A 55,734-nucleotide genomic window follows, 5' to 3' on the forward strand; every position below is an offset into this window, starting at 1 on the left:
CGGCCGGCGCGGCGGCCGCGCTGGACGGCGGCGCGGGCCTGCTCTCCCGCACCGACACCGCGCAGGGCCGCCGGGTCGCCTTCCTGCTGGCGGGCGTCGGCGAGCAGTACCCGGGCCTGGCCGCCGACCTGCACCGCCACGAGCCGGCCTTCCGCCAGGCGCTCGACGACTGCCTGGCGGCGCTGGCCGGCGTCATGGACGTGACCGGCGTCGCGGACCTGCTCACCGGCGACCGCGCCACCGCCCCCGGCCTGGCCGCCCTCCTCGGCCGGGAGACCGCCTCCGGCGGCGGGCCGGACGGGGCGCGGGCGGCGACGCTGGCGCGCACCGAGCTCGCCCAGCCCGCCCTGTTCGCCGTGGAGTACGCGCTGGCGCGCACCCTCATGGCGTGGGGCGTCCAGCCGGAGATCATGCTCGGCTACAGCCTCGGCGAGTACGTCGCCGCCTGCCTGTCGGGCGTGCTCTCCCTCCAGGACGCCGTCGCGCTCGTCGCCCACCGGGCGAAGCTCATCGCCGAGCTGCCCGGCGGGTCGATGCTCGCCGTCTCGATGCCCGCCGCCGCGCTGGCCCGCCGCTTCCGGCTGGAGGAGCGCGGCCTGGACGTCGCCGCCGTCAACGGCCCCCAGGTCACCGTCGTCGCCGGCCCCGCCGAGCCCGTCGCCGCCCTGGCCGCCGAGCTGCGCGCCGCCGAGATCCCGTGCCGCCCCCTGGAGACCAGCCACGCCTTCCACTCCCGCATGCTCGAACCGGCCGCCCACGACCTCACCCAGTGGGTCAAGGCCAACGTCACGCTCAACCCGCCCGCGCTGCCGTACGTGTCGAACGTGACCGGCGACGTCGCGGACGCCGCGCTGGTGTGCGACCCCGGCTACTGGGCGCGGCACATGTGCGCGACGGTGCGGTTCGCCGACGGCGCGGAACGGCTGCTCGCCGACCCGGAGCTGGCCGTCGTGGAGATCGGGCCGGGACAGTCGCTCGGCGCGCTGGTCCGCGCGACCGGCTGCCCGCCCGAGCGGTGGCCGCTGATCACCCACACCATGCCCGCCGCGAGCGACGGCACCCCCGGCGACGAGACGCTGGCCGGCTGCCTGGCCCGGCTGTGGTTGTGCGGCGTCACCCTCGACTGGGACGCCTACCACGGCCGCGACGGCGGCGACGGCGGCGCGGCCGGGGCACCGGGCCGGATCCCGCTGCCCACCTACCCGTTCCAGCGGCAGCGCCACTGGATCGACCCGCCCGCCCGCGCCAAGGCCGTCGCCGCCGAGCCGGAGGACCTGTTCGAGGCCGTCGCCGGGCTGCCCAAGCTGCCCGAGGACCGGTGGCTCTACCTGCCCGTGTGGCGGCAGACCGCGGCCCCCGCGCCCGCCGCCGCTCAGCCGGGCTCCTGGCTGGTGTTCACCCGCGACGGCCTGGCCGACGAGGCCGCCCGCAGGCTGGCCGCCACCGGCGCCACCGTCACCCTGGTCCGCCCCGGCGACGCCTACACCGCGACCCCGGACGGCCACACGGTCCGGCCCGGCAGCGTCGACGACCTCCTCGCCCTGCTGCGCGACCTGCGCGCCGCCGGCCGGCCGCTGGAGCGCGTCGTCCACCTGTGGTCGCTGGAGCCGGGCCCGCACGAGCTCACCGTCACGCGCGGCCTGCACACGCTCGTCGCGCTCGCCCGCGCCGCCGGCGAGTCCGGCATCGGCGGCTGGTCGCTCGACGTGGCCGTCTCCGGCACCCAGCAGGTGCTCGGCGAGGAGGTCGCCGACCCGTCCGGCGCCACCCTGGCCGGACCCTGCCTGGTGATCCCGCTGGAGTACCCCGGCGTGACCACCCGCCTCGTCGACCTGCCCGGCGACCCGGCCGCGACCGACCTGGACGCGCTCACCGCCGAGCTGGCCCGCCCGCACGGCGACCGCACCGTGGCGCTGCGCCGGGGCCGCCGCTGGCTGCCCGGCTACGACCCGATGCCCGTGCCCGACGCCCCCGACCCGCTGCGCGACGGCGGCGTCTACCTGATCACCGGCGGCCTGGGCGGCATCGCCCTCGGCCTGGCCGGTCACCTGGCCCGCGAACGCGCCGCCAAGCTCGTCCTGCTCGCCAGGACCGGCCTGCCGCCCCGCGCCGAATGGCCCGCCGTCCTCTCGGGCGAGCGGCACGCCGGGGAGACCACCAGGCGGCGCGTCGCCGAGGTCACCGCCCTCATCGAGGCGGGCGCCGAGGTCGAGCTCGTCACCGGCGACGCGGCTTCCGCCGCCGACGTGCGCCGCGCCGTCGACGCCGCCCTCGACAAGTTCGGCGCGCTGCACGGCGTCCTGCACGCCGCCGGGGTCCCCGCGATGGGGCTCATGCAGTTCAAGCGGCCCGAGGAGCTCGACGACGTGCTCGCCCCCAAGGTCGGCGGCGTCCACGCCGTCGCCGAGGCGCTGCGCATCGGCGAACCCGGCGAGATCCCGCTCGACTTCCTCGCCCTGTTCTCCTCCATCACCTCCGCCACCGGCGGCGGCCCCGGCCAGGTCGACTACTGCGCCGCCAACGCCTACCTGGACGCCTACGCCTGCCGGCTGGCCGCCACCGGCCGCCGCGTCGTCGCCATCGGCTGGGGCGAATGGACGTGGAACGCCTGGGAGGCCGGGCTCGACGGCTACGAGGAGGCGCTGCGCGACTTCTTCCGCGACAACCGGGCCAGGATCGGCATCGGCTTCGACGACGGCTGGCGCTCCCTGCGGCGCGCCCTGGCCACCGGCGAGCCGCGCGTCGTCGTCTCCACCCAGGACTTCCCCACCCTCGTCGCCGGCAGCGCCCGCTTCACCCTGGAGGCGGTGACCTCGCCCGGCCTGGGCGGGACCGGCGGCGAACGGCACCCCCGCCCCGAACTGCTCACCCCCTACCAGGAGCCGTCCGGCCACGCCGAGGAGACCATCGCCGCGATCTGGGCGGAGTCGCTGCGGCTGGAACGCGTCGGCGTGCACGACAACTTCTTCGAACTCGGCGGCAACTCCCTGCTCGGCGTCTCGATCGTGGCGGCGGTCCGCCGCGCGTTCGAGCTGGCCGAGCTGCCGCCGCACATCCTCTACGAGTCGCCCACCGTGGCCGCGCTCGCCGGCACCGCCGAGGCCCTGGCCTCCGGCACGGCGCCCGCGGCCGCCGACCCAGGCGGCAGCCAGGTCCGCGCGCAGCTGCGCAGATCCGGGCTCGAAGCCTCCGCCGCCCGCAGACGCGGCCGGTGACACCCCAACCTGAAGGAGCGGACATGACCGTGATCGGCGTGATCGGCGCCGGCGTGATGGGCGTCGGCGTGGCCCAGAACCTCGCCCAGACCGGCCACGAGGTCGTCCTGGTCGACAAGGACGAGCGCATCCTCGCGGACGCGCTGGCCACCATCGGCCGCAACGCCCGGATGAGCCGCCTCATGGGCGGCCCCGCCCTGGACCCCGACGAGATCCTGTCGAGGATCACCACTGCCGTCGGCGCCGCCGGCGCGGCCAAGGCGAGCCTCGTCATCGAGAACGTGACGGAGAACTGGGACGTCAAGCGGGAGGTGTACGAGACGCTCGACGCCGAGTGCGGGCCCGACACCGTCTTCGTCGTCAACACCTCGGCCATCCCCATCACCAAGATGGCGGCCGTCACCGGCCGCCCCGACAAGGTCATCGGCGTGCACTTCATGAACCCGGTGCCCGCCAAGCCCGTCGTGGAGCTGATCCCCGGCTTCCACACCTCGCCGGAGACGATCCAGCGCACCAGGGACCTGCTGACGGCGATGGGCAAGAAGGCCGTCGACGTCAAGGACTCGTGCGGCTTCATCTCCAACCGGGTCCTCATGCTGACCGTCAACGAGGCCGCCTACCTGGTGCACGAGGGCGTCGCCGACGCCGAGTCGGTGGACGAGGTGTTCCGCGGCTGCTTCGGCCACCCGATGGGCCCGCTGGAGACCGCCGACCTGATCGGCGTCGACACCATCCTCTACAGCGTCGAGGTGCTCTACGAGCACTACGCCGACAGCAAGTACCGTCCCTGCCCGCTGCTCAAGCAGATGACCGACGCCGGCCTGCACGGACGCAAGTCAGGCCGCGGCTTCTACACCTACACCACCCAGAGCTGAAGGAGTCACCCATGTCCAGCAAGACCCAGATCCTCGACTTCATCCGCGGCCGTTACCCGCAGGCGGAGATCGACGAGTCGCAGGACATCTTCGCGCTCGGCTTCGTCAACTCCCTGTTCGCCATGGAGCTCGTCATGTTCGTCGAGAAGACGTTCGGCGTCACCATCCCCAACGAGGAGCTGCGCATCGACAACTTCCGCACCGCCGACGCCATGTCCGCGCTGGTGGCGCGGCTCACCTCCGACCTGGCCGTCGCGTGACCCTCACCAGCACGGCGCCCGCTCCGGCGGGCGCCGCCCCCGTCACCGGCCGCAGCTCGGCCCGCGCGTTCGTGGACACCCACGTCGTGCCGTACGCCGACGCCTACGACAGCAGCGGGCGCGTCCCCGAGGACCTGCTGCGACGGGCCGCCGAAGCCGGGCTGTGGGACCCGCTGTCGATGGACATGGTCACGCTCGGCGAGGTGCACGAGGAGGTGGGCCGGGGCTGCTCGTCGCTGCGCAGCCTGCTGACCGTGCACACGATGGTGTCGTGGACGCTGCGCCGCTGGGGCACCGACGCGCAGCGCGAGCGCTGGTCGGCGCCGCTCGCCGCCGGGGACGCGCTCGGCGCGTTCTGCCTGTCGGAGCCCGGCGCCGGCAGCGACGCCGCCGGCATCACCACCACCGCCACCCAGACGGGCGACGGCTGGGTGATCGACGGGGTGAAGACGTGGACGACCGGCGGCCAGCGGGCCGACGTGTTCCTCGTCTTCGCCCGCACCGCCACCAGCATCGGCGCCTTCCTGGTGCCGAGGGACACGCCGGGCGTGACGGTCACGCCGATCGACGACATGCTCGGCACCCGCGCGTCCATGCTGGCGACGATCACGTTCGACGGCGTCGCCCTCGGCCCCGACGCGCTGCTCGGCCCGAGCGGGTTCACCGCCGGCATGGTCCTCACCGGCACCCTCGACCTGGGCCGCTACAGCGTCGCCGCCGGGTCGCTCGGCATCGTCCAGGCGTGCCTGGAGGCGTCGGCCGACTACGCCGCCCGCCGCGAGGTCGGCGGCCGGCCTCTGGCCGAGCTGCCGCTCATCCAGGCCAAGCTCTCCGACATGGTCACCGACGCGCGGGCGGCCCGGCTGCTCGTCGCCGAGGCCGGCCGGCTCAAGGACGCCGGCGAGTCCGCCACGATCATGGCCACCTGGGTGGCGAAGTACTTCGCCTCCACCGCCGCGGCCAGGCACGCCTCCGAGGCCGTCCAGATCCACGGCGCCAGCGGCTGCGCCCCCGGCTCCCCGGTGGCGCGCTTCTACCGTGACGCCAAGGTCATGGAGATCATCGAAGGCAGCAACGAGGTCCAGCGGATCACCATCGCCGGCCAGGCAGAACGGGAGACGACCAGATGACCGTGACCACCGAGCGGCCAGGCGCGCTGCCCGCCAAGCCCGCCCGCGGCCGCATCAAGTGCATCGTGTGGGACCTCGACAACACGCTGTGGAACGGCGTTCTGCTGGAGGACGGCGACGTCACCGTGCGCGCCGCCGTGGTCGAGCGCATCCACGAGCTCGACCGCAAGGGCGTGCTGCACTCCGTCGCCAGTAAGAACGACCACGACGCGGCCATGGCCAAGCTGCGCGAGCTCGGGCTGGAGGACATGTTCCTGCACCCGCAGATCAACTGGAACGCCAAGTCGGAGTCCATCAAGGTCATCGCCAAGGCGCTCAACCTCGGCCTGGACGCGTTCGCCTTCGTCGACGACCAGGAGTTCGAACGCGCCGAGGTCGCCCACGAGGTGCCCGACGTCACCTGCGTCGACATCCTGGACCTGGAGGAGGCGCTGGCCAGGCCCGAGTTCCGGCCCCGGTTCGTCACCGACGAGTCGGCCCAGCGGCGCGCCATGTACCAGGGCCAGATCGCCAGGGACGAGCTGGAGCAGGAGTTCGTCGGCACCAGCGAGGAGTTCCTCGCCGGGCTCGGCATGACGTTCACCATCGCGCCCGCCCGCCGGGAGGACCTGCAGCGGGCCGAGGAACTGACCGTCCGCACCAACCAGCTCAACTCCACCGGCCGCACCTACTCCTACGACGAGCTCGACGCGCTGCGCGAGTCACCCGACCACCTGCTCCTCGTCGCCTCGCTCACCGACAGGTTCGGCAGCTACGGAAAGATCGGGCTGGCCCTGGTGGAGAAGGAGGAGAAGAGCTGGCGGCTGTGCATGATGCTCATGTCGTGCCGGGTCATGTCCCGCGGCGTGGGGATGGTGCTGCTCAACCACATCCTGCGGCTGGCGGCCGAGGCGGGCGTCGCCGTCCGCGCCGACTTCGTGGAGACCGGCCGCAACCGCATGATGCAGATCACGTACGCCTTCGCCGGATTCAGGGAGGTGAGCCGGGACGGCGCGCAGGTGGTGCTGGAGGCCGATCTGGACGCCGTGCAGCCGCCTCCCGCCTACGTGAAGCTGGAGATCGCCGAATGAGGGACCGACCATGACCGTCCATGATCTGACCAGCGACGACGTGCTCGTCCGCTGGCTGCCGTTCCGGACGCTCACCGGGGCCGAGCCGGGGGCGCTGCCGCTCTACTGCCTGCCCCACGCCGGCGGCGCCGCCTCGGCGTTCCGGCTGTGGCAGCGCAAGCTCCCGGGCGTCGCCGTCCAGCCGGTGCAGCCGCCCGGCCGGGAGGGGCGGCACAAGGAGCCGCCGTACCTGAGCATGCCGGAGCTCGTCTCCGACCTGGCCGACGTGGTGCTCGCCGACGTCGAGCTGTCGGCCGCCGGCCGCCGCTACGCCCTGTACGGGCACAGCCTCGGCGGGCTGGTGGCCTTCGAGCTCGTCCGGGAGGTCCGGCGGCGCGGCGGGCCGGAGCCGGTGCACCTGTTCGTGTCCGGCGCCGACGCCCCGCACGTCACCTACGAGCCCGGCCCGCCGGTGCGCGGGATGAGCGGGCCCGAGGTCGTCACCCTGCTGCGCCGGCTCGGCGGGACGCCCGAGTGGCTGCTGTCCGACCCGGAGGCGCTGGCGATGATCCTGCCGGCCGTCCAGGCGGACTTCACCGTCAAGGAGACGTACGTGTACCAGGAGGAGCCGCCGCTGGACGTGCCGATCTCGGCGCTGCCCAGCGCGTCGGACCCCCGGGTCGCGCCGGAGAAGGTGGCGCGCTGGCGCGACCAGACGGCCGCCCCGTTCGCGCTGCACCCGTTCGACGGCGGCCACTTCGCCGTCTTCGAGCAGGCGGCGCGCACGCACCGCCTCGTCGCCCAGGCGCTGCGCCCGTGGGTGTGACCAGCCGGCGGGTCTGGGGGGACCCGCCGGCCCCACCCCCCACGGCGTCCGCCGAACCCTCCGGCCCCCGCACGCCGCGCACCCTCCCGAGGTCGCGCGCCGCCGTGCGGGGGCCCGCTCCTTCCGGGAACGCCGGGAACGCCGGCGTGGCGGCCCAGGTGTCGCCTGTGGGAGTCCCCGGCGGCGGGGTGCGGGTGTGGCGGGTCGATCTGGACCGGCCGGACGCGGCCCGGGGGTGGCGGCTGCTGTCCCAGGACGAGCGCGAGCGCGCGCTGGCGTTCGCGGACGGCGGGGAGCGCCGCCGCTATGTGGTGGCGCACGCGGCGCTGCGCGCGATCCTGGGGCGGGCGCGCGGCGCCGACCCGGCGGGGCTCGGGTTCGGCCGGGACGAGGCCGGGCGGCCGTGCCTGGCGGACGGCGGCGGGCCGGACTTCAACCTGTCGCACTCCGGCGGCTGGGCGCTCGTCGCCGTCGCCCCGCCGGGCGGCCGCGTGGGCGTCGACGTGGAGCGCGTCCGCGCCGACGCCGACCACCTGGCCCTCGCCCGGCGCTTCTACCAGCCCGAGGAGGCCGACCGCGTGCGCGCCGAGGGCCCGGACGCGTTCTTCCGCCTGTGGACCGTCAAGGAGGCGTACGTGAAGGCGTCCGGCGCCGGCCTGGCCGCCCTGAGCGACGTCGTCGTACGCGAAAGGAGCGCGACGCACGCCACCGTGCTGTCACGCTCCTCGCGCTTCCCCGAGTGCCACGCCCACCGGCTGGACGTGGCCCCCGGCTACAGTGCCGCCGTGGTGGTCACGACCGCTTGGACACCGGCACCACGTACCGGCTGAACACCAGCTCGCGCAGCACGTCGTCGCCGCCCTCGACGATCGACACGTACCGCATGTCCCGCAGCAGCTTGCCGATGACGGACTCGTGCGTGTAGCCGAGCCCGCCGAACATCTCCGACGCGGTCGAGGCGATCTGCCACCCCGTCTGCCCGCAGAACATCTTCGCCGTCAGCGCCTGCTTGAGCGTGCCGAGCCGCAGGAACTCCTCGCCCGCGTCCGGCCGGGCGGCGATGGCGTCGTAGGCGCGCGCCGCCGCCAGGCACTGGTTGGCCATGACCTCGATCTGCATCTCCATCTGCCCGAGCCGGCCGGCGAACACGGCGTTGCCGGTCAGCGGCGCCCCCTTGACGGTCTTGGCGGCGCCGTACTCCATGCACACGTCACGCACCCGACGGGCGATGCCGAGGGCGGTGGCCGCGATGAGGATGCGGCTGGCGTTCAGCCCCACCTCCAGCAGCCGCAGCCCGTTGCCGCGCAGCACGTTCGCGGCCGGGACGCGGACGCCCGACAGCGACACCTGGTAGGTCGCGGACGAGCGCAGCCCGATCACGTCCCAGCGCTTGTCCACGGTGATGCCGGGCGTGTCGCGCGGCACCAGCACGGCCAGGTAGCCGGCCGGGTCGTCCTGGGCGCGCGCCACGACGACGAGGAAGCGGGCGAAGTCGGTGTTGGTGGAGAACGCCTTGGTCCCGTCGAGGACGACGTCGCCGCCCTCGGTGCGCGCGGTCGTGGTGATCCTGGCCAGCTCGCTGCCCGCGGCGTGCTCGCTGCCGAGGGTGGCGGCGAAGCCGTTGGTCGCCACGAGGTCGCCGAGGTGGCGCTTGGCGAGCTCCTCGCTGCCGTACCACGTCACCATGCTCGTGGTCAGGATCGGGATGAACAGGGTGAAGGCCACCCCGGCGTCGGCGTAGGCGAGCTCGGCGGTGATGCGCACGCTCTCCTCCAGCCCGAGGCCGGGCCCGCCTGCCTCCTTGGGCAGCCACCAGTTGGCCAGGCCGGTGGCGCCGAACCGCTCGTACAGCGGCAACGGCGCCTCGGCCAGCGAGTCCAGGTACGCGTCCTTGCCCGCCAGCTCGCGGCGGGCGAACCCCTGCACGGTCCTCAGGTACGCGGGCTGCTTCATGGGTCGCTCACTCCTGTTCGTCGCGGGCGTCGAGCAGCTCGGCGAGCTGGCGCACCGTCGGGCACTCCAGCAGGCCGGTGACCGGCACCGACGCGTTCAGCGCCTTGCGGACGCGGGTGGTGAGCTCGATGGCCAGCAGCGAATGCCCGCCGAGCTCGAAGAAGTTGTCCAGGGCGCCGATCGGGTCGATGCCGAGCACGCGGGACCAGATCGCGGCCAGCGTGGCCTCGGTGCCCTCGCGCGGCTCCACGTAGGCGTTGTTCAGCTCGGGGCGCGGGTGCCGCTCCTGGTCGTCATCGTCGTCGCCGGCCTCGTGGATGTCGCCGGTGACCCACTGGGCGATGCGGGCGTCCAGGGAGCCGGTCGAGATGACGAAGTGGCCGGCGTGCCCGGCGGCCGACAGCGCCCGCTCGAACACGTCCACGCCCTCGGCGGGCGTCATCGCGTAGTCGACGACGGCGCCGCTGTGGCCGGCCACCCGGTCGGGGTCGATGTTCCAGGTGTCCCAGTCGACCGTGACCCACCGCCCGCCGCCGCTGGTGCGGGCCACCCGCACGTACGCGTCGAGCGCGGCGTTGGCGGCGGCGTACGGGCCGAGCGTCATGCCGCCGAGCACGGCCGCGATGGACGACAGCGTGATGCGCCGGTCCGGGCAGTGGTCGCCGAGCACCTTCTGCAGCACGTGGAATCCGGTCACCTTGGCCGCCAGGTGGGCGTCGCACTGCTGGCGGTCCATCAGGTGGGCGAAGTTGAAGTAGGCGCCGTCCTGCACGCCGGCGCCGTGCACGACGACGTCGATGCCGCCGAACCGCTCGACCGCCTCGGCCACGACGGCGCGCATGCGCTCCTCGTCGGCCACGTCGGCCGACAGGGCCAGCACCGTCGCGCCCCGGCTCTCCAGGTCGCGGATGTTGCGGATGTGGCGGGCGGTCCGCTCGCCGCCGGGCGGCACGTCCGCCAGGTAGGCGTCCCACTCCTGCCGGGGCGGCAGCGGGGAGCGGCCGGTGAGCACCAGCCGGCAGCCGTACGCGTCGGCCAGGTGGCGCGACAGGACGAGCCCGACGTCGCCGAGGCCGCCGGTGATCAGCACGGTGTCGCCGTCGCGGAACGGCCGCCGCGCCGGGTCCGGCTCGGCGATGGGGAACGGCTCGTAGTGGCGCAGCCACGTCTCGCCCGCGCGCACGGCCATCGGGCCCTCGTGCTCGCAGACGGCCGCGGCCAGCGCGGCCTCCACCCCGCCGGCCAGGTCGCCCAGGTCGGCCAGGTCGTCGAGGTCGTCGAGATCGACGTGGCGGCAGCGCAGGCGCGGGTTCTCCTGCTGGAGGCTGGGGGCGAGCGCCGCCAGCGTGGCGTGCTCGGGGTGGCGCAGCTCGGCCCCGGCGACGTTCACCGCGTGGGAGGTGAGCAGGACCAGCTCCGCCCGGGGCGCGGACCCGGTGTTGTCGACGAGCTCGCGGGCCAGCTCCAGCGCCGAGTAGAAGCCGCGGTCCTGTTCGGCGGCGAAGTGCGCCACCGGATCGGCGCCGGGTCCGGGCTCGGCGGCGGCCAGGCTGAAGCCGTGCACGATCGCGCGCGGGCTGACGACCAGCGAGTACAGCAGTTCGGCGAGGTCGCCGGCCTTGCCGGAGCGGATGGTGAAGCTGCCGTCGTCGTGCTGCTCGAACCGGTCGCCGTCACGCACGGCGGTCACCTCGGCCCCGGCCCGCGTCAGCCGCTCGACCAGGGCCTCGCCGCGCCCGTCGGCGGTGAGCACCAGCCACGGCCCGGCCTCGCGCAGCCGCTCGTCGAGCCCTTCGGCGGGCAGCGGGCGCTGCTTCCACGACGGCAGGTGGGTCCACCGCGACCGGTCGAACGTCTTGCCCTCGCCCGCCGGCTGGCGCTGCTGCCCGGTGGGCGGCTTGACCCAGAACCTGCGCCGCTGGAACGGGTAGGTCGGCAGCTCGACGCGCCGCCCCTCGCCGCCGTGCAGCTTGGCCCAGTCGACGACGCTGCCGGCCAGCCAGAACCGCGCCAGCGCCGACAGCAGCCACGAGGCGGCGTCCACGCCCTCCTCGGGGGTCACCGTCAGCTCCACGGCCTGCGCGTCGCCGTCGACGACCTGGACGCCGATCCCCGTGAGCCCGTCGGCCAGCGCGCTGAGCGCCTCGTCCCGTCCCGCCGTCCCGGCGGGGGCGGGCTGGCCGAGCACCGAGGACGCCGCCGCGCGCAGCTCCGCCCACCAGGAGTCCGGGGTCCCGTCCTCCGGCGCGGCCAGCCGTACCTTGGGGTTGCGCCGCTGGGTCTTGCCGTCGATCCAGCGGGACGGGTCGGCCAGCGCGGCGAGCGCGTCGTCGCGGTCGCGGCAGACGACGGCGCGGCGCAGCGCGAACGCGCCCCGCGACACCTGGAGCGTGAACGCCACGTCCGCCAGGTCGGAGCGGTCGCCGGTCAGGTGCCGGCGCAGCCGCTCGGTCAGGTCCGTCAGCGCCTGGTCGTCGGCGGCGGAGAACACCAGCAGGTGCGGGCCGGGCCTGGCGGGCCGCTCCGGCCGGGGCGGCGCCTGCTCCATCACCACGTGCGCGTTGGTGCCGCCGAGCCCGAACGAGCTCACCCCGGCCCGGCGCGGGTGCGGGCCCTCCGGCCAGGGCCGGTTCTCGGTCAGCACGGTGAAGCGGTCGCGCGCCGACGCCAGCGCCGGGTTCGGCGTCTCGTAGCCGGGCGTGCCCGGCAGCAGCTCGTGCTTGAGAACGAGCGCGGCCCGCATCAGCCCGGTCACGCCGGAGGCGCGGTCGAGGTGGCCGAGGCTCGGCTTGACCGACCCCAGCACCGTCGGCGTCTGCCCGGCCTGCGTGAACACCCGGCTCATCGCCGCCAGCTCGATCGAGTCGCCCAGCATGGTGCCGGTCGCGTGGCACTCGACGTAGCCGACGGTCTCCGGCTTGACCCCGGCCACGCCGAGCGCCGACTCGATCACCTCGGCCTGGCCGTCCACGCCCGGCGCCGTGTAACCGGCACGCAGCCGGCCGTCGTTGTTGGACGCCGACCCGAGGATCACCGCGTGGATCACGTCGCCGTCGGCCAGCGCGTCGGACATGCGCTTGAGCGCCACCGCGCCCGCGCCGCTGCCCATGACCGTGCCGCCCGCCTCGGCGTCGAAGCTGCGCACCCGCCCGTCGGGCGACATGATGCCGCCCTGCTCGTACAGGTAGCCGGCGGGCTGGGGGAGCGGCGTGAACGCGCCGCCCGCCACGGCCACGTCGCACTCGTAGGTGAGCAGGCTCTGGCACGCCAGGTGCACGGCCACCAGCGACGTCGAGCAGAACGTCTGCACCGACACCGACGGCCCGCGCAGCCCCAGCTTGTAGGAGACCAGCGAGGCCAGCGAGTCGCGCTCGTTGCCGACGGCCATGAGCAGCGCGCCGCCCGGCTGCGAGGTGAGGTGCTGGATGTTCTGCACGACGTAGTCGGGGAAGCCGCAGCCGCCGAACACGGCGACCTGGCCGGGCACGTCCGTCGGGCAGTAGCCGGCGCCCTCCAGCGCCTCCCACGAGCACTCCAGGAACAGCCGGTGCTGCGGGTCCATCGTCTCGGCCTCGCGCGGGTTGATGCCGAACACCCCGGCGTCGAACCGGTCGAGCCCGTCCAGCGGGCCGCCGACGCGCACGTAGCGCGGGTCGGCCAGCGTGCCCGGGTCCACCCCGGCCTCGCGCAGCTCCTCGTCGGTGATCGTCCGCAGGCCCTTGACGCCCGCCAGCAGGTTGTCCCACAGCTCGGCGACGCCCGAGGCGCCCGGGAAGCGCCCGGACATGCCGATCAGCGCGACCGCGGAGTCGTAGTCGGTTCCGGTCATGATGTCCTTCCGCTCCTGAGCATGTTGCGCCGCTGCGCGATCCTGGACCGCTGCTGCTCGCGGGCCTCGGCCGGCTGCTCGCCCGCCTCCTCGCCCGCCCTGGCCGCCTCGGCCAGCGAACTGATCGTCGGGGCCTGGTAGAGGATGTGCGGCGGCAGGTAGGACAGCTCCAGCGCCTTGCGCACCTCGGCGATGATCTCCATGCCGAGCAGCGAGTTGCCGCCGAGCTCGAAGAAGTTGTCGTGCACGCCGACCTGCTCCAGGCCCAGCGCCTCGATCCACACCTGGGCGATGGCCTCCTCGGCGGGCGACTGCGGCTCGACGTAGGCGGTCGACAGGTCGGGTCTCGGGTGGCGGCCGAAGGCGTCGCGGATCTTCTTCACCGTCGCCTGGTGGCTCTCGATCGACGAGCGGCGGCTCATCGCCACCATCGGCGCGAAGTCCTGCGTGGACGCGACCACGTGCCGCTCGCCGCTGGCCAGCGCCCGCAGCAGCGTCTGCCAGCCCTGGTCGAAGGTGAGGCCGAAGTTCTCCCGGTACCACTCGAAGTACTGCCGGGAGCCCTCGTCGTAGTTGTCGAGCCCGTCGGTCCAGCCGTTCCACGTCCACTCGCACCAGTCGATGGAGGTGACGGTCACGCCGGGCAGCGGGTCGCTGAGCGCGAAGGAGTCCAGGAACGCGTTCGCCGCGCAGTAGTCCACCTGGCCCGCGCCGCCGCCGGTCGCCGACGTCGTGGACGAGAACAGCGCCAGGAAGTCCACCGGCCGCTCGCGCAGCACCTCGGCCAGCGCCAGCGTGCCGGCCACCTTCGGCGCCAGCACCCTGTCCATGTCGGCGACGGTCTTGAACTGCATGAGGCCGACCGCAGGCACGCCCGCGCAGTGCAGGACGCCGTTGAGCTCGCCGAACCGCTCCACCGCCGCCTCGACGGCGCGGCGTACGTCCTCCACGCGGGAGACGTCGCCCGCCACGGTGAGCACGGCCGAGCCGGCCGCCTCCAGGCGGCGCAGGCCCTCGAGCCGCCTGCGGACCTCGCCCGCGGCGTTCCCGGCGGCCAGGATCGACTCCCACTCCTCGCGGGGCGGCACGGGGGTGCGGCCGAGCAGCACCAGCCGCGCCCGGTACTGCTCGGCCAGCCTCTCGGCCATCGCCAGGCCGATGCCGCCGAGCCCGCCGGTGACCAGGTACACGCCTCCTTCACGGACGCGCGCCGCGGGCTCGGCCGCGTCGATGACGGCGGCGTCGAGCACCTCGTAGTCGGGGATCCAGCGGCGGCCGCCGCGCAGCGCGACCACCTGGTCGGCCGGGTCGGCGCGCAGCTCGGCGAGCAGCGCGGCCGTGACCGAGCCGGGGTCGAGGTCGATCAGCCGGGTGCGCGCCTTGGGGTACTCGACGGGGATCAGCCGGGTCGGGCCGAGCAGCGTGCCGCTCGCGGCGTCGACGCGGTCGCCCGGGTGCACGCGGTGCGCGCCGGTCGTGACGATGTCCAGGCTCCAGCCGGGCAGCCCCAGGTCGCCGGAGGCACGGGCGAAGGCGACCAGCGTGTGCAGGCCGCGCCGCAGGCTCTCGCCGATGGGCCGCTCGCCGCCGGCGTTCCACAGGTGCACGACCCGTTCGGGCGTCCAGTCGCGGCCGGTCAGCTCGCGCAGCGCCGAGACGGCGTCCTCGGGCGAGCCGGGCCGCACCCGCAGCCCGTCCGGGCCGCTGGAGAACTCCTCGCCCGGCCGCACCAGCACCACCTCGCGGCCGGTCGCCGCCAGGTGCGCCAGCAGCGGCGCGGCCAGCGCGTCCGCGGCGCCGTCGTCGGTGTAGACGAGCCAGCGGGACGCCTCCTCGGCCACCGGCGGGCGGGTCGTGGTCTCGCGCCAGACGGGCGCGTGGATCCACCGCGTGTCCGGCAGCCGGGGGTAGGCCTTGGCGATGCTCTTCGGGTCGCTCTCGTCGAACGCCGCCGCGCCACCGCCGCCGCCCAGCGCCGACTCGTCGATCTCCAGCCAGTAGTCCTGGTGCTCGAACGGGTAGGACGGCAGCGGGACGCGGCCGGGCGTCCAGCCCTCGTGCAGCGCCGCCCAGTCGACCGGCACGCCGGTCAGCCACAGCTTGGCCACCGCCGTGGCCAGCGCCGCGCCCGCGTCCTGCGTGTCGCCGGCGGCGGGCAGCGTGGTGACGATGAGCGGCCAGCGGCCGCGCTCGCAGGCCGGGTGGCCGCGCGTCAGCGCGCCCAGCGACTGGCCGGGCCCGATCTCGGCCAGCGCCAGCTCCGGGATGCCCAGCACGTGGTCCAGGCCCGCCCCGAACTCGACGGTCTCGCACATGTGGCGCGCCCAGTAGCCGGGGTCGGTCACGTCCTGTGCCGTCGCGGGCGCGCCCGTCACGTTGCTCAGGTACGGCAGCGCGGGCGGGCGCAGCGTGATGTTGTCGGCGATCCACGCGGTCAGCTCGGCGGCGACCGGCGCGAGCATCCGCGAGTGGAAGGCGTGCGTGGTCTCCAGCCGCCGGTGGCCGATCTTGGCCTCCAGCAGCCGGGCCGCGGCCGCCTCGACCGCGTCCACCGGCCCGGCCAGCACGAGCTGGGAGCCCGCCCGCACGGCCACGTCCAGCTCGCGCATGCCGTCGTCGCCGAGCAGCGCGGCCAGGCGCCGCTCGTTCGCCGAGACGGCCAGCATCGCGCCCTCGGGCTGGGAGGTGATGAGCTTGGCCCGGTAGGCGACCAGCCGCAGCGCGTCGGGCAGCGACAGCACGCCCGCCAGGCAGGCGGCGACGTACTCGCCCAGGCTGTAGCCGATCATGATCTCGGGGGTCAGCCCCCACCGCATGAGCCGGCGCGCCAGCGCGTACTCGGCGACGAACACGGCGGGCTGCACCAGGTGCGCGTCCGTCGTGGAGCGCGGCGCGCCGCCCGTGGCCCGGCCCAGCAGCCTGGCCAGGTCGCTCTCCTGCTCCGCGGCGGGCCCGGCGGGCGCGAACACGTCCGAGAGCTGCTCGGGGCCGGTGAGCCCGAGCACGGCCAGGCACTCGTCCACGTCCGCGCGGAAGCCCGCGTCCTCGGCGTAGAGGGAGGCCACCATGCCCGGGTACTGCTCGCCGACGCCGGCGATGAGGAAGCCGACCTTACGGCCGACCGTCGCGTCCGTACGGCCCAGCGGCCCGGCCGGGTCGGCCAGCAGCTCCGCCGCCTGGCCCGCCGAGTCGGCGACCACGACCTTGCGGTGGTTGAACACCTTGCGCCCGGCCTGCAGCGTGTACGCAACGTCGGCCAGGTCGTCGGCCGTGGCGGCCAGGTGCTCGGCCAGGCGGGCGCAGGAGCGTTCGGCGGCGGCGGCCGAGCGGGCCGACACCGGCAGGATCTGCCAGCGGTGCGGGCGGGCCGGCCGCTCGGCGGGCAGCGGCGCCTCGGTGACGATCGCGTGCGCGTTCGTGCCGCCCATGCCCAGCGAGCTGATGCCCGCGATGCGCGGCCGCTCGTCGCTGCGCGGCCACGGCGTCGGCTCGGCGGTGACGCGGAACGGGCTGGCGGCGAAGTCGATCTCGGGGTTGGGGGAGCGGTAGTGCAGCGTGCCGGGGATCAGCTCGTTGCGCAGCGACTGGACGACCTTGATGAGCCCGGTCACGCCGGAGGCCCGGTCCAGGTGGCCGACGTTCGGCTTGATCGAGCCGAGCACGCAGTACTGCTTGCGCTCGGTCTCGCCGAACGCCCGGGTCAGCGCCGCCACCTCCATCGGGTCGCCGACCTCGGTCGCGGTCCCGTGCGCCTCCACGTAGGAGATGTCGGCCGGGTCGACGCCCGCGCGCGCCAGCGCCGACGACACGCAGCGACGCTGGCCGTCGATGCTGGGCGCCAGGTAGCTGAACTTCATCGCGCCGTCGTTGTTGATCGCCGAGGCGCGCAGCACGGCGAAGACCGTGTCGCGGTCGGCGACCGCGTCCGAGAGGCGCTTGAGCGTCACCACCGCGGCGCCGTCGCCGAACATGCTGCCCCGGCCCTCGGCGTCGAACGTGCGTACGTGCCCGTCGGGCGACTCCTGGCCGCCCTCCTCCCACAGGTAGCCGATCCGGTCCGGGATGCGCACCGACACGCCGCCGGCCAGCGCCATGTCGCACTCGCCCCGGCGCAGGCTCTCGCTCGCCAGGTGCACCGCGACCAGCGACGTCGAGCAGAACGTCTGCACCGAGATGCTGGGCCCGTTCAGGTCGAGGCGGAAGGAGACGTTCGTGGCCAGCGAGTCCTTGTCGTTGCCGATCATCAGGGCGGAGGTGTCGATGCCCATCTCGAACGCCCTGAGCCGGGTCAGCAGGTAGCCGCTGATGTTCATGCCGGCGAACACGCCGACGCTGCCGCGGTTCTCGGGGGCGGCGTACCCGGCCGTCTCCAGCGCCTCCCACACGCACTCCAGGAAGATGCGCTGCTGCGGGTCGGCGAGCGTGGCCTCGCGCGGGTTGTAGCCGAAGAACCCCGCGTCGAAGCCGCGGATGTCGTCCAGGATCGGCCGCGACCTGACGTAGTTCGGCTGCTGGAACGTGGCCGGGTCGACGCCCGCGCTGATCAGGTCCTCGTCGGAGAAGCGCGTGAACGACTCCACGCCGGTGCTGATGTTGCGCCAGAACGTCCCGATGTCGGTCGCACCGGGGAAGCGCCCGGCCATGCCGATGATCGCGATGTCGCCCGGTGAATGTCCGTGATCCATCAACCTGCCTCTATTCACTGGAGTTGCGGTACTCACAACAGCCCGCCACGGCCCCAGCCGCGGGCGAGCCTGCGGGCGGCGAACACGCCCGACAGCAGGCCGATCGCCAGCACGACGCCCGCCGGGCGCAGCGTCCCCGCCACGTCCCCGGCGACCGCGGACTGCATCATCACCAGCGCCCAGTAGCCGGGCGACGCGTGCGCGGCCAGCTGCGCCCATTCGGGCATGAGGCTCAGCGGGACCAGCGCCCCGCCCAGCGAGCTGAGCGTGAGCGCCCCCACGTCGGAGATGACGCTGAGCTCGCCGTGGCTGCGCACCAGCGTGGCCAGCGCCGCCCCGATCGCCAGCAGCGCGAACGCCCAGATCAGGATCGCCAGGAACACCAGGTGCGGCATCGACGGCACCGGCAGCCCGATCGCCAGGCAGCCGTAGACGAGCAGGATCGCCTGCTGGGCGACCATCACCACGAACAGCGGCAGCGTCTTGCCGACGAGCAGCTCGGCGGCCGGGGCGCGGGTCACCCGCAGCCGGTCCCAGGTGCGCCAGGTGCGCTCGGACAGGATGGCGTTGCCCGCCAGCGAGATCGCGAAGACGGAGAACATGACCATCAGGCCGGTGGCCACCTGGGTGGCGCCGCCGTCCAGCGCCCGGACGTACAGGGGCTTGAGCACCAGCATGAGGACCATCGGCATGGCCACGTAGCTGATCATCTGGCCCGGGTCGCGCAGCCGCAGCGTCATGTTGTGCCTGGCCAGGGCGCCGATGCGGTGCGCGGACGCGAGCAGGGAGCCGAGCCGGCCCGGGCCGGGACGTGAGACGTCAAGGAGCATCGTGGACCGCCAGGGATCGGTAGAGGTCGTCCAGGGAGGCGTTGCGCACGTCGACCGAGCTGATCGGCCGGTCGGTGCGGTGCAGCAGGTCGATGAGCGTCGCCGCCGGGTCGGAGGTGGAGATCCTGATCTCCTCCTCGTCCTCCAGCGTCACCCGCACCTCGCCCGGCAGGTCCCTGGCCAGCTCCTCGTAGGTGCCGCGGGCGATGACCCGGCCGTCGCGCGCCACCGCGATCGTGGCCTGCAGCTCGGTCAGCTCCGGCAGGTAGTGGGTGGTGTAGACGACGGCCGCGCCCTCGCCGGCCCGCTGCTTGACGACGTCGAGCATCGCCTGCCGGGTCTCCAGGTCGGCGCCCGCGGTGGGCTCGTCCAGGAGCAGCAGGGCGGGCCGGTGCACGAGCGCGGTCGCGGCCTGCGTGCGCCGCTGCTGGCCGCCCGAGAGCTTGCCGGCCCGGCGGTCCATCAGGTCGGTGAGCCGCAGCATCACCGCGAGGTCGTCGATGGCCGAGCTCAGCGCGGCCCGGCGCAGGCCGGACAGCCTGCCGTACAGTTCCAGGTGCTCGCGGACGGTCGCCGACGGATAGAGCGCGAGATGCTGGGGCGCCACGCCGACCTGGCCGCGTACGGCGGAGGGCGGCTTGCCGTCGATGGTCACCGTGCCGCCGTCCTGGCGGATCAGGTGCGACACGATCTCGACGAAGGTCGTCTTGCCCGCGCCGTTGTGTCCCAGAAGCCCGACGATCTCTCCGGCGGCCACGCTCAGCGTGAATCCGTCGAGTGCCTGGATTTCGCCATACCGTTTGACGAGGCCGGTTGCCACCAGCAACGTGTCACCTCCCCATATTCAATGGAATAAGCAGGTGAGTGGGGGTTGAATCCATGTTCGTCTCACGGTAGCGACAAATATCGGGCCGCCCGGTGGCAGCTAGTTGCCGGAAAAACCGGTCACCGCGCTGAGGTACAGATTTATTGGCTTTACCGGCTAATCTGACTTATATGCAGGTTGGTTCGTTGATCGCCGCCGGATACGACTGCGAGATTTTCGACGCCGGCCCCGGCCGCGTCGTCCGCCGCTCGCGCGACGGCCGCAGCCTCGAACGCGAGGCCGCCGTCATGCGCCACGCCAGGCGGCACGGCTTCCCCGCCCCCGAGGTCTACGACGCCGACGGGGGCGACATCCTCATGGAGCACGTCGCCGGGCCGAGCCTGCTCGAGGAGACGGCCCGCGACCCCGGCCGCGCCGCCGAGCACGGCGCGCTGCTCGCCGGGCTGCTGCGGCAGCTCTCGGCCGTGCGGGCGCCCGGCTGGCTGCGCGCCGCCTCCGGCCGCCCCGGCAACCGGCTGCTCCACCTCGACCTGCACCCCGGCAACGTGCTCGTCACGGCCGACGGCCCCCGGGTGGTCGACTGGGCCAACGCCGCCCGGGGCGCGCCCGGCGTCGACGCCGCCTGCACCTGGCTCATCCTCGCCACCGCCCCCGTCGCCACGCCGGAGCTCGCCGGCGCGCGGGCCGGGCTGCTCGCCGCCTTCCTCGACGGCGTCGACCCCGACGCCGCCCGCCCGCACCTCGGCTCCGAGGCCGCCCGCCGCCTGGCCGAACGCGACCTGCCCGCCGGCGAGCAGGCCGCCATCGCCCGCTTCCTGGCCGACGCCGGAGCCCCGTGACCCGCACCCTCCGCCCACGTCCGCATCAGCCCCCCACGGAGGTCGACATGGCAGAGCACCGCGACGTGCGGGCCTCGGACGCCGACCGCGAGGCCGCCGCCCGCCGCCTGCGCACGGCGGTCGAGGAAGGCTGCCTCGACCTTCCCGAGTTCGACGACCGCGTCGGCCGGGCGCTCGGCGCCACCACCCGCGGCGAGCTGGCCGTGCTCCTCGCCGACCTGCCCGCCGAACCCCGCCCGGCCCCGCCGCCCGCCCGCCCCGCCGGGACGCCGCGGTGGCTGAGGACGCTCTGGGCCGTGTGGGGCGCGATCCTCACCGTCAACGTCGTGGCCTGGGGCGTGGTCAGCGTCGCCGAGGCGTGCCCCGCCGAGTTCTGGCCCAAGGACCTGCTCGGCCCCGCCCTCGTGCTCGCCGTCGTCACCGCCGTCAACGCCGCGCGCCGGCGCGGCACGCCCCCGGGCGGGCTCTCAGGGGGCGGGGCGTGAGCGCACCGGCCCCTCCCGGGGGTGAGCGGCGCGGCGAGGTCGACCTGCTGCGGGTCCTCGTCGTCGCCGGGCTGGTGCTGTTCCACTCCGCGCTCGTCTTCGACGCCCGCGACGACTTCTACGTCAAGAACGCCGAGACCACCGGCCTCACCCTGGTCGTCTCCGTCCTCGGCGTCCTCTGGGCGATGCCGCTGCTCTTCTACGTCGCCGGGCTCGCCGCCCGCCACTCGCTGAGCCGCCGCGGCCCCGCCCGCTACGCCGCCGAACGGTTACGCCGGATCGGCGTGCCCCTCGTGTTCGCCACCGTGGCCGTCGTCCCGGTGCCGCAGTGGCTGCGCCTGCGCGCCGACCCCGCCTACCACGAGTCCTACCTGGAGTTCCTGCCCCGGTTCTTCCGGATCGAGCTGGACCCGGCCCAGTTCCCGTTCGTGCTCCAGGGCGAGCATTTCGAGACCGGGCACCTGTGGTTCCTGGTGCTGCTGCTGACGTTCTCGCTGCTGCTGGCCGCCGTCGCCCGATGGGGACCCGCCTGGCGGCCGGGGGAGCGGATCGCCGCCCTCGCCGACCGGCGCGGCGCCGTGCTGCTCGCCGCGCTGCCCCTCGCCCTGATCAGCGCGCTCCTCGGCCTGGAGGAGGAGTACGCGGGCTGGAGCCGGTGGGCGTACCTGGTCTTCTTCGCCTACGGGTTCGCCTTCGCCGCCGACCACCGCTTCCGCCGGGCGCTCCGCCGCGACCTGCGCCTGGTCGCCGCCTGCGGGCTCGTGCTGTTCGCGGCCGGGGTGCCGGTGCTGCTCGGCGCGGGCGACGACGCCTTCACCGCCGCCACGCCTCTCGCCCTCGCCGGCCGCGCCCTCTACGGGGCCGCCGGGTGGTGCTGGCTGCTCACCATCCTCGGCGCCCTCGACCGCCCCGCCGCCACCGCCGCCCCCGCCGTTCCCGGCACGGCGAGCGCGGGCCGGGCTCCCGTCGGGCCGGGCGTGCGGCGCTACCTGGCCGAGGCGGTGCTGCCCCTGTACGTGCTGCACCAGCCGGTGGTGGTCGCGGTCGCGTTCTGGGTGGTGCGGATGGAGGCGCCCATCGCGGTCAAGTACGTGATCATCGCGGTCGTGTCGTCGGCCCTGACGCTGCTCGCCTACGACCTGCTGGTGCGGCGGACCCGGGTGACGCGGTTCCTGTTCGGCATGCGTACCCGGGAGAAGGCCGCGGCGGCCGAGCGCGCGTGACTCAGGCCAGCCAGGCGCGCACCCGCTCGGCGAACCAGGCCGGGCGCTGGAGCGGGATGCCGTGCCCGGCCCCTTCGACGATCTCCAGCCCGCTGCCCGGCAGCGCCTCGTGCAGCAGCCGGGCCGACGCCAGCATGACGCGCCGCTCCCGCCCGCCCGCGAGGACCAGCGCCGCCCGGGGGAAGCGCGCCCACCCCGGCGGGACGGTGAAGCGGATGTTCTCGCCCACGGCCGCCAGCAGGGTCTGCTTCGACACGGCCGCGGACGTGCGGACGTAGTCGCCGAGCAGCTCGTCCGGCACGAACAGCGCCTTGGCCTGCGCCCTGGCGAACCACTCCCGGCCGGCCAGCCCCGCCGTCGCGCCGAGCAGGCCGAGCGTGAGGCCGGGTGCCGCGCTGGGCCGGGCCTGCGCGCTCACCACCATGACCCGCTCCACCAGCTCCGGCGCCTCGGCGGCCAGCAGGACGGCGAGCTGAGCGCCCAGCGAGAACCCCGCCACGCGGACGCGCCCGCCCTGCTCGCCGAGGACCCGGATCAGCGCCTCGACCGTGCGGCCGTGGGAGTGGTACGGCTCGCCGGCGCTGCGGTCATGGCCTGGTAGGTCCGGGACGATCAGCCGGTGATCGCGCGACAGCCGCTCGCGGACCGGCTCCCACATCCAGCCGGCGACCCCGCCCCCGTGCAGCAGGAGCACCGGCGGCGCGCCGGCCGGACCGTACGTCTCGACATGCATCCGAACAGCTCCCCGTATCACCTGCGGCGGACCGCCAACCTATCGCGCCGGGCCGGGGCGCCTCGGGGGCGCCTCGGGGGCGCGGTGCCGGTCACAGGTCGTGGCCGTACTCGTCGACGTCGAGCTCGGCGCGGGTGGCGCGCAGGAAGTCCAGGACGTGCCGGTCCAGATGCCATCCCAGCGGCCGGTCCGGGGTGCCGGCGGCGGGGGCCTCGTCGGTGAAGAAGCGGACCACCTGGAGGGTCGCCGAGTTCCCCGGCTCGCGCCGGTCCAGCTCGCCGGCCAGGTCGCCGATCGCCTCCGCGTACGGGTACAGGCGCTCCACCAGGGTCAGGATCATGTCGTCCAGCGGCAGGCTCGACCGGGGCGGGCCGTCGACCCGCCACAGGTGCACGGCCGGGTGGGGCGGGTCGGACAGTTTGCTGCCCATGACCGTGATCCTGTCCGGTTCGAGGGCGAGGCGGGCCGTCATCTCCGCCGCTGGCATGCGTTCACTCTTCAGTGCGAAATACACGTACTGCTCGACCTGCACGGCCCTCCGTTCCCGAACGTGTCCCCGGCCGCCCGGACGTGCCCGGTCCAGGGCGTGATCCGTCGGCCGAGGGTGCCGCCCGACAGCATGTCATGATCGGCCTCGCACCCCCACAGCAGGAGCGACGTGCCGGTCCACCCGGCTGCCGCGTCGCCGCACCGGCCGGCGGCCCGGACACCGGCAGCGGGCTGACCTGCCGGGGACGGAACTCTCCGGCCCGGACAGGACCCGCGCCGCGACGGATCCGGTGATCAGCAGCAGTACGGCACACGACACGATGGCCCAGCCCCGTCGGCGCACGGCCGTAGAAGGTAGCAGAGCGGTGGAAACGGCTGGCCGCCCCTGTTCCGGTAGGGCCCGCCCTACCGGAACAGACGCGCCCGCATGACTGATCTTGACCCCGGAACGCCCAAAGATGAGGACATCACCACCTAACGCAGGAGATGTCCTCTGATGCACAAGCACCTCGCCGTCGCTGCCGCCGCTGTCACGCTGCTGGGAGCCGTCGCCGCGCCCGCCGCGGCCGCCCCCCGCCTGAGCGTGCAGCAGCAGGCCGACCGGTTGACCCGGCAGGACGGCCTGGCCGGCGCGATGGTCTCGGTGCGGGAGCGCGACGGCCGGACGGCCACGTGGACCTCCGGCACCGCCGAGCGGGGCACGGGCAGGCCGATGGTCGGCGGCCACGGCCGCTTCCGCGCCGCCAGCGTGACCAAGCCGGTGATCGCGGCGACGGTGATGCGCCTGGTCGCGGCGGGCAAGGTGAGCCTGGACGAGCAGGCGGAGCACTACCTGCCCGGCTCGCTGGGCGGCGCCCGCGTCACCGTGCGCCAGCTGCTCCAGCACACCAGCGGCCTGCCCGAGTACTTCGACCTGGTCGACTGGACCAAGCCGGCTTCCCCCGCCGAGCACCTGGCCCTCGCCCTGACCCGCCCGCTGGGCAAGCCGGGCGCGCAGTGGTCCTACTCCAACACCAACTACCTGGTCATCGGCATGATCATCGAGAAGGTGACCGGCAAGGACTTCCGGCGCGTGTCCGAGCAGGGCGTGCTCAAGGGCCTGCCCGGCACGTACTGGCCCAAGCCGGGCGAACTCGGCATCCGCGGCCGGCACGCCCACACGTACGGGCTCAACCCCGCCGCGCCGGAGGACGGCGAGACGGACACGACGCGGCTTCCCGCCCACGCCTTCGGCGCCGGCGGCGGCCTCGTCTCCACGCCGGACGACCTCAACCGCTTCTGGCAGAGCGTCCCCGAGCGCACCCTGCGCACCATGCTCGCCGGGGCCGTCCCCGCCTCCGACCCCCGGGGCAGCCGGTACGGGCTCGGCGTCTACACCTATCCGCTGAGCTGTGGGCGGGTCTGGATGCACGACGGCGGGCTGCCGGGCACGCGCGTGCTCAGCGGGCGCACCCGCGAGGGCCGGGCCGCCACCGTCTACGCCACGGGCACCCCGAAGAGCGACCGGCACCTGTTCGCCACCCTCGACGCCGCCCTGTGCTGACTTCGGTGAATCCGGGAGTCCGCCCCCGCCGTGCCCCCGCCGTGCCCCCGCCGCACCCCCGTGCGGGGCCCTTGCTAAGATCACTTTTCGTACCATACGAGATGGTATGTTGATCACGCTGGGGGTAAGACGGTGACTTCCTCGTCCGCGCTCGTCGTCGGCGGCGGCATCGGCGGTCTGGCGACCGCGATCGGGCTTCGCCGTAACGGCTGGCAGGTGACGCTGCTGGAACGCGCGCCCGCGTTCCGGCCGCTGGGCTCCGGCATCACCCTGGCGCCCAACGCCGTGCGCGCGCTGGACGCGCTCGGACTGGGCGCCGAGCTCCGCGCCAGGGGCATGGCGCAGGGCTCGGCCGGGCTGCGCAGGCCGTCAGGGCGCTGGATCATGCGCGGAAGGGTTCAGGACCTGGAGCGCCGCATGGGCGTGCCGGCCTTCGCGCTGCACCGGGCCGACCTCCACGACCTGCTGATCGGCGCACTCCAGGACGCCGACATCCGGCTCGGCCACACGCTCACCGGCCTGCCGGGACCGGGCACGGTGGCCTTCGACGGGCCCGACGGCCCGGGGGAGCTGACCGCCGACCTGATCGTGGGGGCGGACGGCATCCGTAGCAAGCTGCGCCGGATCCTGTTCCCCGCCCATCCGGGCCCCGTCTACGCCGGCTACATCACCTGGCGCGGCATCGTCGCCGCCGATAGCACTCCCGCCGGGATGTCCAGGTCCATCACCGAGAGCTGGGGACGCGGACGGCGCTTCGGCGTGATCCCCCTGGCCGACGGGCGCGTCTACTGGTACGCCACCCAGTCCTGCCCCGAGGGCGCCGGGGCGGGCGACACCCTGGCCCAGCTCGGGGCCCGGTTCGCGAGCTGGCACCGGCCCATCCCCCAGCTCCTCGCCGCCACCTCGCCCGACGCCCTGATCAGGCACGACATCCACTCCCTCGTCACCCCCTTGGAGACCTACGTCTCGGGCCGGGTGGCCCTGCTGGGCGACGCGGCGCACGCGCTGACCCCCGACCTCGGCCAGGGCGCGGCCCAGGCGCTGGAGGACGCGGTCACCCTGACGGCGTTCGCGAGCTCCCGGAGCGGCGTCGAGGAGGCGCTCGTGCGCTACGACCGGGCGAGGCGGCCCAGGGCGCAGCAGGTGGTGCGGACGTCGGCCCAGGTCGGCCGCATCATCCAGCTCCGCAACCCCGTGGGCGCGGCCGTGCGCGACACGCTCGCCTCCCTGGTCCCGGCCGACACCTACCTGAACGCGACCGCCCGGACCCTCGACTGGCACCCGCCCCGCCCGGCCTGAGCCGGCCGCGGATCGGCAATGGCCGGACTTTCGCCCGGGGCGCCGTTGTTCCGGACCCATGAATTCATTCCGTGAATTATGCCTTTTCTGCCTTCATGCTATTTTGGCATTTCGCGATAAAAGAAAAGGCATCAATTCATGCTGTGGGAGTCGTCGATGGATTCGCTGGTCGTCGAGCGGGTGGAGACCTTCGTCGTGGAATTGCCGGCGATCCGGTCGTTCAGCATCTCGCGCGGGAGCGTCACCAGCCCCGACCGGCCCGCCGTCCGCGTGCTGGTGAAGGTGACCGCCGGTGGGCTCACCGGCTGGGGCGAGGCGACGCCGACGCCCGCGTGGACGTACGAGACCACCGAGTCGATCTCGACGACGATCCACCACTACCTCGCCCCGGCCCTGATCGGCCGGCCCGCCTGGGACTTCGACGGGGCCGGCGCGGCCTTCGAGAAGGTGATCAACCGGGGGCTGACGATCGGCTCCCCGATCGCCAAGTCGGCGCTCGACCTGGCGCTGCACGACCTGATCGGGCGGGCGCTCGGCGTGCCCGTCGGCGTGCTGTGGGGGCAGCGCAGGCTCGACCGGATCAAACTGGGCTGGATCGTCGCCGGTCAGACCGCCGACGAGGTGCGGCGGGCGGTCGAGGAAGGCCGCGAGCACGGCTACGGGGCATACAAGGTCAAGGTGGGGCTGCACGACGAGGCGACGGACTACGCCGTCGTGGCGGCGGTCCGGCGGGCCGCGCCGGACGCGCCCGTCTGGGTGGACGCCAACCAGGCCTACACCGTCGACGGCGCGCTGCGGATGGCCCGCAGGCTGGCCGACCTGGACGTGTCGGCGTTCGAGCAGCCGCTGCCCGCCAACGACCTCACCGGCCTGCGGCGGCTGCGCGACCACAGCCCGCTGCCGGTGGCCCTGGACGAGAGCCTGCGGCACCCGTCGGACCTGGCCACGTTCGTGAAGCTCGACGCGGTGGACATCGCCATCGCCAAGGTGCAGCGGTCGGGCGGCCTCACGCTGTCGCGCCGCCTGTGCCAGCTCGCCGAGGACGCCGGGCTCCGCATCATGGGGTCGGGGCTGACCGACACCGACCTCGGGTTCGCCGCGTCGCTGCACCTGTTCGCGGCGTTCGGCGTGGACACGCCGGTGGACCTGAACGGCCGGCAGTTCGTCCGGTCGGCGTACGTCGGGGGGAGCACGGTGGAGGTCGTGGACGGCGCCGCACTGGTGCCGTCCGGTCCGGGGCTCGGGGTCGAGGTGGACGAGCAGGCCGTCCGCTCGCTGGCCACCGCCCACTGGACCGCCTGACCCCTCGAACGGCCGGAAGGACCGGGGCGGTCCTCCCGCCCCGGCCCTTCCGGCCCGCGCGCCGGGTCAGCGGAGCCAGTCGTCCAGGTGGGCGGCCACGAAGTCGTCGTCCACCAGCCACGGGTACGCCGCTCGCACCCGGGCGATCTCCTCCGCCTGCCCCGGCGACAGGGTCTCCTCCGGGTCCAGGCACCACGTCCCGGCCAGCAGCCCCTGCCCGCGCAGCACCTCGTGCACGCCGGCGACGCAGCCGCGGAAGCCGCCCGCCACGTCGAAGACGGCGCCGTTGGCGTCGGTGAGGTCGGCGGCGCGGGCCAGCAGCGAGCGCAGGGCCGCGTCGTCCCCGGCCCGCGCCCGCCGCACCTCCTCGAACATGAGCACGGCCGCCCGGGTCCACACCGCCCACTGGCCGAGCAGCCCGCCGGCGACGCGGTGGCCGGCGAACGAGGTGAGCAGGTCGCCCAGGATGTTGTCGTCGTTGCCCGTGTAGAGGGCGACGTCGCCGCCGCGGCCCGACTCGGCGACCGCCCTGGCCACGTCCACCGTGCGGTAGCGGTCGAACGGCGCCGTCTTGATCGCCACCACGGACTCCTGCCGGCTCAGCCCCCGCCAGAAGGCCGGGCTCAGCCGCTGTCCCCCGACCGCCTCCTGCAGGTAGAAGCCGATGACGGGCAGCACCTCGCCGACGGCCCTGGCCCGCTCCAGCAGCTCCGGCTCGCTCGCGCCGGGCACGGAGGGCGACAGCAGCACCGCGTGGTAGCCGAGCGAGGCGGCCAGCTCCGCCTCGGCGACGGCCTGGGCGGTGCCGCCGCAGGCCCCGGCGACCAGCACGAACGGCCGTCCGGACTCCTTGGCCACCACCTCCGCGGCGAGCTCCAGGACCGGCCGGAGCAGCCCGGCCTCGCGGATGGCGAACTGCGTGGTGTGCACGCCGACGGCCACCCCGCCGGCCCCGGCGGCCAGGTAGTAGCGGGTGAGCGCGCGCTGGCGGCGCTCGTCCAGGGTGCGGGCGGCGGTGAGCGCCAGCGGGTGGGCGGGGATGACGCTCCCCTCCCTGAGCAGGTCGATCGACACGTCAGAACCTCCCGTCGCGTACGGAGAACTTGGTCGGCTTGCCCGCCAGCGGCAGGCCGCGCGTCAGCCAGGCGGCCTGCCAGGCGACGAGGGTGTCCAGGGGGACGTCCGGGTAGCCGAACAGGCCGTGGCAGCGGGAGGCGTCGCTGAGCAGCGCCGTGCCGGACTCCTCCCCGGCGAAGCGGGGCCCGGCGCCGAGGAGTGCGGCCAGCCGGGTGGCGGCGCGCCGCACGGAGGCGGTCTCCGGCCCGGTCAGGTTGAGCACGAACGGCTCCGGGGCGCGCGCGTGCAGCAGCGACCGCAGCGCGACCTCGTTGGCGTAGCCCTGCCAGACGACGTTGACGTGGCCGGTCGTGACGTCCACGGGCCGGCCGTCCCGCACGGCCGAGGCGAGGTCGGCCAGCACGCCGTAACGCAGGTCCACGGCGTAGGACAGCCGCAGGATCGCCACCCGCGCGCCGAGGACGGCGGCGGCGTGCTCGAAGACGCGTTCGCGGCCCAGGCAGCTCATGGCGTACTCGCCGACCGGGCCGGGCTCGTCGTCCTCGGCGCTGCCGCCCCGGGTCACGTCCACGAGCGGGTACACGTTGCCGGTGGAGAACGCGGCGATGGCGGCGTCGCGGTAGCGGCGCCCGACCGCGGCAGGCAGCGCGGCGTTGACCGCCCACGCCCGGTACGGCTCGGCCGAGGTGCCGAACTTGGCCCCGGCCAGGAACACGACGCCGCCGGCGTCGGGCAGCCCGGCCAGGTCGTCGCCGCCCATGAGGTCGTGGCGGACGACGTCCACCCCGTCCTCGCGCAGCGCCCGCGCCGCCGCCTCGTCCGACCAGCGCGAGACCGCGTGCACGCGGGTCCCGGAGCGCCCGGCGGCGTCCAGGGCGCGGCGGGCCAGCCGGGCCAGGCTGGGGCCCATCTTGCCGCCAGCGCCGAGGAGGACGAGGTCGCCGTCGAGCCGGGCGGCGTCGGCGACCAGCGCGGCCGACGGGGTGGCCAGCCGCTCCTCGAGCTCCTTCTCAGACCCGAACATGCCGCGCTCCTTCCGCGAGGCCGGAGGCCCTGGCGTGGCCGGGCCGCCGGTAACGCACGCCGAGCTCGTCGAGCAGCGGCAGGTGGGCCGACAGGCGGCGGGTGAAGCCGCCCAGGTCCCGGCCCCGTGACCAGGCGGCCTCGGCGACCGCGCACAGCCGGGGGAAGGCGTTGTAGTCGAACCGCTCGCGCGTGGGCAGGTACTCGCCCCACAGCTGGGCCTGCAGGCCGAGGACGGCGTCACCGGCGTCGAACCCGTAGACGGTCTCCAGCGGCAGCGGCCCGGAGATGCTGACGGGCTCGCCCGGCCCGTCGGACTCGGCGTAGTCGAGGTAGGTGTGCGTGTGCGGGGCGGCGACCACGTCGTGCCCGGCGCGCAGCGCGGCCTCCACCCGGTCCACGCCCCGCCACGCCATGATCACCATGTCCTCGGGCGGGTCGTGGTCGAGCATGTCGTCCCAGGCGACCGCGCGGCGGCCGAGCCCGCGCAGGTGACCGGCCAGCAGGCGGCCCCACCAGCCGAGCAGGGCGGCGGGACCGGGCAGCCCCTCGTCCGCCACGCGCCGCGCGGCCTCGGGGCTGCGCGCCCACTCCTCGCCGCGGACCTCGTCCCCGCCGATGTGCACGTACGGGGACGGGAACACCTCGCACAGCTCGTCGAGCACGTCGCGGGCGAACGCGACGGCGCGGTCGCCGACGTTCAGCACGTGCGGCGAGATGCCCCAGGTGGTGCGCACCTCGACGGGCTCGTCACCGGGGTGGCCGAGCCACGGGCAGGCGGCGACGGCGGCCTGGGAGTGGCCGGGGAACTCGATCTCGGGGACCACGGTGACGCCGCGCGCCGCCGCGTACGCGGCCAGCTCCCGCAGCTCGCGCTGGGTGTAGAAGCCGCCGTGCGGGGTGTCGTCGGACACGCCGTCGCGGGCGTGCCCGGCCGGGGACCGCCTCCGGTACGCGCCGGCCTCGGTGAGGCGGGGATGGGCGCGGACCTCGAAGCGCCAGCCCTGGTCGTCGGTGAGGTGCAGGTGCAGGACGTTGAACTTGTGCAACGCCAGCAGATCCACGTACGCGTACAGGAAGGACAAGGGCCGCCACCAGCGGGCGACGTCGATCATGACGCCGCGCCAGGCGTGCCGGGGGACGTCCCGCACGGTGCCGCACGGCAGGCCGGCGGGGGTGCGGAGCTGGCGCATGGTCTGCACGCCCCACCGCAGCCCGGCCTCGGCGGCGGCGGCCACGTCGGCGCGCTCGGGCGTGACGGTGAGGACGTAGCCCTCCGGGCCCAGGGCGGCGTCGTCCACGAGCCGCAGCGTGATCTCGGCCGGGCCGTCGCCGTCCGGGGGCAGGCCGAGCAGGTCGCGGGCGAGCCCGGCCTGCGGCCCGCGCACCCGCGCGCCGGCGCCGAGCGGGAACAGCCCTTCGCCCGGCCGCCACGAGGTGACCTGGGGGATCATCGGCCGAGCACCTCCCGGAAGGCGGTCAGGGCTGCGCCGACGGGCGGCGCGTCGGGGTACCAGACGCGCTCCCACTCCAGGGCCAGGTAGCCGGCGTAGCCGATGCGGTCCAGCTCGGCCAGCACGGCGGGCACGCCGACGGCGCCGTGGCCGGGCAGCACCGGCGCCAGGTCGGCGGGCGAGGCGGCGTCCTTGATCTGCACGTGCCGCAGGTGCGGCGCGAGCAGGTCGGCGGTGCGCGCGGGCGGCTCGCCGGCCCGCCACGGGTTCACGACGTCCCACAGGGCGCCGACGCGCTCCGAGCCGACCCCGGACAGCACCGCCGCCACGGCCTGGCCGGTGAGGAACACGTCGTGGGTCTCCAGCAGGACGTCCACGCCGTTGCCCGGCAGCCGGGCGGCGACCTCGGCCAGCCGCTCGGTGGCGGCCGGGGCGGGGTCGGCCTGGCCTTCGACGCCGCCGAAGACGCGGACGTAGCGGGCGCCGAGCGCCTCGGCGATCTCGACGTGGCGCAGCACCTCGGCGACGGGGTCGCCGTCGGGGCGGGCCACGCGGGTGTAGGAGCAGACGGCGACGATCTCGACGCCGGCCTCGGCGAAGGCGCGCTCGACCGCGCGCAGCTCGGCGGCCGTGCTGTCAGGCGCGATGAGGTCGCCGTCGGCGCACCGCAGCTCGACGCCGGCGCAGCCGTGTTCGGCGGCGATCCGGACGACCTCGTCGACAGGGGCTCCGGGGGTGCCGAGCGTGCTGAAGGCGAGCGGGTTCACGGGTGTCCTTTCACGGTGACGGTGGAGCCGAGACGGGCCGACTCGTAGACGGCCAGGGCGACGTCCAGGACGGACAGCGCGTACTCGGGGGTGACCTGGGGCGGGGTGCGCCCGGCGCAGGCGCGGGCGAAGTCGTCGAGCTGGGCGGCGAAGGCCGCGGCCATCTCGCCGGGCTCGGGGGCGGCCACCTGGGTGGCGGCGCCGGCGCGGAAGGACCACACGCCGTCGCCGCGGCTGATCCGCACCGCCCCCTCGCCGCAGACGATCTCGGTCTCGTCGGTGAACGGCAGGCCGGTGCCGGTGACGTTGATCGTCGAGCGGGTGCCGTCCGCGTGCCGGGCCAGCGCGACCGCCTCGGTCTCCACGGCCTTGCCGCCGGGCACGGCCACGTGCGCGGTCACCTCGGTGATCGGGGAGCCGACGAGCATCTGGAGCTTGTCGATGCTGTGGGTGCCGACGTTGAGCACGATCCCCCCGCCCGCCATGCCGGCGTCGAGGAACCAGCGCGGCCGGGCCGGGTCGGCGTAGTCGGCGGTGCGCCGCTCGGAGGCCACCACGACGCCGCCCAGCTCGCCGGAGGACAGGTAGGCCGCCGCGGCGCGCAGCGTCGGCACGAAGCGCAGCACGTGGCCGGCGGCGAGCACGACGCCGGCGGCGCGGCACGCCTCGATCATGGCGAGGGCGTCCTCGCGCGTGGTGGCGATGGGCTTCTCCACGAGCACGTGCAACCCGGCCGCGGCGGCGTCGAGCGTGATGGGGGCGTGCAGGGCGTGCGGGACCGTGACGACGACCGCGTCGAGGCCGCCCGCGTCGAGCATCGCCCGATGGTCGGTGTGGACGCGGGCGCCGGCCTCGGCGGCCAGCTTCTCCGCCGCCTCGGCGCGCACGTCGCACACCGCGACGACGTTCACCCGCCCGGCGCTCCGGCGGGCGGCCGCCAGGTGGAACTCGGCGATGGTGCCCGCGCCGATGACGCCCAGGCGCAGCCCGGATGTAATGGTCACGATGTCCTTTCTGAGGTGGACGGGGCTGAGAGGGGCTCAGCCCTTGAGTCCCGCGGACATGGTTCCGCGGACGAAGTAGCGCTGGGCCAGCACGAACACCACGAGCATCGGCAGGAGGCTCATCATGGCCGCGGCCGTGACGAGCTGGTCGTTGCCCACCCACTGCCCCTTGAGGCTCAGCACGCCGACGGGCAGCGTGTAGTTCTCCGGCGAGGTGAGGTAGACGACCGGCTCCAGCACGGCCTTCCACGAGGTGGTGAACGTGAAGACGGCCAGCGTGGCCAGGGCGGGCTTGGCCAGCGGGAGGTGCACCCGCCAGAACACCTGCCACGGGTTGGCGCCGTCCAGGCCGGCGGCCTCCTCGAAGTCCCTGGGGATGGCCAGGAACGTCTGCCGCATCAGGAAGATCCCGATGGGCGTGGCGAGCCAGTACGGCACGATGAGCGGCAGCAGCGTGTCCAGCCAGCCCAGCGACCGGAACAGCAGGAAGTTCGGCACGATCGTGATGACGGTGGGCAGCATCATCGTGCCGAGCGCCATCGTGAGCAGGGCCTGCTTGCCGGGCAGGCGCATCCTGGCCAGGGCGTGGCCGACGGTCGCGCTGGTGACGACGTTGCCGATCACCGCCAGCACGGCGATCACGAGGCTGTTGACCAGGTAGATCCCGAACGGGGCGCGTTCCCACACCTCGGCGTAGTTGCTCCACTGGACGGGGTCGGGGACCCACACCGGCGGCACCTGGATGTACTGGGCGAAGCTCTTGAGCGAGTTGCCCAGCGCCGCCAGGAACGGCACCAGCATGACCGCCGCCCCCGACAGGACCAGCAGGTACGACAGCGTCTTACGCATAGTGCACCCACCTGCGCTGGAGCCGGAACTGCACCAGGGTGAGCACGAGCACCAGCACGAACAGCACCCACGCCACGGCCGAGGCGTAGCCCATCTGGAAGAACTGGAAGCCCTGCCGGTACAGGTAGAGGACGGTCAGCTCGCTGGCGCCGTGCGGGCCGCCGTCGGTCATCACGTACACCTGCTCGAACGACTGCAGCGTCTCGATGGAGGTGAGCACCAGCACCAGGAACGTCGTGCCGGAGATCCCGGGCAGCGTGATGTAGCGGAAGCGGTTCCACGCCGAGGCGCCGTCGATCTTGGCCGCCTCGTACCGCTCCTCGGGGATGGCCTGCAGCCCGGCCAGGAACAGCACCATCATGTAGCCGACGCCCTTCCACACCGCGACGGCGGCCAGGGTGGGGATGACCAGGGCCGGGTCCTGCAGCCAGTTCTCGGCCGGCAGCCCGACCAGGGCGAGCACCTGGTTGGCGATGCCGGTCTGCGGGTTGAACACCGAGTCGGCGACGTAGGCGACCACCACCCACGAGGAGACCACCGGCACGAAGTAGGCGGCCCGGAACAGCGCCATGCCGCGCAGCCGCTGGTTGAGCGCCATCGCCAGCAGCAGCGCCAGCGCCGTCTGGGTGGGCACGAACAACACCGCGAAGTAGGCGGTGTTGCCGAGCGTGCGCCAGAACACCTCGTCGCCGAGCAGCCGGGAGAAGTTGCCGAACCCGACGAACGTGGGCGGGGACATCAGGTCGTAGTCGGTCATGCTGAAGAACAGCGAGGCCAGCACCGGCCAGGCGGTCAGCGCCACCAGGTGGAGCAGGTAGGGGGAGGCGAAGGCCAGGGCCCAGGCGCGTTCCCTGGCCCTGCGCGTGCGCGCCGTCGCGGGAGGCCCGGCGGCGACCGGCCGCGCCTTGCGGGTGAGGACCGTCACTGCGTCTGCCCCGCGTAGAAGCGGTCGATGACCTGCTGGGCCTCCTTCTGCCCGGTCGCCAGCGCCTCGGCCACCGGGGTGGCGCCCGACAGCGCCTCGTTGACGCGCTTGGCCAGGGCCTCGGTGTACTCCGACCAGACGGCGTTGGTGCCGAGCGTGTCCGAGGCGTCCAGCGCCTCCAGGAACACCGGGCCCCGGTCGGCGGGCAGCGCCGTGGCGGCGGCCTTCTTGTTGATCGGGATGGCCTCGCCGAGCTCGGCCCAGCGGCTCTGCGGCTTCTCGCCGGAGAAGTACGTGATCCACTTCCAGGCGGCGTCGGCCTGCTCGGGCGTGGCGGCCTTGCTGACCACCCACGAGTTGACGATGGCGACGTTCCCCCGGCCGCCGGGCCCCTTGGGCAGCGGGGCGACGCCGAAGTCGACCTTCGCGCTCATGGCGGGCAGGGTCCGGGCGTAGATGCCGTACGACATGGCCACGCGGCCGGTGGCGAACAGGGTGTGCACGGCGCCCTTGCCGAAGGACTCGGTGGTGACGTAGTCGGGGGCGAACCCGTCCTTGCCCATCGCGGCCAGCATCCAGTCGAGCGCGGCCCTGGACTCGGAGGTGTCGATGGCGACCTTGCGGTTGCCGTCGGTGACGACGTCGCCGCCGAACGCCTTGACGATGGGCCACCAGCTCTCGGTGAAGCCGGGGGAGTAGGCGCGGAAGCCGTAGGTGTCGGGCCTGCCGTCGCCGTTGGTGTCCTTGGTGAGCTTCCTGGCGGCGGCGGCCAGGTCGTCGTAGGTCCAGTCGGCGGTCGGCTCGGCCACGCCGGCCTCGGCGAACAGCTTCTTGTTGTAGAACAGCACGGGCGTCTGGGCGCCCTGGGGGAAGCCGTGGACGCGGCCCTTCCCGTCGCGGTTCAGCTCCAGGCCGGAGTAGGCGGCGGCGTCAACGGTCCTGACGCGGTCGGTGAGGTCGGCCAGCGCGCCGCGGGCGGCGAACTCCTGCACGAGCACGCCGTCCGACAGCCACACCTGCGGCGCCTGGCCGCCGGCGATCTGCGTGCGCAGCCGCTCGAAGAACTTGACGTACGGTGCGACCTCCAGCTGCACCTTGATCGACGGGTTGGCGGCGGTGAACTCCTTGACCAGTTCCCGCATGAGCGTGTCGGCGGGGTCTCCGGCGCCGGCGTAGAAGCCGAGGCGCAGGGTGACGGCGCCCGGCTCCCCGGCCGGGCCGCCTCCGCACGACGCCGTCCCGGCCAGGGCGAGCACGGCCAGCGTGCCGGCGGCGAGCATGCGAACTTTCATGGGTCCTCCACGGGCGAAGGGGGGATCAGGGGGGTGAAGGGGACGAGCGCGTGCCTGGGACCGCGCGCGCCTCTCGGGGGGCGTGCGCGGTTGCCGGACCGTGCGCGTTCTGGGGGTGTGCGTTCTGAGGGTGTGCGTTCTAGGTGGGGACGCGTACTTCCACGAGGCTGCCGGAGGCGGCGCCGCAGGAGGCGCGCACGGCCAGGCGGGGCTGGAGCACCACGCGGCAGACCGGGGCGGCCGGGCCGAGCTCGATGCGGCGCAGCAGCAGCTCGGTCGCCATGCGGCCTACCTCGGCCTTGGGCGGCGACACGGCCGTCAGCGGCACCTCAGACAGGTCGGCGACCTCGTCGTCGTAGGCGACCACGGCGATGTCGTCGGGGACGGTGAGCCCGACCCGGCGCAGGTAGGGCAGCAGGGCGGTGGCCTCGCGGTCGCCCAGGCACACGACGGCGCGCACCTTCTCGGCGACCAGGGCGTTGGCGTAGGCGAGCAGGTCGGGGCCGGTCCAGACGGCCTGCCGGGCCGTGGCCGCCGGGATCTCCGGCAGGCCGAGGTCGGCGACGGCGCTGCGGAATCCGGCGAACACCTGCTCGGAGGTCGCGGTGCCGACGCGGCCGAGGTAGCCGATCCGGCTGCGGCCGAGCCCGCTCAGGTGCTGCACGGCCGCGTAGCCGCCGCCGGGCACGTCGGTGCAGACGTAGGAGGTCGGGTCGGCCGGCCTGGGGTCGGCCGGCCGGCGCTCGACCAGCACGTACGGCACCGGCAGCGTGCGCAGCCTGGCCAGGTGCGCGGCGGGGTCGGCGGCCAGGTGCAGGTTGGGCACCAGCAGCAGGCCGGCGACGCCGACGTCCACGAGCTGCTGGAGCTGGGCCGACTCGGTGGCGGGGTCGTAGTTGGAGCACGCGAGCACGAGCCGGACGCCGGCCGCGGTGGCGGCCCGCTCGATGCCCTCGACGATCCGGGGGAAGTAGTAGGTGGTGGACGGGACGAGCGCACCGATGAGCCGCGGCCCGGCGCCCGGGGTGGCCGTGACGGAGTTCGCCACGAACGTGCCCGACCCCTGCCGCCGGCGGACGAGCCCCTCCTCGACCAGGAGGTCCACGGCGCGGCGCACGGTGTTGACGCCGACCGCGTAGGTCCGGGCGAGCTCGGCCTCCGTCGGGAGTCTCGCGCCGACCGGCCAGCGGCCCTGGGCGATCTCCTGCCGCAGGCGGGCGGCGAGGGTGCGGAAGCGCCGACCCCTGGGGAGGGAATTCATTCCATCGGATGGCTCCATGACCGGATTCTTCGCCATATTCCGTCCATAAGTCAATCCTGAATTCATGCTTTATCCATTCGATAAATAGCATGAATTCATTCCTTTATTGCGGGCGTGCGTGCAGGGGTCACCAGGACGCGGTGACGTCCCGGTCGCGGTCATAGGCGCCGGCCCAGTAGCGGTCCGGGGCCGTCAGACGGTGCACGGCGAAGCCGGTCTCGCCCGTCGCCTGCTTCAGCGTCTCCGACGTGGCCGTGGCCCATCCGCCGGCGTCGGCGGTCACCGTCACGTACCGGCCGGCGGAGAAGGTGAACCGGCCCCGCACGGTGGCGGCCACCGGCTCCCCGGTCTCCTGGTCCACCACGCGCAGCCGCACCCGCGCCACGCCGTTCTCCAGCGTGACCGCCATCGACTCCACCACCGCCGGGCGCAGGCCGGTGCCGCCCGTCGTCACCGTCACCGGCGCGGAGGCGGGGCCGCGGTTCCCGGCCACGTCCACCGGGACGACCCGGTAGTGGTAGGCGGTGCCCGGCAGCAGCCCCGTGTCGGTGTGCGTCAGGCCGCGCGCCCGCCCGGCGAGCGTGTCCGCCCCCGGCGTGAAGCCCGCCCGCGCCGACCGGTGCACCTCGTAGAAGGCCACCTCCGTGTCGTCGCCGGCCCGGCCGTAGGCCAGGTCGACCGTGGCGTGCTCGAACGCCGTGGCAGTCGGCGGGGAGGCCACGCCGGTCGGCGGGCCCGCGTCGGCCGGCGGGTCCGGCCACCGGGCCGACGGCCCCCAGACCGTGGGCAGCTCGCGGTAGGAGTCGTAGTGGTGCAGCGCCACCCCGGCGAAGGCCGGGCTCGCCGAGAACGCCGTGTAGACCTTGGCCAGCTCGGCCTCCAGGGCGTCCCTGCCCTCCTCGCGGAAGGTGATGCTGGAAGGGTCGCCGCTGGTGGCGATGTCGAGCGTCTCGACCCCGACCACGACCGACAGCGGCTTGCCGATGCGCTCGGCGTAGGCCAGCTCGCCGGCGGCCTGCGCGATGATGCCCGCGCTCCCGTCGGCCGTGTCGCGGTAGTCCATGATCGCGATGTAGTCGGACAGGTCCTGCACGTGCTCCGACAGCGGCCGGGTGACGCCGCCGTACGGGACGGCCGTGCAGCACGCCGACACGTCCAGCCAGCGGGGCACCGCCGGCCCGAACAGCAGCGGCTGGCCGGAGGCGTCCCGTCGGGCGATCATCGCCCGCAGCGTGTCCAGCCACTGGATCTGCGGCTCCGGCTTGGCGCTGGCGAACCACGGCAGGATGTACGGCTCGATGTCCACGTTGATCCCGTCGAAGCGCTGCTCGGGCGCGGAGGACAGGTTGTAGTTCAGCACCCGCTCCATCTCCCGCACCGCGCGGTCGCGGTAGCGGGGCAGCGCCCCCAGGTACGGCGGCCGGGTGCCGCCGGCGACAGTGGCGTGCACCCGCATGCCGCGGCGGTGCGCCCAGGCCACGAAGTCGCGCAGCCGGGGCCGGGCGTCCTCGATCACGTCGCGCCCGGCGTGGACGTCCACGCCCAGGTAGATCGTCGAGCCGGGGTCGAGGACGGTCTCCAGCAGGCGGCGCGAGCCCGGGTTGAGCACCAGGTTGTAGGAGGCCTTCTCCCAGATCCACATCGCCCGGTCCTGCCGGTGCGGCACCGGCCGTTCCTTCTCGGCCGTGCCCAGCAGCACGTACCTGGTCGCGGACCGGGACACGTGGCCGCGCGCGTCCACCGCCTCGGCCTCCAGGCTCGCCGCCACGTCACCGTGGTGGGAGGGGGTCAGCAGCGCCGTGTAGCGCCCGGCCGCGCCGGTGGCGCGCGTCCACGGCCCGCCGTTGACCCGCACCCGCACCGTGCGCACGTCGTGGTCCCGCACGTCCACGCGGATCGGGGTGGGTTTGGAGAGCCGGGCGCCGTCGGCGGGCGCGGTGATCGCCACCTCGGGCGCGCGGGCCGCCGGGTTGTCCAGCCGCAGCGTCGTCGGCCGCGACCACACGCCGTAGCGGGTGCGGGCGTCGCTCGCCCTGGCGTAGACCTCGACGTCCCCGTGCAGGTCGCGGGTGTCCAGGTCGTAGGACCAGGTGCCGGTGTCGTCGGCGTCGGGGTCGCTGACGCGGGCCCGTTCGATCCGCTCGCCGCCGACGACGAGGGTCACGTCGTACGCGCCGGTGAATCGCCCGGCCAGGCGGACGACGCCGGGAGCCGTCTCGGCGGAGTCGATCACCACCGAGGGGGGTTCGACGGCGCCGGCGGCGGGCGGCGGCAGGGCCGCGACCCCGGTCAGGGCGAGCAGCAGCCCGCCGGAGATCCGCGAGAACCGTAAAGGCATGAGAGGCCACCTCTATAGGAATGAATCAGGGCCGGAGGAAGGAATGTCCGGGCAGAGCGCCCAGGAATGGCGCAACAATAACGGGAGGTTTCCGGAATAAAAATGGCGTGAATTCCCTCCTGCACGGCAGGCGACATAAGAGCGGCCGCCGGCAGAAATGTTTCGATAGCCTGACATGCGGCTTGTATGCTGCTGCGAACCCATCCCCCCGAAAAGTTTCGAGGTGCCGGCTTGCCGGACGAGCCCCGCTGGGTGACCACCTGGGCCTCGGCCCCCCAGCTCACCGAACCGGGCGACCTGCCGCCCGCCCCCTACACGCGCGACGGCCTCACCCTGGCGGGCAGCACGCTGCGGCAGACCGTGCGCGTCTCCGCCGGTGGGCCGAGGATCCGGCTGCGGCTGTCCAACGCGTTCGGCGGCGCCCCGCTGCGGCTCACCCGCGTCCTGCTGGCGCTGCCCCGCGACGGCCGGTCGGGGGAGCGCGCCGTCCGGCCGGGCACGTCCCGGCCGGTGACCTTCCACGGCCGGACCCCGGCCGTCGTGCCGCCCGGCGCGCACGTCGTCTCCGACCCGCTCGACCTGGACGTGCCGCCGCGCGCCGCGCTCACCGTCACCCTCCACCTCGCCGGCGGGCACCCGGCGGCGGGCCTCACCTCCCACCCCGGCTCCCGCACCACCTCCCACCTCGCTCCCGGCGACCAGGCAGGCGCCGCCGACCTGGCCGGCGCCACGCCCGTCGACCACTGGTACCTGCTCAGCGGCGTCGAGACGTGGTCCACGGCCTCCGCGCTCGCCCTGCTCGGCGACTCGCTCACCGACGGCCGGGGCTCCACCACCAACGGCGACGACCGCTGGCCCGACCGGCTCCTCGACCGGCTGCCGCCCGGCGCGGCCGCCGCCGTCGTCAACCAGGCGGCGGGCGGCAACCGGGTGCTCGCCGACGGCCTCGGCCCCGCCGCGCTGTCCCGCCTCGACCGCGACGTGCTCGCGCAGAGCGGCGTCGACCGGCTGCTCGTCTTCGAAGGCGTCAACGACCTCGGCACCGCCCCGCCCGCCCCGGACGCGCAGAAGGACGTCGGCGGCGAGCTGATCGCCGCCTACCACCAGATCGTCGTGCGCGCCCAGGCGCGCGGCATGCTCGTGTACGGCGCCACGCTCACGCCGTTCGGCGGCCACGTCCCGTACGACGATCCGGACGGCCACCGCGAGGCCGCCCGGCAGGAGGTCAACGCCTGGATACGCGGCGGCGGCGCGTTCGACGCGGTGGTGGACTTCGACCGGGCGGCCCGCGACCCGGCGGACCCCCGGAGGCTGCGCCCGGCCTACGACGAGGGCGATCACCTGCACCTCAACCCGGCCGGCTACCGGGCGCTCGCCGCCGCCTTCCCGCTGGATCTGCTCACGGCGACGCGGTGACGGGCCACGTCTCTTTTGGTGATTTTTCAGTCGTAAACACGTGATGACGCGCAGTCACGGATCGCCCGCGTCCAGTCGGCCAGCGCGGGATCGCCCGCCGTGGCCTCGCACATCCGCTGCCACAGACCGGCCCTGGTCCAGCGGGTGAACCAGCGGTGCGCCGTGGGCACGGTGACGCCGAACGCCGCCGGCAGGTGCTGCCACGCGCAGCCGCTCGTGACCACGTACACGACCGCCGTCATGACCGTGCGCGCGTCGGCGGCGGCCCGGCCGCCGCCCTGGCGGCGGGGCGGCGGCTCCGGCACCAGCGGACGGGCCGCCTCCCACAGCTCATCAGGGACCAGACGCCGGGCGAGTGCCTCCATGACGCAGATCCTCCTCCATGATCCGCGCGCACGCGCGCTGAGCTGCCAAATGAGACGTGAGCCGAGGTGCGCGACGGCGATCGGCGCGGCTAGCCTCGGCGCTCGATCGGCGGCCCCCGGCCGTCCGCCGAAGGGACTCTCGGCGCCATCGACGAACGGAGCACAGCTATGACGATCCTCGTGACCGGCGCGACGGGCACGGTCGGGCGCATCGTGGTCGACCGCCTGCTGCGAGCTGGGCAGCGCGTCCGGGCCCTGACGCGCAACCCGGCGGGCGCCGCGCTGCCCGACGGCGTGGAGCTGGTGGCCGGGGACCTCGCCGGCGCGGCGGCGGCGCTCGACGGCGTGGACCGGGTCTACTACCTGGCCGGCATGCTCGCCCCCGAGACCGCGGCCGAGCAGTCCCGCGCGTTCGCCCGGCGGGCGGCCGAGGCCGGGGTGACCCGCGTGGTGACGATGACCGGCGTGGCGGTCACGGTCCGGCGGCCCGGCAGCTACGAGATGCTGCTCGAGGTGGAGGAGGCCGTCGAGGCGTCCGGCCTGGAATGGACGCACGTGCGGCCGGGCGAGTTCGCCGCCAACAAGCTGGACCTGTGGGCGCCGTCGATCCGGGCCGAGGGCGTGGTGCGCAGCGCCTTCCCCGACGCGCTGGGCGTGCCGATCCACGAGGCCGACATCGCCGAGGTCGCGGTCGCCGCCCTGCTGGAGGACGGGCACGCCGGTCGCGCGTACTCGCTGAGCGGCCCGCAGGCGCTCAGCCACCGCGAGCAGGCCGCCGCCATCGGCGACGGGCTCGGCCGGACCCTGCGCTTCGAGCCGCTCACGTACGGGCAGGCGCGCGCCGCCTGCATCACCGCGGGCATCCCGGCCGAGATCGCCGAGTATCTGCTCGGCTACCAGGCCGAGTACGCCGAGGAGCCGCCCGCGGTGCTGCCCGACGTCGAGCGGGTGCTCGGGCGGCCGGCGCGCACGCTCGCCGAGTGGGCCGCCGACCACCGGGCCGACTTCACCCCGGCCGCGTAGCGCCGGTCAGCGGGCCGCCTGCTGCGCCATGGGAGGACGGGCGCGCTGCGGGCGGGGGAGGAGCTGGACGAGCCCGGCGACGGCCAGCGCCACGGCGATCACGTAGATCAGCCCGTGCTGGAACGCCTGGCTCACCCCGCCCGCCAGGCCGCCGTAGAAGACGATTCCGACGATCCCGACGCCGAGCGCGGCCCCGACCTGCTGGACCGTCGTCAGCACCCCGGCCGCGGACCCGGCGTGGCGGGGCGCGACCCCGGCCAGCACCGTGCCCATGATCGGCGCGAGCGCCAGCCCCATGCCGAACCCGTCCACGGCCAGGATCGGCACCAGCCACCCGAGCGGCGCCTGCGCCGCCACGGCGGCGAGCAGCACGGTGAGGGCGACCGCCCTGGTCAGCCCGCCCGCCGCGATCGCCTGACGGCCGAGCCGCGCGACGAACCTGGGCGCGAGCCGCGAGGCCGCCAGGTAGCCGAGCCCGATCGGCGTGAAGACCAGCCCGGCCTCCAGCGCGTCCAGCCCGGCCGCGCCCTGCACGTACAGGGCGAAGATCAGGAAGTACGCGGCCATGCCCATGGTGAAGGCGAGCTGGGTCAGCAGGCCGGCGGTGAACGCCCGCTCGCGGAACAGGGCCAGGTCGATCAGCGGCGAGGCGTGCCGGCGACGGCCGTAGGCGGTGAAGAGCGCGAGCGCGACGAACGGCGACAGCCACGTCCACAGCGGCCAGCCCTGCTCGCGGCCCTCGATCAGCGGCAGCAGGGTCGCCACCAGCGCGCCGGTGACCAGGGCGGCCCCGCCCAGGTCGAGCCGCGCGGCCGTGCCGGCGCGGCTCTCGGGCACCACGGCGCGGGTCAGCGCGAGCGCCGCCACGCCGATCGGCACGTTGATCAGGAAGCAGGCCCGCCAGCCGAGCCCGAACAGGTCGGCCTGGATCAGCACGCCGCCGATGAGCTGCCCGAACACCGCGGCCAGCCCCATGGTCAGCGCGTAGGCGTTGAGGGCCCTGGCCTGGGCGGCGCCGCTGTAGGCGGTGCGCAGGATGGCGAGCACCTGCGGGGTGAGTGCCGCCGCGGCCAGTCCCTGGGCGACACGGGCGGCGATGAGCGTGGCCGCGTCGGGGGCAAGGCCGCACGCCAGCGAGGCGAGCGTGAACAGGGCCAGCCCGATGGCGAACACGCGGCGGCGGCCGAACAGGTCGCCGAGCCGTCCGCCGAGGATCAGGCCGGACCCGTAGGCCAGGCCGTAGCCGGCGACGATCCACTCGACCTCGGCGGCTCCGGCGTGCAGGTCACGCTGGATGGCGGGGATGGCGACGTTGACGATGAAGAAGTCGAGGATCGTGACGAACACACCGGTCAGCACGATGGGAAGGGTGCCCGCGCGGGGCATGGCAGCTCCAATAGATAGAACGGTCGGTATACGCCGCCATTAGATAGAATGGTTGGTCTAAGTGTCAATCCGCCGTTCTTCGATCGGATGCGTGTGATGAGCAGACCGGGCCCGCGCGAGCGGCTTCTCGAAGCCGCCAGCGACCTCACCTACGAGCACGGCGTCCACGTGGGCGTGGACGCGATCCTCAAGCGGGCCGACGTCGCCCGCCGCTCGCTCTACCAGCACTTCGGCGGCAAGGACGGGCTGATCGCCGAGACGCTCGCGACCGCCGGGCTTGACGCCCGCTACCGGCAGGTGATGGACGGCGCCGGCGACGACCCCCGGGACCGGGTGCTGGCCGTCTTCGACGCGCTGGACGAGATCACCACGCGGCCGACGTTCCGCGGCTGCCGCTACACGGCGGCCGACCTGGCCCTCACCGACCGGGACCACCCCGCCCACGCCGAGGTCCGCGCGTACAAGGAGAGGCTGCGGGGGCTGTTCGAGGACGAGCTGCGCCGCCACGGGCACCCCGAGCCCGGCTTCGGCGCCGACCAGATCCTCGTGCTGATCGACGGGGTGCTCGCGCACGCCGTCACCCGCCCCGGCGCCCACCCCGCCCGCGCCGCCCGGGCGATGGCCGAGGCGGTGCTCGACCGGCGCGCCTAACCGGCCAGCGTCTTGCGGAGCAGCTCGGCGAACGCGGCGGGGTGGGTGCTGAGCCCGGTGTGCCCGCCGGGGAAGTGCACGAGCTCGGTGCCGAACCGCACGGCCAGGCAGGCGGCGGGGCGGTAGGGCAGCTCGCCGCGCGATTCGTCGCCGGCCGCGAGCACCAGCCGGCCGGCCAGGGCCGCCAGCCGGTCCACGTCGGGGGCGTAGGCCATGAAGGCGGGCACGATCCGGCCGAGGAAGTAGGGCAGGTTGGCCATCGTCCGCTCCGCCCGGGCCGCCGCGCCGGGCGGCAGCTCGGCCGGGGCGGCGGATTCGGCGGGCCCGGCGGGTTCCGCGCCGCCGGGCCGCCGCAGGGCCGCCGCGAACTCGGCGACCGCCGGCATCAGGCCCTCGCGGCGGAAGGTGTCCTGGACGCGGGCGAGCATCGCGCGGTGCTCGGCGGCGTCGGGCAGCACCTCCACCACGGGCGGCTCGTGCGCCACCACGCGCTCGACCCGGTCCGGGTGGGTGGCGAGCAGGTGCAGCGCGACGATCGCCCCCGAGCTGCACCCGGCCACGCGGGCGGGCGCACCGGGCGACAGCAGCTCGATCAGCCGGTACGCGTCGTCGGCGTGCGAGGCGACATGCTGCTCGGCGCCGGGGTCGTCGAGCGGGCTGCGCGACATGCCGCGCGCGTCGTACGAGACCACTGTCCAGCCGGCGGCCAGCACGTCGGCGACGCCGTCGTAGGAGGCGGCGTCGCCCGCGCCGCCGGGGATCAGCAGCAGGAGCGGGCCCTGCCCGCGCACCTCGTAGTGCAGGGTCGCGCCTGCCACGCGCAGGCGGCCGGTGGCGGGGACGGTCATGACGGATCTCCTTCACGTGCGGGCCAGCGCTCCAGGAGCGCGTGCAGGGCGTCGAGGCAGCGGACCCAGGAGTCCGCGGCGGGCCGCGCGTGCGCGAACCCGCCGGCCGCCTCCAGGCTGACGAAGCCGTGCAGCGTGCTGCGCACCAGCCGGACCGCGTCGGTCAGGTCGGGCTCGGCCAGCGCGTAGGCGCGCAGCATGCTGTAGGTGAGCTCGATCGCGCGCCGCGGCCCGGGGGCCCGGGCGGCCAGCTCGGGATCGATCCGCGCCGGGACCTGCGTCGCGGTGTAGCGGCCCGGGTGGTCGTGGGCGTAGGACCGCCACGCGTCCGCGAACGCCACCAGCGCGTCCTTCCCGGCCCGCCCGGCGGTCGCCTCGGCGATGCGGATCGTCTTCTCGTCCGCCGCCAGCAGCGCGATCCGGCCGCGCAGGTCCTCCAGCCCGCGTACGTGCACGTACAGGCTCGCGTCCTTGACGCCGAGCCGCCGCGCCACCGCCGACATGGTCACGTGCTCCAGCCCGACCTCGTCCGCCAGCTCGGCGCCCGCGGCCGTCACCCGGTCCGCCGTCAACCCCGCCCGCGCCATCCGCACTCCTAGAGTCGCTAAACAAAACCTAATGGTCCTAGGCTATTCCTTGCTGTTCCAGGATGGCAAACTGGTTCGATGACGTACGAACAGGACGCGGCGACCGCTCACGCCTGGGCCGCGCTCGGCGGGCCGCCCGAACTGGCGGCGACGGTCGCGTACGAGGGGGCGGGCGACGTCCTGGCCGCGCGGCTGCCGGTGCGGGAGCTGGCCCGGGCGAGCGTGGGCGTGTGCTCGCTGGCGGCGGCCGAGCTGCTGGCGCGGCGCAACGCGGCGCCGCTGCCCCCGGTGCGGGTCCGGGAGGCGGCGGTGGCCACGGCCTTCGTCAGCGAGCGGCACCTGCGCGTCGGCGGCAAGTCCCCGCGGGCGTTCGCGCCGCTGTCGCGCTTCTGGCGCGCGGCCGACGGCTGGGTCCGCACCCACGCCAACTACCCGCACCACCGCGCCCGGCTGCTCGGCGCCCTCGGCGTGGCCGACACGGGGGACGACCCGGACCTGGCCGAGACCCTGGCCGCCGAGCTGGCCGCCCGCCCCGCCCGGTGGATCCAGGAGACCGTCTACGCGGCCGGCGGCCTGGCCGTCGCCGTCGCCCCGCCCGGCGGCGCCGCCCACCCGCTCGTCGAGACCGCCCCCTCGGACGTGAGCTGCCGGGCCCCGCTGCCCCCGGCGCCGCTGCCCGCCGCCGGGGTGCGCGTCCTGGACCTGACCCGGGTCATCGCCGGCCCCGTCGCCACGCGCACCCTGGCCCTGCTGGGCGCCGACGTGCTGCGCGTCGACCCGCCGAACCTGCCGGAGAGCGCCGACAGCCACGCCGACACCGGGATGGGCAAGCGCTCGGCGCTGCTGGACCTGACCGCCGCCGACGGCCGGGCCGCCTTCGCCGAGCTCGTCGCCACTGCCGACGTCGTCGTCCACGGCTACCGCCCCGGCACGCTGGAGGCGCTCGGCCTCGGCGACGTGCTCGCGCGGCGTCCCGGCCTGATCGTCGCCCGGCTGTGCGCCTGGGGCTGGTCGGGGCCGTGGGCCGCGCGGCGCGGCTTCGACAGCCTGGTGCAGGCGGCGAGCGGCATCGCCGTGATCGAGGCGGGCCCCGACGGCAGCCCCGGCGCGCTCCCCGCCCAGGCGCTGGACCACGGCACCGGCTACCTGCTGGCCGCCGCCGTCCTGCGCGCGCTGACCGACCGGCAGCGCACCGGGCTCGGGCGCTCGGCCCGGCTCTCCCTCGCGGGCACCGCGTCCTGGCTGATGAACGACCTCCGTCCCGTCCCGGTCGAGGGCGACGGCTACGACGCGGGCCCGTGGCTGGCCGAGACCGGCTCCCCGTACGGGCTGCTCCGCCACGCGCTGCCGCCGGTCCACTACGAGGGCGCGCCCCGCACCTGGCGCACCCCGCCGTCCCTGTGGGGCGGCGACGCTCCCGCCTGGACGCCCGCCTAGCCGCGCCGCATTCCGGGCGCTATCCCCGCCGGGCCTCGAGCGCGTCCAGGATGAGGTCGAGGCCGTAGCCGAACTCCTCCGCGTAGTCGTAGCCCGGCCGCAGCGCGTGGTCGGTGATCATCTCCCGCAGGTACGGCAGGCCGTCCGGGAGGTGCTCCAGGATGTCGCCGGCCACGTCCTCCATCTCGGCGGGCGTGGACAGCGGCAGGTTCGCCTCCTGCAGCACGAAGCCGCCGACGTAGCTGTCGACGAGCGAGACGGCGTGGGCGGCCATCGGCAGCGAGAACCCCGCCTCCCGCAGCACGCCGAGGACGGCGTCGTGGTGGCGCAGCGTCGCCGGGCCCGGCGAGCGGCGGGAGTCGATCAGGCCGAGGGCCCAGCTGTGCCGCGAGAGCACCGCGCGGGCGGAGCGGGCGCGGGCCCGGATCGCCGCGCGCCAGTCGCCGTCGCCGGGCCGGGGCAGCTCGATCGCCGCGAACACCGCGTCGACCACGCCGTCGAGGATCGCGTCCTTGTTCGGCACGTGGTGGTAGAGCGACATCGCCTCCACGCCCAGCTCCTGTGCCACCCGCCGCATCGTGATCGCCTCGGCGCCGCCGCGGTCGGCGACCCGGATCGCGGCCTCCAGCACGAGCTGCCTGCTGAGCGGCTGGCGAGGTGGTGACACGACGGCTCCCGGGACGGCGGCAGGGGTTGACAGCCTTACGAGTGTAAGTCAGCCTTACGGGCGTAAGCCCGAGATGAGGAGATCCCGATGCCGATGCCGCTGTGGTGGGGGCGCCTGAACAAGCGCGTGTTCAACCCCCGGGCGGTCGCCCGGGGGTCGTGGCCGGTCCTGACGCACGTCGGCCGCGTCTCCGGCGCCACCTACCGCACGCCGCTCGACGCGCACCCGGTCGACGGCGGCTACCTGTTCGTCCTGGTGTACGGGTCGGGCGCCGACTGGGTGCGCAACATCCTGGCCGCCGGGGAGGCGCGGCTGCGGGTCGGCGGCAAGGAGGTGGCGCTCACCGCCCCGCGCGTCGTCGGGCGGGAGGAGGCGTTCCGGGCGCTCCCCGCCGGGGTCAGGCGCCCGCCGAGGCTGCTGCGCATCACCGAGTTCCTCCGCATGGACACGGGAATGGACACGACCCCGGAGGGCTGAGGAGCCCTCAGGACGCGCCGCCGTCAGTGCGCACCGGCAGCGCGGTCAGGGCCCGCTGCATGCCCGGCCGCCAGCCGATCTCGGCCGCCGGCACGGCCAGCTCCAGGCCGGGGAAGCGGTCGATCAGCGTGCGCAGCGCGATCTGCGTCTCGGCCCTGGCCAGCGCCGCGCCCAGGCAGTAGTGGATGCCGTGGCCGAACCCCAGGTGGGCGTTGTCCCCGCGGCCCACGTCGAGCAGCTCCGGCCGGTCGAAGCGGCGCGGGTCCCGGTTCGCCGCCGCGTACACCACCTGCACCGCCTCGCCCGCCGGGATGCGCGTGCCGCCGAGCTCCACCGGCTCCAGCGTGTAGCGCATCACCGCGATCTCGGCCGGTCCGGTGACGCGCAGGAACTCCTCCACGGCCGCCGGGACGGCGTCCCGGTCGTCGCGCAGGCGCGCGAGCAGCTCCGGGCGGGTGAGCAGCAGCCGCACGCTCTGGCTGATGAGCGAGACCGTGGTCTCGTGCCCGGCGATCAGCATGCTGATCCCCAGCGCCACCAGCTCCTCGTCGGCCAGCCGGTCGCCGTCGTCCTCCTGGACGCGGACCAGCGCCGACAGCAGGTCCTCCGCGCCGTCGACGCCGTCCGTGCCGGCGGCGCGCTTGGCCGCGACCAGCTCGCTCATGTACGCGACCAGGCCCCGCGCCCCGGCGGCGATGCGGGCGGGGTCGGGCGCGGTCAGGTCGCCGGCCCACGCCCGCCAGATGTCGCGGTCGGCCGAGGGCACGCCGAGCAGTTCGCAGATGACCTGGATGGGCAGCGGGTACGCGAACCGCTCGATCAGGTCGAACTCCGCCGGCAGCCCGTCGAGCAGCGCGTCGGTGATCTCCTGGATGCGCGGGCGCAGCCGCTCCACGCGCCGGGCGGTGAACCCGCGCGACACCAGCCGCCGCAGCCGCGTGTGGTCCGGCGGGTCGTAGGCGCCGAGGGTGCGCAGCAGGTAGGGGGCCACGTCGTCGGGCAGCCCGGCGGCGGCGGCCACGTCCAGCTTGGACTGCCGGGAGATGTCGCTGCTGAAGCGCGGGTCGGTCAGCGCGGTCACGCACTCGTCGTAGCCGGTGACCAGCCAGATCAGGGTGCCGTCCAGGTAGCGGCCCCGGCTGACCGGTCCGTTGCCGGCCAGCCCGGTCAGGAAGGCGTCGCGGTCGGCCGCGGTCATCAGGTCGAGGATCTGCGGCTCGGTGGTGCTCATGCTCATGACTCCAGAAGGTCGGGGGGAAGGGGAGGGGGAGACGCCGTCATGGGGACCGCCGCTCCTCGCGGACCGCGTCCCAGGCGTCCAGGACGCGGTCGTCGGTGAACAGGCCGCGGGTGAAGATCTCGATCCCGGCGCGGGAGGTGCGCAGCGTCCGGTCCGTCTCGGACCCGCCGCCCGGCAGCGCCCGCGCGAGGTGCTCGCCGAACGTCAGCGGCGCCAGCAGCCACGTCACGTAGACGGCGGCGCGGGCGCGCGGGTCGTCGCTGGGACGCACCCGGCCGGTGCGGACGCCCTCCTCCAGCCAGCGTTCGGCCGCCGCGACGATGTCGTCGAACAGCGCCGCCGCCGCCGGGCTGCCGTCGAGGAACGCGCGCCCCAGGTAGAGCCGCATCGCCGAGCTCGCCTCCAGCATGGCCGCCAGGCCGCTGACGTCGTCGAGGTCCGCGCCGGGGCCGCCGCGCACCATCTCGACCACGTACGCGTCGCACGCCTTGCGCAGCCCTTCCTTGGAGCCGAAGTGGTGCAGGACCAGCGCGGCGGACACGCCCGCGCGGGCGGCGATGGCGCGCACGCTCACCCGGTTGACCCCTTCGGCGCCGAACAACTCCAGTGCCGCGTCCCGGATCCGGGCCCGCCCGGTCAGGTCACTGTCTGAACGCATGAACAGGATGCTAAACGATTGTTCAGCTCGATGGGAAACTACTAACTGGCTTAGTAGCTGGTCGGCATGTCGCTGCTGGGTTATGAGTTTCTTACTATGGCGCGTAGTAGCCTGCCGTTCTGGTCGTCACAGGAGGAGCGGTGGGAGTTCGGCAGCGGCGTCTCGCGATGCGTGTCGCGCGTGCCGTCCTGCTGGTCGCCGTCGCCCTCGGGGTCTACGGCATGCACACGCTCGGCCACCACAGCGGCCACCAGGCTGGCGGGCATCACGCGCACGAGCCCGGGTTCGCCCAGGGGCAGGAGCTGCCCGATCTCGACCCGGCCGCCGTGTGCCTGGCGGTGCTGACCTCGTTCCTGATCGTCGCCACGGCGGCGGCGTGGATCGTGCGACGGCGGGGGAGCGCGACCCCTGGGCGGGCCCCCTCGGCGCGGCGGGTCGCCAGGCCGCCGCCCGACCCCGTCTCCGTGCGCCTGGCACGACTCTCGGTGCTGCGCATATAGGCCGGCGTCCGCCTCCGCGACGGATGCCCGTACCCACGAACCGAGAGAACGACAACCATGCGCACCAACCGTACGATCACGATCACCGTCACCGCCGGCGCGCTCGCGCTCCTGACCGCGTGCGGCGCCACGGCCTCGAACGACGCCGCTCCGGCCGCGAGCGCCACCGCCACCGCCGCTACGGCGGCGACGCCGTCGCAGGCCGGGTTCAACGACGCCGACGTCATGTTCGCGCAGATGATGATCCCGCACCACGAGCAGGCGGTCGAGATGGCCGAGCTCGCCCCGGACCGCGCGGGCGACCCGCAGATCAAGGAGCTGGCGGCCCGGATCAAGGCGGCGCAGGACCCCGAGATCGCGACCATGCAGGGCTGGCTGACCACGTGGGGCAGGCCCGCCCCCGAGGGAGGCATGGGTCATGAGATGCCCGGCATGATGTCCGAGGCGGACCTGGCCAAGCTGAAGTCCGCCAAGGGCGCGGAGTTCGACAGGCTCTTCGCCGAGCAGATGATCGCCCACCACGAGGGCGCGATCGAGATGGCCCGCACCGAGCAGGCCGGCGGCGCCGACCCGGCCGCCAAGGAGCTCGCCAAGACGATCGAGACCGCCCAGCGGGCGGAGGTGGCCGAGCTGCGGAAGATCCTCGACCGGCTCTGAGCCGGGCTAGAAGGGCAGCACCGCGTGACAGTGGTGCACCAGCAGGGCGCTCAGCCCGGGCGCCGCGGCCAGCGTCGCGGGCCCGGCGAGCAGCAGCGTGACCGTCAGCCCCCCGGTGAGCCGCTCACGGCGGCCGAGCGGGGGCTGCGGGCTCAGCATGCGGCGGATCCGCAGCAGGGCCGTCTCGCCGCCCGCCCCCAGGGCGGCGGCGGGCGCCCGCCCGGTGGCGAGGCGGACCAGGGCGGCGGCCAGGTGGGCGCGCGGATGGCGGCGGGCGGCCACGTCGTCGGCCAGCAGCTCGACCAGCCGCGCTACTTCCGCCCGCGCCTCGGCGAACAGCGGCACCCGGGGGCAGGCCCGCGCGAACGTCTCGGCGGCGGCCAGCAGCAGATGGTGGCGGCCGCGCAGGTGCGCCCGCTCGTGCGCGAGCACGGCGGCGACCTGCTCGGGAGCCAGCGACCGCAGCGCGCCGGTGGTGATGACCGCCTGCCCCCTGCGGCCGGGCACGCAGTAGGCCAGGCGCTCGTCGTGGTCGACGACGAGCGCGCCGAGCCGGTTGTCGTGCCGCCCGAGCAGCGACAGCGCCTCGGCGTGCCGCGCCCGCTCCCGGCGCGCGCCCGCCAGGACGGCCCCGCCCGCGCACGAGCCCCACACCACCACGGACGTGGCGACGGCGAGCGCGGCCAGGACCCGCGCGAGGTCCGGGCGCGCGTCACCGGCGAACATGGCCGCGCAGATCTCCAGCCACCCGGCGAGCCCGTGACCCACCACCGGCCCCGGCACGGCGGCCGCGAACACCGCGAGCAGCGCGGACACGGGCACCGACCCGCAGGCGGCCAGCCACATCGCGATCGCTCGCCGGGGCGCCCGGTCGGCCCAGCCCGCCCGCCGCAGCAGCCGGGGCAGCGCCAGCGCCCCGGCGACGCAGTGGAGCGCGAGGATCACCGCGACGATCACGTGTCGCGTCCCCCCGGGGGGTATACCTGCAGGGCCGCCTCCAGGGCCTTGGCCTCCTCGGGCGTGAGCCGTTCGAGGAAGTGCACCAGCGTGGCGGTCCGGTTGCCGCTCCCGGCCAGCGACGCGCGCATGACCTCGGCGGTGTAGGCCTCCTTGGAGGAGACCACCTCGTAGACGTAGGCCCGGCCGACCGGCTCGCGGCGCAGCAGCCCCTTGGTGTGGAGCTTGTCCATCACGGTCATCACCGTCGTGTAGGCGATGGCGCGCTCCCGGCGCAGGTGGGCGAGCACGTCGCGGACCGTGGCGGGCTCGTTGGTGGCCCACAGATGATCCATGATCGTGGATTCGAGCTCTCCCAGACCCCGCGCCATCACCCCATGCTAGCGGCGAGCACCGACTCCAGCGGGTCACCGGCCGCGACGGCCCGCTTGATCCGGACGAAGTCCCTCGGCGCGTCGACCCCGACCACGCCGACCAGCGTCCCGGCCCTGGCGAACGCGACGGCGAACCGGCCCTCCTCCGGGTCGCCGGCGGCCACGCGTGCCTCGTCCGCCAGGTGCGGCAGCCCGGCCGTCTGGACGCGGACGCCGTGCACGTGCGTCGCGAACGCGGGCAGCCCGGCGTAGGGCGTGGCGTCCTCCCTGCCGGCGAGCAGGTTCAGCGCGGCGGCGGCGCCCTGCTCGTTGGCGTTCGCCCAGTGCTCGACGCGGACGGACGCGCCCCCGTACCGGGCGTGCGGCCAGCGGGCGACGTCGCCCGCCGCCACCACGCCGTCGGCGCCGGCCGCGAACAGCGCCGCGTCGCACACCACCCCGTCGTCGAGCGTCAGCCCGCTGCCGCGCAGCCAGCCGGTCTCGGGGACCACGCCCGTCGCCGCGATCACCAGGTCGGCGGGGAGCGTGCGCCCGTCGTCCAGCCGCACCCCGCTCACCCGGCCGGCCCCCTCCAGGCCCGTCACGCGGCGGCCGGGGACGAGGTCCACGCCGTTGCTCCGGTGGTGACCGGCCAGCCAGCGCGAGGCCAGGTCGCCCAGCACGCCGCTCATCGGGTACGGCGCCGCGTCGACGAGGGTGACCGCCAGGCCGAGCGAGCGGGCGGTGGAGGCGACCTCGCCGCCGATGAAGCCGCCGCCGACGACCACGACGCGGCGGTGCCCGGCGGCGAGCTCGGCGCGCAGGGCGAGGGCGTCCTCGACGGTGCGCAGCGTGTGGACGCCCTCGAGGGCGTCGGGCAGCGGGCGCGGCCGGGCGCCGGTGGCGATGACGAGCCCGTCGTAGCGGACCTGCGTGCCGTCGTCCAGGGTGACGAGCCGGCCGGCCGTGTCCAGCCGCACCGCGTTGCGGCCCCGCAGCCAGCGGTCGCCCAGCTCCTCGGCGCCGGGCAGGGTGATCTCGTCGTCGCCCCTGAGCATGCTCTTGGACAGCGGCGGCCGGTTGTAGGGCAGGTGGCGCTCCGCGCCGACGACGACGATCTCGCCCGCGAAGCCGGCGCCGCGAAGGGTCTGCACGGCACGGAGCCCGGCCAGTGACGCGCCCACGACCGTGATGGTGTTCAACGTTGTCATGCCGGGGACTATATACCGGGAGGGGGTATGAGCCATACCCCTGCGGGGTTGGGGTTGCGCCGACGCGCATCGTGCCGTAGGTTCAACCCGGCGATACCCGATGGGGGTATCCGGGACCGAAGGGGAGTCGGCATGAGCAGCAGCATCTACACCGTGAGCGGGATGACGTGCGGCGGCTGCGCGGGCACGGTGAAGACCGAACTGGGCAAGATCTCCGGCGTCACCGCCGTGGACATCGAGCTGGCGACCGGCCGGGTGACCGTGACGGGCGACGGGCCCGTGGACGAGGCCCTGGTGCGCGACGCCGTCGAAGGGGCGGGCTACGAGCTCACCGCCGTCTGACCTGCGGGGCGAGCGCGGGCGGCCACCGGTTGGGTGTGGCCGCCCGCGCCCCTTTCCCGGGCGCCGGCCTCTGGGGCGTCAGCGCGTCTGGACGCGGAGGGAGATGATCGTGCCGGGCGGGATGGTGGCGGACGAGACGGCCCCGGGGGAGACCCACGGGCCGACGTTGTAGACGTAGCCGACGGCGGGGTTGACGTGCAGGACGGTGATCGCCACCTGGTGCTGGCCGTCCCCCGGCCGGGTCAGGGCAGCTTGGCGACGGTCAGCAGGACCGCGGAGTCCTCCAGCGCCTCCAGGTCGTGGCGGGCGTCCGGCACGATGAGCAGGTCGCCCGTGCGCCCCTCCCACGACTGCGCCCCGGCCGACATGCGGACCCGGCCGTGCAGCACGTGCACCGTCGCCTCGCCGGGATTCTCGTGCTCCGCGAGCCGCGCGCCCTGCCGCAGGGCGATGACCGTCTGGCGCAGCACCTTCTCGTGCCCGCCGTAGACCGTGCCGGCCGCGTGACCGGCGGTGGTGCCGGCCGCCCGGTCGGCTTGCTGACGGGCCAGGGCGACGAGCGAGATCTTCTGCATGCCGCCATTATCGCAACCCGCCCCGCCGCCGCCCGGGCGCGGCTCAGCGCTCGGCGTCCTGCGGGTACCAGCGCAGCTCGACGGTGTTGCCGTCGGGGTCGAGCACGTACACCGACTGCGCGGTGCCGCGCGCGCCGAACCGGGGGACCGGCCCCTCCAGCACGGTGAAGACACCGGAGTCGATCACCTCCTGCCAGTCCAGCGGCTCCACCACGAGGCAGAGGTGGTCCACGTTGGACTCGCCGCGCGGCTTGGCCACCAGGTCGATGATGGTGGACTCGCTGACCCGCACCGACGGGAACGGCGCCCTGCCCGCCCGCCACTCCTCGACCCGCACCTGTGCCAGGCCGAGCGTCCCCGCGTAGAACTCCAGGGACCGCTCGACGTCGGCGACGTTGAGCACCAGGTGGTCGAAGTCCTTCACGCGCATCTCGTTCTCCCGTTCTCTCAGGTGGATCACTCGCCGGCGGTCAGCACGTCCTCGCGGGCGGCGGGCGCCTTCCCGCGGCCGGTGCCGAGTGTGAGGAGCAGCGAGGCCGCTGTCAACGCGACCCCGAACCACACCACGCTGGCGACGCCCAGCCGGTCGGCGAACAGCCCGCCGAACAGCGCGCCGAGCGCGATGGAGGTGTTGTACGACATCGTGTTGAGCGACATCGCCGCCTCGAAGGTGTCCGGCGCGGCGGCCTGCGTCATGTTGACCTGGCACAGCTGCACCACGCCGAACGAGACGCCCCACAGGACCAGCGCGACGACCGCGCCGACCGGTCCGTCCCCGATCGCGAGCAGCAGGAGCAGCGACCCGACGAGCCCCGCGCAGCCCGCGACGAAGCTGCCGCGCAGGCTCCTGGTCACCGTGTAGCCGGCGATGAAGTTGCCCGCCGCGCCGCCCGCGCCGTAGACCATGAGCACCGCGGTGACGAAGAACGGCGTCGCCGACGCCGCCTCCTCCAGGTAGGGGCGCACGAACGTGTACGCGCCGAAGTGGCCCAGCACGAACAGC

General features: G+C 74.6%; 52 protein-coding genes (1 of these 52 only partly in view). 21 read left to right on the forward strand and 31 right to left on the reverse strand.

Going from position 1 to position 55,734, the window contains the following annotated elements; genetic code table 11:
* From AB0G11_RS28660 to AB0G11_RS28690, 7 genes are all read left to right on the forward strand, one after another.
* Positions 1-3,215, forward strand: a 3,215-nt coding sequence (locus AB0G11_RS28660) for an SDR family oxidoreductase (protein WP_357589570.1), incomplete at its 5' end; no start/stop codon positions are given.
* A gap of 23 nt (positions 3,216-3,238) precedes the next feature.
* On the forward strand, positions 3,239-4,090 hold the full coding sequence (locus tag AB0G11_RS28665; protein WP_219507382.1) for an FAD-dependent oxidoreductase: 852 nt from the start codon (positions 3,239-3,241) through the stop codon (positions 4,088-4,090).
* Positions 4,091-4,101: 11 nt separating this feature from the next.
* Positions 4,102-4,350 (forward strand): acyl carrier protein, encoded by a 249-nt coding sequence (locus AB0G11_RS28670; RefSeq protein ID WP_219507381.1) that lies wholly within the window; start codon positions 4,102-4,104, stop codon positions 4,348-4,350.
* The gene (locus AB0G11_RS28675) at positions 4,347-5,480 is read left to right on the forward strand and encodes an acyl-CoA dehydrogenase family protein (RefSeq protein ID WP_357589571.1); all 1,134 of its coding nucleotides are present in this window, start codon (positions 4,347-4,349) and stop codon (positions 5,478-5,480) included. Before AB0G11_RS28670 ends, AB0G11_RS28675 begins: the two co-directional genes overlap by 4 nt.
* Entirely contained in the window at positions 5,477-6,550 is a 1,074-nt protein-coding gene (locus tag AB0G11_RS28680) for an HAD-IIIC family phosphatase (protein WP_357589573.1), read from the forward strand. The genes AB0G11_RS28675 and AB0G11_RS28680 overlap by 4 nt, the downstream gene beginning before the upstream one ends.
* A gap of 10 nt (positions 6,551-6,560) precedes the next feature.
* A complete protein-coding gene (locus AB0G11_RS28685) occupies positions 6,561-7,355 on the forward strand; it encodes a thioesterase domain-containing protein (RefSeq protein WP_357589575.1) in 795 nt (264 codons plus the stop codon).
* 167 nt (positions 7,356-7,522) lie between these two features.
* On the forward strand, positions 7,523-8,185 hold the full coding sequence (locus AB0G11_RS28690; RefSeq protein WP_357589577.1) for a 4'-phosphopantetheinyl transferase superfamily protein: 663 nt from the start codon (positions 7,523-7,525) through the stop codon (positions 8,183-8,185).
* Here the strand turns inward: AB0G11_RS28690 and AB0G11_RS28695 are convergent.
* From AB0G11_RS28695 to AB0G11_RS28715, 5 genes are read right to left on the reverse strand one after another with little or no spacing between them, the layout of a single operon-like run.
* Positions 8,148-9,308, reverse strand: coding sequence for an acyl-CoA dehydrogenase family protein (locus AB0G11_RS28695; RefSeq protein ID WP_357589578.1), 1,161 nt, complete (start codon positions 9,306-9,308; stop codon positions 8,148-8,150). The two genes, AB0G11_RS28690 and AB0G11_RS28695, sit on opposite strands and share 38 nt — an antisense overlap.
* A gap of 7 nt (positions 9,309-9,315) precedes the next feature.
* Positions 9,316-13,137, reverse strand: a complete 3,822-nt coding sequence (locus AB0G11_RS28700; protein ID WP_357589580.1) for an SDR family NAD(P)-dependent oxidoreductase — start codon at positions 13,135-13,137, stop codon at positions 9,316-9,318.
* The gene (locus AB0G11_RS28705; RefSeq protein WP_357589582.1) at positions 13,134-17,822 is read right to left on the reverse strand and encodes an SDR family NAD(P)-dependent oxidoreductase; all 4,689 of its coding nucleotides are present in this window, start codon (positions 17,820-17,822) and stop codon (positions 13,134-13,136) included. Before AB0G11_RS28705 ends, AB0G11_RS28700 begins: the two co-directional genes overlap by 4 nt.
* A 32-nt stretch (positions 17,823-17,854) precedes the next feature.
* Positions 17,855-18,652, reverse strand: a complete 798-nt coding sequence (locus AB0G11_RS28710; RefSeq protein WP_357589584.1) for an ABC transporter permease — start codon at positions 18,650-18,652, stop codon at positions 17,855-17,857.
* On the reverse strand, positions 18,642-19,472 hold the full coding sequence (locus tag AB0G11_RS28715) for an ABC transporter ATP-binding protein (RefSeq protein WP_308125846.1): 831 nt from the start codon (positions 19,470-19,472) through the stop codon (positions 18,642-18,644). The genes AB0G11_RS28710 and AB0G11_RS28715 overlap by 11 nt, the downstream gene beginning before the upstream one ends.
* Before the next feature lie 176 nt (positions 19,473-19,648).
* Here AB0G11_RS28715 and AB0G11_RS28720 point away from each other — a divergent pair, with 176 nt between their 5' ends.
* Genes AB0G11_RS28720 through AB0G11_RS28730 form a run of 3 tightly spaced genes read left to right on the forward strand, consistent with a single transcriptional unit; the run spans position 19,649 to position 22,025 of the window.
* Positions 19,649-20,317 carry a phosphotransferase gene (locus AB0G11_RS28720; RefSeq protein WP_357589586.1) on the forward strand — a complete coding sequence of 223 codons (669 nt, stop codon included), beginning with the start codon at positions 19,649-19,651 and terminating at the stop codon, positions 20,315-20,317.
* 47 nt (positions 20,318-20,364) lie between these two features.
* Complete coding sequence (locus AB0G11_RS28725) at positions 20,365-20,802, forward strand: DUF1707 domain-containing protein (protein WP_357589588.1); 438 nt, start codon at positions 20,365-20,367, stop codon at positions 20,800-20,802.
* Complete coding sequence (locus AB0G11_RS28730) at positions 20,799-22,025, forward strand: acyltransferase family protein (protein ID WP_357589590.1); 1,227 nt, start codon at positions 20,799-20,801, stop codon at positions 22,023-22,025. The genes AB0G11_RS28725 and AB0G11_RS28730 overlap by 4 nt, the downstream gene beginning before the upstream one ends.
* Before the next feature lies 1 nt (position 22,026).
* Here the strand turns inward: AB0G11_RS28730 and AB0G11_RS28735 are convergent, their stop codons facing one another.
* Together AB0G11_RS28735 and AB0G11_RS28740 are read right to left on the reverse strand one after the other, a co-directional pair.
* A complete protein-coding gene (locus AB0G11_RS28735; protein ID WP_219507363.1) occupies positions 22,027-22,758 on the reverse strand; it encodes an alpha/beta hydrolase in 732 nt (243 codons plus the stop codon).
* A 91-nt stretch (positions 22,759-22,849) separates the two neighbouring features.
* Complete coding sequence (locus AB0G11_RS28740; protein WP_357589592.1) at positions 22,850-23,245, reverse strand: DUF4279 domain-containing protein; 396 nt, start codon at positions 23,243-23,245, stop codon at positions 22,850-22,852.
* A 498-nt stretch (positions 23,246-23,743) separates the two neighbouring features.
* On the opposite strand from AB0G11_RS28740, the gene AB0G11_RS28745 reads away from it, so the two are divergent.
* The 3 genes from AB0G11_RS28745 to AB0G11_RS28755 all read left to right on the forward strand — a co-directional run bounded on the left by AB0G11_RS28745 (position 23,744) and on the right by AB0G11_RS28755 (position 27,391).
* The gene (locus AB0G11_RS28745) at positions 23,744-24,790 is read left to right on the forward strand and encodes a serine hydrolase domain-containing protein (RefSeq protein WP_357589594.1); all 1,047 of its coding nucleotides are present in this window, start codon (positions 23,744-23,746) and stop codon (positions 24,788-24,790) included.
* 132 nt (positions 24,791-24,922) lie between these two features.
* Positions 24,923-26,089 carry an FAD-dependent monooxygenase gene (locus AB0G11_RS28750; RefSeq protein ID WP_357589596.1) on the forward strand — a complete coding sequence of 389 codons (1,167 nt, stop codon included), beginning with the start codon at positions 24,923-24,925 and terminating at the stop codon, positions 26,087-26,089.
* Positions 26,090-26,245: 156 nt separating this feature from the next.
* On the forward strand, positions 26,246-27,391 hold the full coding sequence (locus tag AB0G11_RS28755) for an enolase C-terminal domain-like protein (protein ID WP_357589598.1): 1,146 nt from the start codon (positions 26,246-26,248) through the stop codon (positions 27,389-27,391).
* A 66-nt stretch (positions 27,392-27,457) separates the two neighbouring features.
* Here AB0G11_RS28755 and AB0G11_RS28760 read toward each other — a convergent pair whose 3' ends face one another.
* From AB0G11_RS28760 to AB0G11_RS28805, 10 genes are all read right to left on the reverse strand, one after another.
* Positions 27,458-28,465 carry a dihydrodipicolinate synthase family protein gene (locus AB0G11_RS28760; RefSeq protein WP_219507356.1) on the reverse strand — a complete coding sequence of 336 codons (1,008 nt, stop codon included), beginning with the start codon at positions 28,463-28,465 and terminating at the stop codon, positions 27,458-27,460.
* A gap of 1 nt (position 28,466) precedes the next feature.
* Positions 28,467-29,492: an epimerase gene (locus tag AB0G11_RS28765; protein WP_357589600.1), complete on the reverse strand. Its 1,026-nt coding sequence runs from the start codon at positions 29,490-29,492 to the stop codon at positions 28,467-28,469.
* Positions 29,479-30,945: a beta-N-acetylhexosaminidase gene (locus tag AB0G11_RS28770; RefSeq protein WP_357589602.1), complete on the reverse strand. Its 1,467-nt coding sequence runs from the start codon at positions 30,943-30,945 to the stop codon at positions 29,479-29,481. The genes AB0G11_RS28765 and AB0G11_RS28770 overlap by 14 nt, the downstream gene beginning before the upstream one ends.
* Positions 30,942-31,712 (reverse strand): sugar phosphate isomerase/epimerase family protein, encoded by a 771-nt coding sequence (locus AB0G11_RS28775; protein ID WP_219507352.1) that lies wholly within the window; start codon positions 31,710-31,712, stop codon positions 30,942-30,944. Before AB0G11_RS28775 ends, AB0G11_RS28770 begins: the two co-directional genes overlap by 4 nt.
* Positions 31,709-32,716 carry a Gfo/Idh/MocA family oxidoreductase gene (locus tag AB0G11_RS28780; RefSeq protein ID WP_219507351.1) on the reverse strand — a complete coding sequence of 336 codons (1,008 nt, stop codon included), beginning with the start codon at positions 32,714-32,716 and terminating at the stop codon, positions 31,709-31,711. The genes AB0G11_RS28775 and AB0G11_RS28780 overlap by 4 nt, the downstream gene beginning before the upstream one ends.
* Positions 32,717-32,752: 36 nt before the next feature.
* A complete protein-coding gene (locus AB0G11_RS28785; protein WP_357589604.1) occupies positions 32,753-33,565 on the reverse strand; it encodes a carbohydrate ABC transporter permease in 813 nt (270 codons plus the stop codon).
* Entirely contained in the window at positions 33,558-34,490 is a 933-nt protein-coding gene (locus AB0G11_RS28790) for a sugar ABC transporter permease (protein ID WP_219507349.1), read from the reverse strand. Before AB0G11_RS28790 ends, AB0G11_RS28785 begins: the two co-directional genes overlap by 8 nt.
* Entirely contained in the window at positions 34,487-35,782 is a 1,296-nt protein-coding gene (locus AB0G11_RS28795; protein ID WP_357589606.1) for a sugar ABC transporter substrate-binding protein, read from the reverse strand. Before AB0G11_RS28795 ends, AB0G11_RS28790 begins: the two co-directional genes overlap by 4 nt.
* A gap of 139 nt (positions 35,783-35,921) precedes the next feature.
* The gene (locus AB0G11_RS28800; RefSeq protein WP_219507346.1) at positions 35,922-37,043 is read right to left on the reverse strand and encodes a GntR family transcriptional regulator; all 1,122 of its coding nucleotides are present in this window, start codon (positions 37,041-37,043) and stop codon (positions 35,922-35,924) included.
* A gap of 127 nt (positions 37,044-37,170) precedes the next feature.
* Positions 37,171-39,381 carry an Ig-like domain-containing protein gene (locus tag AB0G11_RS28805; RefSeq protein WP_357589608.1) on the reverse strand — a complete coding sequence of 737 codons (2,211 nt, stop codon included), beginning with the start codon at positions 39,379-39,381 and terminating at the stop codon, positions 37,171-37,173.
* 231 nt (positions 39,382-39,612) lie between these two features.
* On the opposite strand from AB0G11_RS28805, the gene AB0G11_RS28810 reads away from it, so the two are divergent.
* A complete protein-coding gene (locus tag AB0G11_RS28810; RefSeq protein ID WP_357589609.1) occupies positions 39,613-40,797 on the forward strand; it encodes an SGNH/GDSL hydrolase family protein in 1,185 nt (394 codons plus the stop codon).
* Between the two features lie 26 nt (positions 40,798-40,823).
* On the opposite strand, the gene AB0G11_RS28815 is transcribed toward AB0G11_RS28810, so the two are convergent.
* Positions 40,824-41,162, reverse strand: a complete 339-nt coding sequence (locus AB0G11_RS28815; protein ID WP_357589611.1) for a transposase — start codon at positions 41,160-41,162, stop codon at positions 40,824-40,826.
* Positions 41,163-41,330: 168 nt separating this feature from the next.
* Here AB0G11_RS28815 and AB0G11_RS28820 point away from each other — a divergent pair, with 168 nt between their 5' ends.
* Positions 41,331-42,185, forward strand: coding sequence for an NmrA family NAD(P)-binding protein (locus tag AB0G11_RS28820; protein WP_357589613.1), 855 nt, complete (start codon positions 41,331-41,333; stop codon positions 42,183-42,185).
* Between the two features lie 6 nt (positions 42,186-42,191).
* Here the strand turns inward: AB0G11_RS28820 and AB0G11_RS28825 are convergent, their stop codons facing one another.
* Complete coding sequence (locus AB0G11_RS28825) at positions 42,192-43,544, reverse strand: MFS transporter (RefSeq protein ID WP_357589615.1); 1,353 nt, start codon at positions 43,542-43,544, stop codon at positions 42,192-42,194.
* 123 nt (positions 43,545-43,667) lie between these two features.
* On the opposite strand from AB0G11_RS28825, the gene AB0G11_RS28830 reads away from it, so the two are divergent.
* Positions 43,668-44,222 carry a TetR/AcrR family transcriptional regulator gene (locus AB0G11_RS28830; protein WP_357589617.1) on the forward strand — a complete coding sequence of 185 codons (555 nt, stop codon included), beginning with the start codon at positions 43,668-43,670 and terminating at the stop codon, positions 44,220-44,222.
* Here AB0G11_RS28830 and AB0G11_RS28835 read toward each other — a convergent pair.
* Positions 44,219-45,070, reverse strand: a complete 852-nt coding sequence (locus AB0G11_RS28835; RefSeq protein ID WP_357589619.1) for an alpha/beta hydrolase — start codon at positions 45,068-45,070, stop codon at positions 44,219-44,221. The two genes, AB0G11_RS28830 and AB0G11_RS28835, sit on opposite strands and share 4 nt — an antisense overlap.
* Positions 45,067-45,657: a WHG domain-containing protein gene (locus AB0G11_RS28840; RefSeq protein WP_357589621.1), complete on the reverse strand. Its 591-nt coding sequence runs from the start codon at positions 45,655-45,657 to the stop codon at positions 45,067-45,069. The genes AB0G11_RS28835 and AB0G11_RS28840 overlap by 4 nt, the downstream gene beginning before the upstream one ends.
* 78 nt (positions 45,658-45,735) lie before the next feature.
* Between AB0G11_RS28840 and AB0G11_RS28845 the strand changes: the two genes are divergently transcribed.
* The gene (locus tag AB0G11_RS28845) at positions 45,736-47,094 is read left to right on the forward strand and encodes a CoA transferase (protein ID WP_357589623.1); all 1,359 of its coding nucleotides are present in this window, start codon (positions 45,736-45,738) and stop codon (positions 47,092-47,094) included.
* A gap of 19 nt (positions 47,095-47,113) precedes the next feature.
* Here AB0G11_RS28845 and AB0G11_RS28850 read toward each other — a convergent pair whose 3' ends face one another.
* On the reverse strand, positions 47,114-47,761 hold the full coding sequence (locus tag AB0G11_RS28850; protein WP_357589625.1) for a TetR/AcrR family transcriptional regulator: 648 nt from the start codon (positions 47,759-47,761) through the stop codon (positions 47,114-47,116).
* An 87-nt stretch (positions 47,762-47,848) separates the two neighbouring features.
* On the opposite strand from AB0G11_RS28850, the gene AB0G11_RS28855 reads away from it, so the two are divergent.
* Positions 47,849-48,238, forward strand: a complete 390-nt coding sequence (locus AB0G11_RS28855; RefSeq protein ID WP_357589627.1) for a nitroreductase family deazaflavin-dependent oxidoreductase — start codon at positions 47,849-47,851, stop codon at positions 48,236-48,238.
* Between the two features lie 7 nt (positions 48,239-48,245).
* Here the strand turns inward: AB0G11_RS28855 and AB0G11_RS28860 are convergent, their stop codons facing one another.
* On the reverse strand, positions 48,246-49,469 hold the full coding sequence (locus AB0G11_RS28860) for a cytochrome P450 (RefSeq protein ID WP_357589629.1): 1,224 nt from the start codon (positions 49,467-49,469) through the stop codon (positions 48,246-48,248).
* Between the two features lie 46 nt (positions 49,470-49,515).
* Positions 49,516-50,136: a TetR family transcriptional regulator gene (locus tag AB0G11_RS28865; protein ID WP_357589631.1), complete on the reverse strand. Its 621-nt coding sequence runs from the start codon at positions 50,134-50,136 to the stop codon at positions 49,516-49,518.
* A 167-nt stretch (positions 50,137-50,303) separates the two neighbouring features.
* Here AB0G11_RS28865 and AB0G11_RS28870 point away from each other — a divergent pair, with 167 nt between their 5' ends.
* Positions 50,304-50,636: a hypothetical protein gene (locus tag AB0G11_RS28870; protein ID WP_219507327.1), complete on the forward strand. Its 333-nt coding sequence runs from the start codon at positions 50,304-50,306 to the stop codon at positions 50,634-50,636.
* 57 nt (positions 50,637-50,693) lie between these two features.
* A complete protein-coding gene (locus tag AB0G11_RS28875) occupies positions 50,694-51,293 on the forward strand; it encodes a DUF305 domain-containing protein (RefSeq protein ID WP_357589633.1) in 600 nt (199 codons plus the stop codon).
* Between the two features lie 6 nt (positions 51,294-51,299).
* Here the strand turns inward: AB0G11_RS28875 and AB0G11_RS28880 are convergent, their stop codons facing one another.
* Genes AB0G11_RS28880 through AB0G11_RS28890 form a run of 3 tightly spaced genes read right to left on the reverse strand, consistent with a single transcriptional unit; the run spans position 51,300 to position 53,814 of the window.
* Complete coding sequence (locus tag AB0G11_RS28880; RefSeq protein WP_219507323.1) at positions 51,300-52,250, reverse strand: M56 family metallopeptidase; 951 nt, start codon at positions 52,248-52,250, stop codon at positions 51,300-51,302.
* Positions 52,247-52,621, reverse strand: a complete 375-nt coding sequence (locus tag AB0G11_RS28885; protein WP_357589635.1) for a BlaI/MecI/CopY family transcriptional regulator — start codon at positions 52,619-52,621, stop codon at positions 52,247-52,249. The genes AB0G11_RS28880 and AB0G11_RS28885 overlap by 4 nt, the downstream gene beginning before the upstream one ends.
* On the reverse strand, positions 52,621-53,814 hold the full coding sequence (locus AB0G11_RS28890) for an FAD-dependent oxidoreductase (protein WP_357589637.1): 1,194 nt from the start codon (positions 53,812-53,814) through the stop codon (positions 52,621-52,623). The genes AB0G11_RS28885 and AB0G11_RS28890 overlap by 1 nt, the downstream gene beginning before the upstream one ends.
* 132 nt (positions 53,815-53,946) lie before the next feature.
* Here AB0G11_RS28890 and AB0G11_RS28895 point away from each other — a divergent pair, with 132 nt between their 5' ends.
* On the forward strand, positions 53,947-54,156 hold the full coding sequence (locus AB0G11_RS28895; protein WP_219507321.1) for a heavy metal-associated domain-containing protein: 210 nt from the start codon (positions 53,947-53,949) through the stop codon (positions 54,154-54,156).
* Between the two features lie 78 nt (positions 54,157-54,234).
* On the opposite strand, the gene AB0G11_RS28900 is transcribed toward AB0G11_RS28895, so the two are convergent.
* The 4 genes in view from AB0G11_RS28900 to AB0G11_RS28915 are tightly spaced (at most 43 nt apart) and all read right to left on the reverse strand, a layout consistent with a single transcriptional unit that may run on beyond the window.
* Entirely contained in the window at positions 54,235-54,372 is a 138-nt protein-coding gene (locus AB0G11_RS28900) for a hypothetical protein (RefSeq protein ID WP_219507320.1), read from the reverse strand.
* A 26-nt stretch (positions 54,373-54,398) separates the two neighbouring features.
* Positions 54,399-54,731, reverse strand: coding sequence for a cupin domain-containing protein (locus AB0G11_RS28905; RefSeq protein ID WP_219507319.1), 333 nt, complete (start codon positions 54,729-54,731; stop codon positions 54,399-54,401).
* Positions 54,732-54,774: 43 nt separating this feature from the next.
* Positions 54,775-55,161, reverse strand: a complete 387-nt coding sequence (locus AB0G11_RS28910; RefSeq protein WP_219507318.1) for a VOC family protein — start codon at positions 55,159-55,161, stop codon at positions 54,775-54,777.
* A 26-nt stretch (positions 55,162-55,187) separates the two neighbouring features.
* A protein-coding gene (locus AB0G11_RS28915) for an MFS transporter (RefSeq protein ID WP_357589640.1) crosses the window boundary here: on the reverse strand, positions 55,188-55,734 show its end. It continues 668 nt past the right edge of the window; only the last 547 of its 1,215 coding nucleotides appear in the window; its start codon lies beyond the right edge, outside the window; it ends in the stop codon at positions 55,188-55,190.

The organism is Nonomuraea sp. NPDC023979 (assembly GCF_040639085.1).
Taxonomy (GTDB): domain Bacteria; phylum Actinomycetota; class Actinomycetes; order Streptosporangiales; family Streptosporangiaceae; genus Nonomuraea; species Nonomuraea ceibae.

Excerpts from the sequence above, each read along its gene's own strand:
- AB0G11_RS28895 (WP_219507321.1), top strand. The coding sequence starts at position 53,947 with ATGAGCAGCAGCATCTACACCGTGAGCGGGATGACGTGCGGCGGCTGC.
- AB0G11_RS28705 (WP_357589582.1), bottom strand. The coding sequence starts at position 17,822 with ATGGATCACGGACATTCACCGGGCGACATCGCGATCATCGGCATGGCC.
- AB0G11_RS28820 (WP_357589613.1), top strand. The coding sequence starts at position 41,331 with ATGACGATCCTCGTGACCGGCGCGACGGGCACGGTCGGGCGCATCGTG.
- AB0G11_RS28740 (WP_357589592.1), bottom strand. The coding sequence starts at position 23,245 with ATGCCAGCGGCGGAGATGACGGCCCGCCTCGCCCTCGAACCGGACAGG.
- AB0G11_RS28765 (WP_357589600.1), bottom strand. The coding sequence starts at position 29,492 with ATGTTCGGGTCTGAGAAGGAGCTCGAGGAGCGGCTGGCCACCCCGTCG.
- AB0G11_RS28870 (WP_219507327.1), top strand. The coding sequence starts at position 50,304 with ATGCGTGTCGCGCGTGCCGTCCTGCTGGTCGCCGTCGCCCTCGGGGTC.
- AB0G11_RS28710 (WP_357589584.1), bottom strand. The coding sequence starts at position 18,652 with ATGCTCCTTGACGTCTCACGTCCCGGCCCGGGCCGGCTCGGCTCCCTG.
- AB0G11_RS28685 (WP_357589575.1), top strand. The coding sequence starts at position 6,561 with ATGACCGTCCATGATCTGACCAGCGACGACGTGCTCGTCCGCTGGCTG.
- AB0G11_RS28725 (WP_357589588.1), top strand. The coding sequence starts at position 20,365 with ATGGCAGAGCACCGCGACGTGCGGGCCTCGGACGCCGACCGCGAGGCC.
- AB0G11_RS28795 (WP_357589606.1), bottom strand. The coding sequence starts at position 35,782 with ATGAAAGTTCGCATGCTCGCCGCCGGCACGCTGGCCGTGCTCGCCCTG.
- AB0G11_RS28835 (WP_357589619.1), bottom strand. The coding sequence starts at position 45,070 with ATGACCGTCCCCGCCACCGGCCGCCTGCGCGTGGCAGGCGCGACCCTG.
- AB0G11_RS28670 (WP_219507381.1), top strand. The coding sequence starts at position 4,102 with ATGTCCAGCAAGACCCAGATCCTCGACTTCATCCGCGGCCGTTACCCG.
- AB0G11_RS28840 (WP_357589621.1), bottom strand. The coding sequence starts at position 45,657 with ATGGCGCGGGCGGGGTTGACGGCGGACCGGGTGACGGCCGCGGGCGCC.
- AB0G11_RS28665 (WP_219507382.1), top strand. The coding sequence starts at position 3,239 with ATGACCGTGATCGGCGTGATCGGCGCCGGCGTGATGGGCGTCGGCGTG.
- AB0G11_RS28745 (WP_357589594.1), top strand. The coding sequence starts at position 23,744 with ATGCACAAGCACCTCGCCGTCGCTGCCGCCGCTGTCACGCTGCTGGGA.
- AB0G11_RS28805 (WP_357589608.1), bottom strand. The coding sequence starts at position 39,381 with ATGCCTTTACGGTTCTCGCGGATCTCCGGCGGGCTGCTGCTCGCCCTG.
- AB0G11_RS28680 (WP_357589573.1), top strand. The coding sequence starts at position 5,477 with ATGACCGTGACCACCGAGCGGCCAGGCGCGCTGCCCGCCAAGCCCGCC.
- AB0G11_RS28830 (WP_357589617.1), top strand. The coding sequence starts at position 43,668 with ATGAGCAGACCGGGCCCGCGCGAGCGGCTTCTCGAAGCCGCCAGCGAC.
- AB0G11_RS28910 (WP_219507318.1), bottom strand. The coding sequence starts at position 55,161 with ATGCGCGTGAAGGACTTCGACCACCTGGTGCTCAACGTCGCCGACGTC.
- AB0G11_RS28770 (WP_357589602.1), bottom strand. The coding sequence starts at position 30,945 with ATGATCCCCCAGGTCACCTCGTGGCGGCCGGGCGAAGGGCTGTTCCCG.
- AB0G11_RS28695 (WP_357589578.1), bottom strand. The coding sequence starts at position 9,308 with ATGAAGCAGCCCGCGTACCTGAGGACCGTGCAGGGGTTCGCCCGCCGC.
- AB0G11_RS28720 (WP_357589586.1), top strand. The coding sequence starts at position 19,649 with ATGCAGGTTGGTTCGTTGATCGCCGCCGGATACGACTGCGAGATTTTC.
- AB0G11_RS28885 (WP_357589635.1), bottom strand. The coding sequence starts at position 52,621 with ATGGCGCGGGGTCTGGGAGAGCTCGAATCCACGATCATGGATCATCTG.
- AB0G11_RS28735 (WP_219507363.1), bottom strand. The coding sequence starts at position 22,758 with ATGCATGTCGAGACGTACGGTCCGGCCGGCGCGCCGCCGGTGCTCCTG.
- AB0G11_RS28785 (WP_357589604.1), bottom strand. The coding sequence starts at position 33,565 with ATGCGTAAGACGCTGTCGTACCTGCTGGTCCTGTCGGGGGCGGCGGTC.
- AB0G11_RS28855 (WP_357589627.1), top strand. The coding sequence starts at position 47,849 with ATGCCGATGCCGCTGTGGTGGGGGCGCCTGAACAAGCGCGTGTTCAAC.
- AB0G11_RS28700 (WP_357589580.1), bottom strand. The coding sequence starts at position 13,137 with ATGACCGGAACCGACTACGACTCCGCGGTCGCGCTGATCGGCATGTCC.
- AB0G11_RS28860 (WP_357589629.1), bottom strand. The coding sequence starts at position 49,469 with ATGAGCACCACCGAGCCGCAGATCCTCGACCTGATGACCGCGGCCGAC.
- AB0G11_RS28890 (WP_357589637.1), bottom strand. The coding sequence starts at position 53,814 with ATGACAACGTTGAACACCATCACGGTCGTGGGCGCGTCACTGGCCGGG.
- AB0G11_RS28875 (WP_357589633.1), top strand. The coding sequence starts at position 50,694 with ATGCGCACCAACCGTACGATCACGATCACCGTCACCGCCGGCGCGCTC.
- AB0G11_RS28905 (WP_219507319.1), bottom strand. The coding sequence starts at position 54,731 with ATGCAGAAGATCTCGCTCGTCGCCCTGGCCCGTCAGCAAGCCGACCGG.
- AB0G11_RS28800 (WP_219507346.1), bottom strand. The coding sequence starts at position 37,043 with ATGAATTCCCTCCCCAGGGGTCGGCGCTTCCGCACCCTCGCCGCCCGC.
- AB0G11_RS28755 (WP_357589598.1), top strand. The coding sequence starts at position 26,246 with ATGGATTCGCTGGTCGTCGAGCGGGTGGAGACCTTCGTCGTGGAATTG.
- AB0G11_RS28865 (WP_357589631.1), bottom strand. The coding sequence starts at position 50,136 with ATGCGTTCAGACAGTGACCTGACCGGGCGGGCCCGGATCCGGGACGCG.
- AB0G11_RS28845 (WP_357589623.1), top strand. The coding sequence starts at position 45,736 with ATGACGTACGAACAGGACGCGGCGACCGCTCACGCCTGGGCCGCGCTC.
- AB0G11_RS28815 (WP_357589611.1), bottom strand. The coding sequence starts at position 41,162 with ATGGAGGCACTCGCCCGGCGTCTGGTCCCTGATGAGCTGTGGGAGGCG.